The 57,671-nt window shown below is 35.3% G+C and carries 52 protein-coding genes and 1 pseudogene (2 of these 53 cut by a window edge); 33 read left to right on the top strand and 20 right to left on the bottom strand.

The genetic code is table 11. The features are described 5' to 3' along the window. The 4 genes from BLT04_RS10015 to BLT04_RS10000 all read left to right on the top strand — a co-directional run. Positions 1-196, top strand: the end of a protein-coding gene (locus BLT04_RS10015; RefSeq protein ID WP_089755672.1) for a PaaI family thioesterase. Its footprint begins 227 nt before the window's first position; only the last 196 of its 423 coding nucleotides appear in the window; the start codon falls outside the window, past its left edge; the stop codon is at positions 194-196. A 68-nt stretch (positions 197-264) separates the two neighbouring features. Then, positions 265-609 (top strand): phage holin family protein, encoded by a 345-nt coding sequence (locus BLT04_RS10010; RefSeq protein WP_089755671.1) that lies wholly within the window; start codon positions 265-267, stop codon positions 607-609. Positions 610-1,060: 451 nt separating this feature from the next. Continuing rightward, positions 1,061-3,055, top strand: a complete 1,995-nt coding sequence (locus tag BLT04_RS10005; RefSeq protein WP_089755670.1) for a S9 family peptidase — start codon at positions 1,061-1,063, stop codon at positions 3,053-3,055. Between the two features lie 109 nt (positions 3,056-3,164). Next, positions 3,165-3,662: a DNA-deoxyinosine glycosylase gene (locus BLT04_RS10000; RefSeq protein WP_089755669.1), complete on the top strand. Its 498-nt coding sequence runs from the start codon at positions 3,165-3,167 to the stop codon at positions 3,660-3,662. 3 nt (positions 3,663-3,665) lie between these two features. Here the strand turns inward: BLT04_RS10000 and BLT04_RS09995 are convergent, their stop codons facing one another. Continuing rightward, positions 3,666-4,739, bottom strand: a complete 1,074-nt coding sequence (locus BLT04_RS09995; RefSeq protein ID WP_228421936.1) for a serine hydrolase domain-containing protein — start codon at positions 4,737-4,739, stop codon at positions 3,666-3,668. Positions 4,740-5,039: 300 nt separating this feature from the next. Between BLT04_RS09995 and queA the strand changes: the two genes are divergently transcribed. The 5 genes from queA to BLT04_RS09970 all read left to right on the top strand — a co-directional run bounded on the left by queA (position 5,040) and on the right by BLT04_RS09970 (position 10,577). Next, the gene (gene queA / locus BLT04_RS09990) at positions 5,040-6,089 is read left to right on the top strand and encodes a tRNA preQ1(34) S-adenosylmethionine ribosyltransferase-isomerase QueA (protein ID WP_089755668.1); all 1,050 of its coding nucleotides are present in this window, start codon (positions 5,040-5,042) and stop codon (positions 6,087-6,089) included. A gap of 144 nt (positions 6,090-6,233) precedes the next feature. Beyond that, complete coding sequence (gene rlmN, locus BLT04_RS09985) at positions 6,234-7,268, top strand: dual-specificity RNA methyltransferase RlmN (RefSeq protein ID WP_089755667.1); 1,035 nt, start codon at positions 6,234-6,236, stop codon at positions 7,266-7,268. A gap of 74 nt (positions 7,269-7,342) precedes the next feature. Continuing rightward, positions 7,343-8,275, top strand: a complete 933-nt coding sequence (locus BLT04_RS09980) for a sterol desaturase family protein (RefSeq protein WP_089755666.1) — start codon at positions 7,343-7,345, stop codon at positions 8,273-8,275. A gap of 376 nt (positions 8,276-8,651) precedes the next feature. After that, positions 8,652-9,530, top strand: coding sequence for a hypothetical protein (locus BLT04_RS09975; RefSeq protein WP_089755665.1), 879 nt, complete (start codon positions 8,652-8,654; stop codon positions 9,528-9,530). A gap of 69 nt (positions 9,531-9,599) precedes the next feature. Beyond that, positions 9,600-10,577 (top strand): polyprenyl synthetase family protein, encoded by a 978-nt coding sequence (locus BLT04_RS09970; protein WP_089756407.1) that lies wholly within the window; start codon positions 9,600-9,602, stop codon positions 10,575-10,577. A 1-nt stretch (position 10,578) separates the two neighbouring features. Here BLT04_RS09970 and BLT04_RS09965 read toward each other — a convergent pair whose 3' ends face one another. Continuing rightward, on the bottom strand, positions 10,579-10,872 hold the full coding sequence (locus BLT04_RS09965; protein ID WP_089755664.1) for a hypothetical protein: 294 nt from the start codon (positions 10,870-10,872) through the stop codon (positions 10,579-10,581). 138 nt (positions 10,873-11,010) lie between these two features. Here BLT04_RS09965 and BLT04_RS09960 point away from each other — a divergent pair, with 138 nt between their 5' ends. Both BLT04_RS09960 and BLT04_RS09955 read left to right on the top strand, forming a co-directional pair. Beyond that, a complete protein-coding gene (locus tag BLT04_RS09960; protein ID WP_089755663.1) occupies positions 11,011-13,443 on the top strand; it encodes an alpha-ketoacid dehydrogenase subunit alpha/beta in 2,433 nt (810 codons plus the stop codon). Between the two features lie 5 nt (positions 13,444-13,448). After that, a complete protein-coding gene (locus BLT04_RS09955) occupies positions 13,449-14,378 on the top strand; it encodes a restriction endonuclease (protein ID WP_089755662.1) in 930 nt (309 codons plus the stop codon). 21 nt (positions 14,379-14,399) lie between these two features. Here BLT04_RS09955 and BLT04_RS09950 read toward each other — a convergent pair whose 3' ends face one another. Beyond that, positions 14,400-14,789: a winged helix-turn-helix transcriptional regulator gene (locus tag BLT04_RS09950; protein WP_089755661.1), complete on the bottom strand. Its 390-nt coding sequence runs from the start codon at positions 14,787-14,789 to the stop codon at positions 14,400-14,402. A 147-nt stretch (positions 14,790-14,936) separates the two neighbouring features. Here BLT04_RS09950 and BLT04_RS09945 point away from each other — a divergent pair, with 147 nt between their 5' ends. Further along, positions 14,937-15,998 (top strand): NADH:flavin oxidoreductase, encoded by a 1,062-nt coding sequence (locus BLT04_RS09945; protein ID WP_089755660.1) that lies wholly within the window; start codon positions 14,937-14,939, stop codon positions 15,996-15,998. A gap of 831 nt (positions 15,999-16,829) precedes the next feature. Here BLT04_RS09945 and BLT04_RS09940 read toward each other — a convergent pair. Further along, positions 16,830-18,032 (bottom strand): C1 family peptidase, encoded by a 1,203-nt coding sequence (locus BLT04_RS09940; protein ID WP_089755659.1) that lies wholly within the window; start codon positions 18,030-18,032, stop codon positions 16,830-16,832. A gap of 165 nt (positions 18,033-18,197) precedes the next feature. Between BLT04_RS09940 and BLT04_RS09935 the strand changes: the two genes are divergently transcribed. The 17 genes from BLT04_RS09935 to BLT04_RS09855 all read left to right on the top strand — a co-directional run bounded on the left by BLT04_RS09935 (position 18,198) and on the right by BLT04_RS09855 (position 37,132). Continuing rightward, positions 18,198-18,713, top strand: a complete 516-nt coding sequence (locus tag BLT04_RS09935) for an RNA polymerase sigma factor (protein WP_089755658.1) — start codon at positions 18,198-18,200, stop codon at positions 18,711-18,713. A 10-nt stretch (positions 18,714-18,723) separates the two neighbouring features. Continuing rightward, complete coding sequence (locus BLT04_RS09930; protein WP_089755657.1) at positions 18,724-19,818, top strand: TonB-dependent receptor plug domain-containing protein; 1,095 nt, start codon at positions 18,724-18,726, stop codon at positions 19,816-19,818. Positions 19,819-20,068: 250 nt separating this feature from the next. Further along, positions 20,069-22,042, top strand: a complete 1,974-nt coding sequence (locus BLT04_RS09925) for a vWA domain-containing protein (protein WP_089755656.1) — start codon at positions 20,069-20,071, stop codon at positions 22,040-22,042. A 118-nt stretch (positions 22,043-22,160) separates the two neighbouring features. Beyond that, a complete protein-coding gene (locus BLT04_RS09920) occupies positions 22,161-22,664 on the top strand; it encodes a GbsR/MarR family transcriptional regulator (protein WP_089755655.1) in 504 nt (167 codons plus the stop codon). A 70-nt stretch (positions 22,665-22,734) separates the two neighbouring features. Then, on the top strand, positions 22,735-23,079 hold the full coding sequence (locus tag BLT04_RS09915; RefSeq protein WP_089755654.1) for a hypothetical protein: 345 nt from the start codon (positions 22,735-22,737) through the stop codon (positions 23,077-23,079). 7 nt (positions 23,080-23,086) lie between these two features. Continuing rightward, positions 23,087-23,488 carry a hypothetical protein gene (locus tag BLT04_RS09910; RefSeq protein ID WP_089755653.1) on the top strand — a complete coding sequence of 134 codons (402 nt, stop codon included), beginning with the start codon at positions 23,087-23,089 and terminating at the stop codon, positions 23,486-23,488. A gap of 303 nt (positions 23,489-23,791) precedes the next feature. Beyond that, positions 23,792-23,959, top strand: a complete 168-nt coding sequence (locus tag BLT04_RS18910) for a hypothetical protein (protein ID WP_170828464.1) — start codon at positions 23,792-23,794, stop codon at positions 23,957-23,959. 144 nt (positions 23,960-24,103) lie between these two features. Then, positions 24,104-24,559 carry an SRPBCC family protein gene (locus BLT04_RS09900; protein ID WP_089755651.1) on the top strand — a complete coding sequence of 152 codons (456 nt, stop codon included), beginning with the start codon at positions 24,104-24,106 and terminating at the stop codon, positions 24,557-24,559. Between the two features lie 72 nt (positions 24,560-24,631). After that, positions 24,632-25,555 carry a TIGR01777 family oxidoreductase gene (locus tag BLT04_RS09895; RefSeq protein WP_228421935.1) on the top strand — a complete coding sequence of 308 codons (924 nt, stop codon included), beginning with the start codon at positions 24,632-24,634 and terminating at the stop codon, positions 25,553-25,555. A gap of 259 nt (positions 25,556-25,814) precedes the next feature. Next, positions 25,815-27,257, top strand: a complete 1,443-nt coding sequence (locus tag BLT04_RS09890) for an alpha-L-fucosidase (protein ID WP_089755650.1) — start codon at positions 25,815-25,817, stop codon at positions 27,255-27,257. Then, the gene (locus BLT04_RS09885; RefSeq protein ID WP_089755649.1) at positions 27,257-29,914 is read left to right on the top strand and encodes a beta-glucosidase; all 2,658 of its coding nucleotides are present in this window, start codon (positions 27,257-27,259) and stop codon (positions 29,912-29,914) included. The genes BLT04_RS09890 and BLT04_RS09885 overlap by 1 nt, the downstream gene beginning before the upstream one ends. Before the next feature lie 106 nt (positions 29,915-30,020). Continuing rightward, positions 30,021-30,284, top strand: a complete 264-nt coding sequence (locus tag BLT04_RS09880; protein WP_089755648.1) for a hypothetical protein — start codon at positions 30,021-30,023, stop codon at positions 30,282-30,284. A gap of 187 nt (positions 30,285-30,471) precedes the next feature. Then, on the top strand, positions 30,472-31,785 hold the full coding sequence (locus tag BLT04_RS09875) for a PQQ-dependent sugar dehydrogenase (protein WP_089755647.1): 1,314 nt from the start codon (positions 30,472-30,474) through the stop codon (positions 31,783-31,785). 87 nt (positions 31,786-31,872) lie between these two features. Next, positions 31,873-33,261, top strand: coding sequence for a dihydrolipoyl dehydrogenase (gene lpdA / locus BLT04_RS09870; protein ID WP_089755646.1), 1,389 nt, complete (start codon positions 31,873-31,875; stop codon positions 33,259-33,261). 72 nt (positions 33,262-33,333) lie between these two features. Beyond that, positions 33,334-33,933: a hypothetical protein gene (locus BLT04_RS09865; RefSeq protein ID WP_089755645.1), complete on the top strand. Its 600-nt coding sequence runs from the start codon at positions 33,334-33,336 to the stop codon at positions 33,931-33,933. 150 nt (positions 33,934-34,083) lie between these two features. Next, on the top strand, positions 34,084-34,887 hold the full coding sequence (locus tag BLT04_RS09860; RefSeq protein WP_089755644.1) for a patatin-like phospholipase family protein: 804 nt from the start codon (positions 34,084-34,086) through the stop codon (positions 34,885-34,887). A 301-nt stretch (positions 34,888-35,188) separates the two neighbouring features. Beyond that, positions 35,189-37,132 (top strand): SPFH domain-containing protein, encoded by a 1,944-nt coding sequence (locus tag BLT04_RS09855; protein ID WP_089755643.1) that lies wholly within the window; start codon positions 35,189-35,191, stop codon positions 37,130-37,132. Positions 37,133-37,187: 55 nt separating this feature from the next. Here the strand turns inward: BLT04_RS09855 and BLT04_RS09850 are convergent, their stop codons facing one another. The 4 genes from BLT04_RS09850 to BLT04_RS19115 form a co-directional block, all read right to left on the bottom strand. Next, on the bottom strand, positions 37,188-37,628 hold the full coding sequence (locus BLT04_RS09850) for a hypothetical protein (RefSeq protein ID WP_089755642.1): 441 nt from the start codon (positions 37,626-37,628) through the stop codon (positions 37,188-37,190). A 51-nt stretch (positions 37,629-37,679) separates the two neighbouring features. Next, positions 37,680-38,387, bottom strand: coding sequence for an ABC transporter ATP-binding protein (locus tag BLT04_RS09845; RefSeq protein WP_089755641.1), 708 nt, complete (start codon positions 38,385-38,387; stop codon positions 37,680-37,682). Between the two features lie 81 nt (positions 38,388-38,468). After that, a complete protein-coding gene (locus tag BLT04_RS09840) occupies positions 38,469-39,011 on the bottom strand; it encodes a hypothetical protein (RefSeq protein ID WP_089755640.1) in 543 nt (180 codons plus the stop codon). A 631-nt stretch (positions 39,012-39,642) separates the two neighbouring features. Continuing rightward, positions 39,643-42,633, bottom strand: a complete 2,991-nt coding sequence (locus BLT04_RS19115; RefSeq protein ID WP_089755639.1) for a S8 family serine peptidase — start codon at positions 42,631-42,633, stop codon at positions 39,643-39,645. Positions 42,634-43,041: 408 nt separating this feature from the next. On the opposite strand from BLT04_RS19115, the gene BLT04_RS09830 reads away from it, so the two are divergent. Next, entirely contained in the window at positions 43,042-45,195 is a 2,154-nt protein-coding gene (locus BLT04_RS09830) for a glycoside hydrolase family 97 protein (protein WP_089756405.1), read from the top strand. Between the two features lie 7 nt (positions 45,196-45,202). Here BLT04_RS09830 and BLT04_RS09825 read toward each other — a convergent pair whose 3' ends face one another. The 3 genes from BLT04_RS09825 to BLT04_RS09815 form a co-directional block, all read right to left on the bottom strand. Beyond that, positions 45,203-45,850, bottom strand: coding sequence for an HD domain-containing protein (locus BLT04_RS09825; protein ID WP_089755638.1), 648 nt, complete (start codon positions 45,848-45,850; stop codon positions 45,203-45,205). Between the two features lie 81 nt (positions 45,851-45,931). Beyond that, positions 45,932-46,270, bottom strand: coding sequence for a nuclear transport factor 2 family protein (locus BLT04_RS09820; protein WP_089755637.1), 339 nt, complete (start codon positions 46,268-46,270; stop codon positions 45,932-45,934). Positions 46,271-46,403: 133 nt separating this feature from the next. Continuing rightward, a complete protein-coding gene (locus BLT04_RS09815; protein WP_089755636.1) occupies positions 46,404-46,763 on the bottom strand; it encodes a prevent-host-death protein in 360 nt (119 codons plus the stop codon). 242 nt (positions 46,764-47,005) lie between these two features. Here BLT04_RS09815 and BLT04_RS09810 point away from each other — a divergent pair, with 242 nt between their 5' ends. The 3 genes from BLT04_RS09810 to BLT04_RS09800 all read left to right on the top strand — a co-directional run bounded on the left by BLT04_RS09810 (position 47,006) and on the right by BLT04_RS09800 (position 49,042). Then, the gene (locus BLT04_RS09810) at positions 47,006-47,611 is read left to right on the top strand and encodes a DUF4142 domain-containing protein (protein ID WP_089755635.1); all 606 of its coding nucleotides are present in this window, start codon (positions 47,006-47,008) and stop codon (positions 47,609-47,611) included. Positions 47,612-47,797: 186 nt separating this feature from the next. After that, positions 47,798-48,259, top strand: coding sequence for an SRPBCC family protein (locus BLT04_RS09805; protein ID WP_089755634.1), 462 nt, complete (start codon positions 47,798-47,800; stop codon positions 48,257-48,259). An 81-nt stretch (positions 48,260-48,340) separates the two neighbouring features. Then, positions 48,341-49,042: a DUF1826 domain-containing protein gene (locus BLT04_RS09800; protein WP_089755633.1), complete on the top strand. Its 702-nt coding sequence runs from the start codon at positions 48,341-48,343 to the stop codon at positions 49,040-49,042. Between the two features lie 37 nt (positions 49,043-49,079). Here the strand turns inward: BLT04_RS09800 and BLT04_RS09795 are convergent, their stop codons facing one another. From BLT04_RS09795 to BLT04_RS09750, 9 genes and pseudogenes are all read right to left on the bottom strand, one after another. Then, positions 49,080-49,784: a lycopene cyclase domain-containing protein gene (locus BLT04_RS09795; RefSeq protein WP_089755632.1), complete on the bottom strand. Its 705-nt coding sequence runs from the start codon at positions 49,782-49,784 to the stop codon at positions 49,080-49,082. After that, on the bottom strand, positions 49,785-50,243 hold the full coding sequence (locus BLT04_RS09790; protein WP_089755631.1) for a sterol desaturase family protein: 459 nt from the start codon (positions 50,241-50,243) through the stop codon (positions 49,785-49,787). A gap of 28 nt (positions 50,244-50,271) precedes the next feature. Continuing rightward, positions 50,272-51,108 carry a phytoene/squalene synthase family protein gene (locus BLT04_RS09785; protein WP_089755630.1) on the bottom strand — a complete coding sequence of 279 codons (837 nt, stop codon included), beginning with the start codon at positions 51,106-51,108 and terminating at the stop codon, positions 50,272-50,274. Positions 51,109-51,113: 5 nt separating this feature from the next. After that, positions 51,114-52,583, bottom strand: a complete 1,470-nt coding sequence (locus BLT04_RS09780) for a phytoene desaturase family protein (protein WP_089755629.1) — start codon at positions 52,581-52,583, stop codon at positions 51,114-51,116. A gap of 6 nt (positions 52,584-52,589) precedes the next feature. After that, entirely contained in the window at positions 52,590-53,261 is a 672-nt protein-coding gene (locus BLT04_RS09775; protein ID WP_089755628.1) for a MarR family winged helix-turn-helix transcriptional regulator, read from the bottom strand. A gap of 220 nt (positions 53,262-53,481) precedes the next feature. Beyond that, positions 53,482-54,597: pseudogene (locus tag BLT04_RS09770) on the bottom strand (cation:proton antiporter domain-containing protein). Positions 54,598-54,757: 160 nt separating this feature from the next. Next, positions 54,758-55,213 carry an Hsp20/alpha crystallin family protein gene (locus tag BLT04_RS09760; protein WP_089755625.1) on the bottom strand — a complete coding sequence of 152 codons (456 nt, stop codon included), beginning with the start codon at positions 55,211-55,213 and terminating at the stop codon, positions 54,758-54,760. 218 nt (positions 55,214-55,431) lie between these two features. Further along, the gene (locus BLT04_RS09755) at positions 55,432-56,409 is read right to left on the bottom strand and encodes an alpha/beta hydrolase (RefSeq protein ID WP_089755624.1); all 978 of its coding nucleotides are present in this window, start codon (positions 56,407-56,409) and stop codon (positions 55,432-55,434) included. A 279-nt stretch (positions 56,410-56,688) separates the two neighbouring features. Next, positions 56,689-57,671 carry the 3' portion of a hypothetical protein gene (locus BLT04_RS09750; RefSeq protein WP_089755623.1) on the bottom strand. The gene runs 454 nt beyond the window's last position, so the window shows 983 of its 1,437 coding nt (coding positions 455-1,437); its start codon lies beyond the right edge, outside the window; its stop codon occupies positions 56,689-56,691.

Raw genomic sequence — 57,671 nt, 5'->3', positions numbered from 1 at the left:
TTATGTCGTGACTGTTGAGTTAAAGGTGAATTATTTAAGACCTGCAATTGGTGAAGCTTTAATTTCAAAATCTTACGTAATAAAAGGAGGCGCAAAAATCAGCGTGATCAGAACTGAAATTTATACAGTCGATGAAAACGGAGAGTCAGAAAGTCATGTTGCGACTTCTTTGGTAACGATGATGAAAATAAAATAAACTTTAATCATATAAATGGAATAAGTTTTGTACATCAACACCTATAAACATTAAAAAAATCAATTACTATGAACTTAATTATCCGACTTTTTATTACTGCAATCGTCGCGTATCTTTTAACAAAAATTTTACCGGGAGTGCATTTTGAAGGATTTTCAACAGCAATTATATTTGCAATCGTTTTAGCTCTTTTAAACCTAATTGTAAAGCCTGTTCTCAGTATTTTAGGGCTTCCGCTTACGATTATTACATTGGGGCTTTTTGCTTTGGTAATCAATGCTTTAATTATGCTTATTGCTGATTATTTTATCGATAGCATGGTTATTGACGGCTTTTGGTGGGCACTTATTTTCAGTATTCTGCTTTCCATTATCACCTCTCTGGCCAACTCGATGTTCTCGGATAAAGAGTAAAATGTAAGAGTTAAATTCATATATGTATAAATTCGTCAGTCAGTTTTGATTGGCGAATTTTTTTTGATTAAATTTTTTATTTTACTTATATTTTTTTGGAAGCTTTCTGAATTCGTCGAATTGTTATTTTTATTTATTTTAATGAGCAATTTGATTACATCGAAAAGCTGTTTTATTTTTTATTTGAAGCTTTTTCCCGCTCTCCGCACTCGCTATTTTCGGGGGATTTCGGCGGCGGCAAAGCCGCCGCCGAAATCCCCCGAAAATGAGCTCAGACAAATGCTCCGATCGGGGCTAGGAGCTTGCGAGTGTAAATCTTATAGGTTTTCTAAAATCTATAAGGTTTTGTAGATACCAGCATACTGATAGGCTCTCTGAAAAACATTTATACAATTTCTGGTTAAAAAATAAAACTTAAATATTAACTTTGGCAATCTTTGAATTAAAACATATGAAACTTAAGTACAGTCTGCTGGCTTTGGCAGCTCCGCTTTTAATGAACGCACAACAAGTAATGACGCCTGAGATTCTTTGGACTTTGAAAAAAGTAGGAGTACAGGCAGTTTCACCGGATCAGTCTTCGATTATTTATAAAGTAGGACAGGTAGATCTGAAAACAGAAAAAACAAAAAGTGAGAACTATTTCCTAAACGTTCTTAATAATCAGTCCACAAAAATAGATTTCGGTAAAAAAGCCCTGATCCAATGGGATAAAAACGGAATTTACGCTCAGGAAGGAGATAAAATTTACCTTTCAAAAGACAGCGGAAAAACCTGGACAGAATTTTATACGATCGGGGAAGCAGACAATGTCGTAATTTCTCCGGACGGAAAAAAAATCGCCTTCAGCAAGCAGGTTTTAGTGGAAAAAGTAATGGGGAAAGATAAATATTCCGATACTCCGAAAACAACTGCACAAGTTTATACAGACCTTAATCACAGACATTGGGATTACTTTAATGAAGGAAAATACAACCATGTTTTTGTGGTAAATACTTCAGAAAAAGTAGATTCCGCCAAAGATTTATTGGAAGGAAAAATGTGGGATTCGCCTCAAAGACCTTTCGGTGGAGCAGAAGATTTCATCTGGAGCCCTGATTCTGCACAACTTTTATACGTTACAAAACCAAAAAGCGGTAAAGAATATGCTACAAGCACAAATACAGATATTTTTGCTTACGATTTAGCTTCCGGAACAACGAAAAACGTAACTGAAACAAACAAAGGATACGACGTAAACCCGAAATTCAGTCCGGACGGCAAGTCTCTAATCTGGCAAAGTATGGCTAGAGATGGCTATGAAGCTGATAAAAACGATATTAAAATCCTGGACTGGAAATCAGGAAAGATCTCGAACCTTACAAGCGGTTGGGACGAAAGCGTTTCCGGGGATGTTTTCTGGGGCGGCGATTCTAAAACAATTTACTTTACAGCAGCTTGTAAAGGAACAAAACAATTATTTTCTTTAGATCCTAAAAATGCTAAAGTTCAGCAGATTACAAGAGGTGATTTTGATGTAAATGAAATTTTTGCTGATCAGAAAAGTTCTCTTTTAGTTGGAAGAACAGACATCAATCATGCAACAGATATTTTCTCAGTAAACCTTAAAAACGGAGAAATGAAGCAGGTTACCGAAGCTAATAAAGACATATATTCTAAATTATCGCAAGGAAAATCTGAATTAAAAATGGTAAAAACTTCGGATGGGAAAGAAATGGGCGTATGGTTCCATTATCCGCCAAACTTTGACCCGAATAAAAAATATCCGACTTTGGTATATTGCCAGGGAGGTCCGCAATCTGCTTTAACACAATTCTTTAGCACAAGATGGAGTTTTGCTTTAATGGCAGCTAACGGATACATTGTTGTTGCTCCAAACCGTCGCGGAATGCCGGGTTGGGGAACAAAATGGAACGAAGAAATTTCTAAAGACTGGGGCGGGCAACCGATGAGAGATTATCTGGCGGCAACGGATTTTGCGAAAACTTTATCCTACGTTGACGGAGACAGAGTCGCGGCTGTAGGAGCAAGTTACGGAGGTTACAGCGTATATATGCTGGCTGGAATTCATGAAAACAGATTCAAAACTTTTATCGCTCACGATGGTTTATTTGACATGAAATCCTGGTATCTGACAACAGAAGAACTTTGGTTTGCGAATTGGGATCTTGGTTCTCCTTGGGAAAAGCCGCTTCCAAAAGCGTACACAGAATTTAACCCAAGTAATTTTGTCGATAAATGGAACAAGCCAATCATGATCGTTCAGGGCGGAATTGATTTCCGCGTGCCTTACGAACAGGGTCAGGAAGCATTTCAGGCTGCAAAACTGAGAGGTTTAAAGACAAAATTAGTCTATTTCCCTAACGAAAATCACTGGGTTCTTCATCCGCAAAACGGTCTGGTTTGGCAAAGAGAATTTTTTGATTGGTTGAAAGAAACTTTATAATTAAAGATTAAAAATAATTGATATTCATGAAATATCAGCAGGAGCGGGCTTTAGCCCGCTTTTTGTTTTAAAGAAGTGTGGCTTTAGCCAAAATTTATATATTTGAATCATGCAAAACAGAATTTCCTCATTTCCGCCAATTATTGATAATGATTCTGAAATTTTAATTTTAGGATCAATTCCGGGTGTAAAATCTTTAGAAAAACAACAATATTATGCCCATCCGCAAAACAAATTCTGGACAATTATTTTCGAATTGTTTCATGAAAAATTTACAGAAGATTATACAGAACGAATCAATATTGTAAAGAAAAATCATATCGCAATCTGGGATGTCATCGATTCCTGCGAAAGAAAAGGCAGTCTCGATTCTGAAATTAAAAATGAAGAAGCCAATCAGATTGAAGAATTATTAGAAATATATCCAAATATTAAAGCTATTTTCTGCAATGGCGGAAAATCGTATAAAAATCTGCAGAAAATTTTAGGAAAGAATTATAAAATTCCTGTGTTTCTGTTGCCTTCTACGAGTCCGCTTCACACAATTTCGTTTGAAAGAAAATTGCATGACTGGAGAAAAATTCTTGAATTTATTGATTTAGCTTAAAAATTATTGTCCATAATAAGCCGAAATCACCTTTTCCCGCATTTTATTAAGGTATTTAATATCTTTAGTATTGGATAAAATAATCAGAGAAACATTTTTATCGACCAAATGTACCCAATTGGCGCTGTGCCCATAGCCTTCGCCCTGACGCTCTGCAAACAAGGTATTTACAGAACCGAATTTTTTAGGATACACCCAAAAGCTGAACGCTGTGTCACCAAGTTCTTTATAAGGCGTAAGCATCGTGTCCAAAGTTGCTTTTTTAATTAAAGTATGATTAAATATTGCCTGGTCAAATGTCAAAAGATCTTTAGGCGTTGAATACATTGCTCCGGCGCAGTAAAGATTGTCGATATACGTATTGGTCGGCATATGAAGGTCGAAAGGATCAGATTCATCTGCGGTATAGCCTTCGTCGAGATTTTTAATAATATCGTTATGATGCAGAAATCCGGTGTCAGACATTTTTAAAGGAATTAAAATCTGGTCTTTTAAAACTTCTTCGAAAGATTTGTGGTAGATTTTTTCAATGATTTTTCCTAAAAGTATGTAATCACCGTTGTTGTACTCGAATTTTGTTCCTGGCTTGCTGACGAGCTTTTCAGATAAAAATGTTTTGATAAAATCATCCAGATTCCAAATGGTGTTGTCGTAGGCCTGATGAATAAGCTCCGGCGAGCTGATGTCTTTATTAAATCTTCCGCTGCTGTACGTAAGCAGGTTTCTTATGGTTGCTTTTTTGGCCGCTTCACCTTTATATTCAGGATAGTAAGTGGAAATTGTAGCATCTAAATTAATTTTTCCTTTTTCATACAGCTGCATGATAAGAACTGCCGTGAAAGTTTTTGTAAGAGAAAAAATATGAAATCTTGTTTCGTCTGAGAAATTAATATTATAATGTCTGTTAGATAAACCTTTGTAAGTAAGCAATTCAATATTGCCGTTTTTTGCTAATAATACAGAGCCATTGAAATTGTCTTTTTTTACACATGAATCAATCACTTTTTCGACTTTTTGCAGTTGTGAATATGCTGAATTAATGATGATTAATAAGAGCATTGTCAAGAAATTTTTCATGGATGTCTATTTTTAACAAATTGAATTGCTTTCATGGTAAAAATAATTAATTATTAATTCATTTGATTTAAATTAATTATAAATAATTACAAAAGTCTCAATTGAATGTTTGCTCGTGGTTATTTTTCTTCAATGTTTTCATTAATAAACTTTTTTTGCTTCGAAAATTACCCTGATAATACGGTTTTTCATGTCATTTGAAATTAATCCTTGACAAAGGGGTGTTGAATGTCGTATATTTGCACTCCGAAAATTACATCTCGTAATTTTTAATAAAATTTTTAAACCGTAATTTAAAAAATGAAAACATCCGATTTTAATTTTGATCTTCCTGCGGAATTATTGGCAGAACACCCATCAGAACACAGAGACGAAGCCAGATTAATGGTACTTGATAGAAAAACACAAACTATCGAGCACAAATTATTTAAAGACGTTGTTGATTATTTTGATGAGCACGATTTGTTTATTTTTAACAATACTAAAGTTTTCCCTGCACGTCTTTACGGAAATAAAGAAAAAACAGGCGCAAAAATTGAAGTTTTCCTTTTAAGAGAACTTGATAAGGAAACCCGTGTTTGGGACGTTTTGGTAGATCCTGCGAGAAAAATCAGAATTGGTAACAAATTATTCTTCACTGAGGACGAATCTTTAGTGGCTGAAGTTATCGACAACACAACTTCAAGAGGCAGAACGTTGAGATTCTTATTTGATGGTTCTTACGAAGAATTCAGATCTAAATTAAAGGAATTGGGAGAAACTCCGCTTCCGAAATATATCAAAAGAGAAGTTGAGCCTGAAGATGCTGAAAGATACCAGACCATTTACGCTAAAGTGGAAGGAGCTGTAGCAGCGCCCACTGCCGGTCTTCACTTTTCAAGACATTTGATGAAGAGATTGGAGATTAAAGGAATTGATTTTGCGGAAGTTACCCTTCACGTAGGATTAGGAACCTTCAACCCGATCGAAGTGGAAGATCTTTCTAAGCACAAAATGGAGTCTGAAGAGATCATCATCGATGAAAAAAATGCCGAAATCATCAATAAAGCTGTACAGGAAAACAGAAAAGTCTGTGCGGTAGGGACAACAACGATGAGAGCCATTGAAACATCTGTTTCTTCAAACAGAAAAATTTCTGCTTTTAACGGTTGGACGAATAAATTCATTTATCCCCCTCACGATTTTGGAGTTGCCAATACAATGATCACGAATTTCCACACGCCGAAATCTACATTATTAATGATGATTGCAGCGTTTGCAGGAAGAGAATTCGTAATGCACGCTTATGAGGAAGCCGTAAAAGAAAAATATAAATTCTACTCTTACGGAGATGCAATGTTAATTTTATAATTAAAATAAGTAAAAAGAGCCAAGTTAAAAGTAAAAAGTACAGGTTAAGATGAAACAAAATGATTTACTTACAAGAACTTTTGTTAATAATACCAAACTTTAAAAACTTTTTAATTTTTACTTTTAACTTGGCTCTTTAATATTATGAAAGATATCCGTACTTTATCACTGGACCAGCTTAAAGATTATTTTACGTCTTTGGGCGAAAAGCCGTTTCGTGCGAAGCAGGTCTATGATTGGTTGTGGAGTAAAAATCTCCACTCGATTGATGAAATGACGAATCTTTCAAAACAGCTTCGTGACAGAATTTCTGAAGAATATACGATCAATCCCGTTTCTGTTGATCTTCTTCAAAAAAGTACAGACGGAACGATCAAAAACGGAGTGAAGCTTCACGACGGTTTATTGGTAGAATCTGTATTAATTCCTACAGAAACAAGAACTACGGCTTGTGTTTCTTCACAGGTCGGATGCTCATTAAACTGCGAATTCTGCGCAACGGCAAGGCTGAAAAGAATGAGAAATCTTGAAGTTGCCGAGATCGTGGATCAGGTTGCCTTAATTGACAGCCAAAGCAAAATGTACTTCAACAGACCGCTTACCAACATCGTTTTTATGGGAATGGGAGAGCCGATGATGAATTACAAAAACGTAGTGGAAGCCATCCGAAAAATCACCCAGCCGGAAGGTTTGGGAATGTCTCCAAGAAGAATTACCGTTTCTACATCAGGAATTCCGAAGATGATTAAAATGTTGGCAGATGATGACCTGCGCGTGAAACTGGCACTGTCGCTTCACTCCGCAATTGAGTCAAAACGTAACGAGATTATGCCGTTTTCCGATAAATTTCCTTTGACAGATATTATGGAAGCGCTTCAGCATTGGTATAAAAAAACAGGATCAGTGATCACTTTTGAATACTGCGTCTGGAAAGGGATTAATGATGGAGATGAGGATATTAAGGCTTTGATTAAATACTGCAAGCAGGTTCCTTCTAAAGTTAATTTAATTCAATACAACCCGATCGGTGACGGAAAATATGATCAATGCAACAAACAGGCGGAAGAAAACTACGTTCGTCAGCTTGAAAATGCAGGAATTACCGTAATGATCCGTAAAAGCAGAGGTGGAGATATTGATGCGGCTTGCGGTCAGCTGGCCAATAAAAACGCAGATTAAATTTTCCTTAAAAAATTCAAAAATAATTCTTAAAGATTTCTTAAAATCCTAACTTTGTGTAAAACTAGTAAGCTATGATGGATTACTTTTTAAACGAAGACGGATTGGAGAGCGTCTATGCCTGGGCAATCCCTGTTCACGCTACGGTTATTTTAGCAGAAATGATTTACAGCCATGTTTCTGAGGATAAATTATACAATGGAAAAGATGTCGCAACAAGTATTTATTTAGCATTGATGAATTTCGGGCTTGATCTTCTTATGAAGGTTTTTGCAATGGGAGTCATGTTTTTCTTCTACAATCATTGCGTTTTTTCATGGGATTTCACGATTTGGTATTGGCTGATCTGTTTTGTGATTACAGATTTTGCGTATTACGTTCTGCATTATGTCGATCATCATTCCAGAGCGTTTTGGGCGGTGCATATTACACACCATAACTCGGAATATTTTAATTTGACAACAGGTTTCAGAAGCCCGGTTTTACAGCCGCTTTACAGATATTTGTATTTCTCGCCGTTGGCTTTTTTAGGCTTTAATCCCTGGCATATTATGGTCGTTTATGCAATTGGTCAAGTTTACGGAACCTGGGTTCATACACAGACCGTAAAAAGTATGGGAATTTTAGAATATATTTTGGTAACGCCTTCTCATCACCGTGTTCATCATGGTTGTAATATTAAATATCTCGACAGAAATATGGGAATGTGCCTTATTATTTGGGATAAAATTTTCGGAACTTTTGAAAAAGAAGATCCCAATGTTCCCGTAAAGTATGGAATTTACCCAAAAATGCCCGACAACAAACCTGATACAGTTCTTTTGTATGAATGGAGAAAAATATGGAAGGATATTAAACAACCCGATTTAAAATTTTCAGACAGAATCAATTACCTTTTTAATTCACCGGGTTGGCGTCATGACGGAAACGGAAAAACGGTGAGACAATATCAAAAAGAGCATTTGGAAAGACAGGCTAGAAAGCTGAAACAGAAAAAATCGGCTTGATTCTTAAACACAATCTCATAACGAATTGCTTTACCGTAAAGTTTGTCATTCTGACGAAGGAAGAATCTCTACAAAGCATTTTATGTTATAAGTTTAAGCACAAATTTTCACTTCAATAGCTTCATAAAATCAATATTAATATCAATAGGAGCGGGCTTTAGCCCGCTTTTTTAATGAATGTAGTAAGAGGCTTTAGCCAAAACTTAAAAATCAAAGAATTAAATGAAAATACTTGCTTTGTCATTGCTGAATTATTAAACTTTTATGATTGAGGTTGAGATTCTTCCTTCGTCAGAATGAAAAGCTAAACACATAAATTCGTGATTATCCGTGAAAATATTTGTGCAATTTGTATTTAAATAAATATTTTTACTCCATGAAAAAACTTTTCCTGATAATAACAACCATAATTTCCACATTCTCATTTTCTCAGCAAACAGCTTTTCTTAAGATCAAAAAATTTAGAATTGCTGATTTAAATGATAAGATTCAGGAAACTTCGGGCTTAAATATCTTAAATGGAAAATTATATACTTTCAACGACAGCGGAAATGCTCCCGAACTTTTTGAAATTGATAAAAAAACCGGACAAACTCTAAACACAATAAAAATCAATGCTAAAAATAAAGACTGGGAAGCCTTAACAAACGACGGAAACAATTTCTACATTGGAGATTTTGGAAATAACGGAGGAACCAGAAAAGATTTGGAAATCTATAAAATTGCCTTTGAAAATAATTCATTAAAAAACGATTCTGTTACATTAATTTCCTTTGAATATCCCGAACAACAGGAATTTGTTCCAAAAAATTTAGAAACGGATTTTGATGCTGAAGCGATGATTTATTTAAACGGAAAACTGCACATTTTCACCAAAGAATGGAGCGCGAAATCAACTTCTCATTACCTGATTGACCCAAAAATTTCACAAAAGCAGAAAGCCGAAAAACTGGAATCCTATAAAACGGGTTTTGTCGTGACGGATGCTGCTTATTTTGATAAAAAACTTTATTTAATTGGCTATACAAAGAAAACAGAAGTGTTTTTAGATATTTTTAATGAAACAGAAACAGGGGTGTTTTTTACAGAAAAACCTAAACATTATTATCTGGGAAGTGCTTTATCCATAGGGCAAATTGAGGGTATTGCCGTTGATGAAACAGGAATTTATATTTCCGGTGAAAAATTCCATTCTCCGTTGGGAACGACAAAGCCTGGACTTTATTTTATTGCAAAAGATAAACTCAAAGATTAATTTCTCTTAAAATTGACTGAAAAAAATTATCTTTGTGATAATTATAATTTTATCCATCATTCGAAGATTGTGGCGAACACTGTAGAAGAAATCAAGCGACCGATCAATGAAGAAATGAAACTTTTCGAGCAGAAGTTTTATGAATCAATGCAAAGTAAAGTACCTTTATTAGATAAAGTCACTCGTTTCATCGTTACCACCAAAGGCAAGCAGATGCGCCCGATGTTCGTCTTCCTTTGTGCCAAGCTGATCGGTGATGTTAATGAAAAAACTTATCGCGGGGCTTCCATGATAGAGCTGATTCATACGGCGACACTGGTGCATGATGATGTGGTGGATGAAAGTTTTAAACGACGAAATTTTTTCTCTATTAATGCTTTATGGAAGAATAAAATTGCGGTTTTGGTAGGAGATTATCTGTTGTCAAAATCAGTTTTACTGTCAACCGATCATAAGGATTACGATTTACTGGGTGTAATTTCAAGAACGATCCGTGAAATGTCTGAAGGTGAGCTTCTTCAACTGGAAAAAGCCAGAAAATTAGATATTACGGAAGATGTTTATTATGAAATTATCCGTCAGAAAACCGCTACCTTAATTGCTGCATGTTGTGAAATCGGGGTTTTATCAAATAATGCTGATGAAGAATTGGCGAAAAAAATGATGAATTTCGGGACATTTACAGGAATGGCTTTTCAGATTAAAGATGATTTATTTGATTATTTAAGCTCAAATGTGATCGGGAAACCTGTCGGAATTGATATTAAAGAGCAAAAAATGACGCTCCCTTTGATTCATACCTTGAAAATTGCCAGCGAAAAAGACAGAAAATATTATTTTAATACGATTAAGCGTTACAATAACGATCAAAAAAGAGTAAAAGAGTTAATAGCTTTCGTTAAAAGCTCGGGAGGACTTGATTATGCAATTAAGGTCATGAAAGATTTTCAGCAGAAAGCGAAAGATATTCTTGATGAATTTCCCGACTCCGAAGTGAAAAGATCTTTAAAAACTATGCTGGATTACGTAATTGAGCGAAAATTTTAAATTAAATAATCCTCACCGTTACAATAATAACAGCTAATACAATACAAAATAAGGCGATTAAAAATAAATAATCCGCAATAGTTTCAAATCTTGTTTCACGCTTTTCACTCTTCGATCTTATCGCTAAAAATGAAAAGAAACAGCTGCACGCAAAAAATATGCACGCTACTCCCGCAAACTCGTCTAAATGCGTATTGCCACTAATTTTTGTGATCTTTAAAGAGGTAATAATCAGCAATGAAAACCCTAAAAGATTACTGGATGCATTCAATATATGACCTGATTTTTTTTCCATAGCTTACAAATTTATTTAAAATAAATCACTATTTTCCTTATTATCAAATTTTTAAAAAAGATTAATAAAAATTAAAATTAATTTAAAAATTGTATATTAGCAAAATACTTGGAAAATTAAAAATTTTTATATTTGGCTATGCAAACAACCTATATTGAAACACAGCAAATTTCCTTTCAAGATTTTAAGAATCAGATACTTGAAGATTATAAGTTAGGCAGGATTTCTCGTGAAATGTCTTATCTGGGCAGAAGAGAAGTTCTTACGGGAAAAGCTAAGTTCGGGATTTTTGGGGATGGTAAAGAGCTTCCTCAGTTAGCAATGGCGAAAGTTTTCAAAAATGGAGACTTCCGTTCAGGATATTACAGGGATCAGACTTTTGCATTGGCCGTAAATGCTTTAACTGTTGAGAGCTTTTTTGCACAGCTTTACGCAGATACAAGTGTTGAAAGAGAGCCTGCATCAGCCGGAAGACAGATGAACGGGCACTTCGCTACAAGAAGCTTAAATGAAGACGGAAGCTGGAAAGATTTAACAGCTCAGAAAAATATTTCTTCTGATATTTCTCCTACAGCAGGACAAATGCCAAGATTATTGGGATTGGCTCAGGCTTCAAAAATATATAAATCAGTAAAATTTGACGGATCAGAGAAGTTCTCAAAAGAAGGTAACGAAATCGCTTTTGGGACGATCGGGGATGCTTCTACAGCAGAAGGCCATTTCTGGGAAACCTTGAACGCGGCTTGTGCGCTTCAGGTTCCGATGATTGTTTCGATCTGGGATGACGGGTACGGGATTTCTGTTCCTACGATGAAACAGAGAGCAAAAGCTGATATTGCTGAAATGTTAAGTGGTTTTCAAAGAAAAGAAGGTGAATTCCAGGGTTGTGAAATTATCCAGGTAAAAGCTTGGGATTATGCCTCATTATTAGATGCTTATGCCAGAGCAGAGCATTTTGCAAGAATGGAAAGTGTTCCTGTAGTGGTTCATGTAATTGAAGTGACACAGCCGCAAGGTCATTCAACTTCAGGATCGCACGAAAGATATAAAAATGAAGATCGTCTGGCTTGGGAAGCGCAGTTTGACGGATTGGTGAAATTCAGAGAATGGATTTTGAATTATTCAATCGAAATTGACGGTAAAGAACAGATCATTGCCGCAAATGAAGAATTAGACGCGATTGATGAAGAAGCAAAAAGAACTGTAAAGGCAGGACAAAAAACGGCCTGGGAAAATTATCAGAAAACGATTACGGATTTAATTCATTCAGTTTTACCTTTAGTTGAAAATCTGAAAGGACAAAATGCTGAAATTGAAAATTATATCAATCAATTCAATAAATTAGTTTCAAAAGCTAAGAAAGATGTTTTCCATTTGGTAAGAAAATCTTTATTAGCGACAAGAGGAACAAATTCTGCAGAAAGAAACCAGTTGATGCAGAAATACAACGAGATTTTTGAGGTAGAAAAAGACAATTATTCTTCTCATTTATATTCCCAGTCTCAGTGGAAAGCTGAGAATGTAAAAGAAGTAAAACCCATCTATTCCGACAGTTCCGAAGATGTGGACGGAAGAGTGGTGGTAAGAAATAATTTCGATAAAATATTCGAAAAATACCCTGAAACTTTGGTCTTTGGTGAAGATGCCGGAAATATCGGTGACGTAAACCAGGGATTGGAAGGAATGCAGGAAAAATACGGCGAAGTTCGTGTTGCTGATACTGGAATCCGTGAAGCTACAATTTTGGGTCAGGGTATCGGAATGGCGATGAGAGGTTTGAGACCGATCGCTGAAATCCAGTATTTAGACTATATTTTGTATTGTTTACAGGGAATGAGTGATGATTTGGCGACCGTTCAGTACAGAACAAAAGGTGGTCAGAAAGCGCCTGTAATCATCAGAACGAGAGGTCACAGATTGGAAGGAGTTTGGCATTCAGGTTCTCCGATGGCGGGAATTCTGAATCTTTCAAAAGGGATTTTGGTATTGGTACCGAGAAACTTAACGAAAGCTGCCGGATTCTACAACACCATGCTTCAAAGTGACGATCCAGCGGTAATTGTTGAATGTCTGAACGGATACAGATTAAAAGAAAAACAACCGGATAATTTGGGTGAATTCACTGTTCCTGTCGGAAAAATTGAAGTTACAAAAGAAGGTAAAGATGTTACGTTGGTAACGTATGGTTCGACTTGGAGAATTGTAATGGATGCAGCGGAAGAACTGGAAAAATTAGGGATTTCTGCGGAAGTAATTGATGTTCAGTCATTAATTCCTTTTGATTTAACAAACGAAATTGCTGATAGCGTGAAGAGAACCAACAGATTAGTTGTGATTGACGAAGATGTGGAAGGTGGAACTTCAGCGTTTATTTTGCAGCAGATTTTAGAGAAGCAAAAAGCATTCAGATATTTAGATTCTGATCCGTTGACGATCGCTGCGAATGATCACAGACCAGCGTATGCAAGTGATGGAGATTATTTTAGCAAGCCGTCTACAGATGATATGGTTGAAAGAATTTATGCTTTATTTAATGAAACAAACCCTATGAAATATCCAGCGATATTTTAATTGGAATGAATAAAGAATTAGACAAACTCGCTCCTTCTAAACAATCAGCGGCTAAAAATTTATTTACTGCTTTTGAGATTCTTAAACAAGAAGGAGGCCAGTTACTTGGAAAACAGGTAATTGATAAAATAAGAGAGAAGAATAATTTAACGAATTGGGAAAAGGAAGTCTATGAAAAAACAGGCTATGTTCGCTGGGAATCTATTTTACACTTTTATACTATAGATGCAATAAAAGCTGGATTTTTATTAAAAAATAAAGGAATTTGGTATCTTACAGAAGAAGGTGAAAAGGCTATAAATTTTGGACCTGCCAAAATGTTAGAAACAGCCTCTAAACTTTATAGGACTTGGGCTGCTGATAAAAAAGATAATAAAAGCTTAAAAAATAAAGAGGTTGAAGATGAACCTTTTGAACTTGAAGAAAATAAAACTCAAAGCCAAAAGGCAAATTTGGATTTGCTTGAAGAACAGGCTATTGCTGGTATAAAAGATTATATTAGGAGTAAAAATGCTTATGAATTTCAAGATATGGTTGCTGCCCTTTTAAGAGCAATGGGTTATCATACACCATTTATTTCACCAAAAGGAAAAGATGGAGGCTTAGATATTATTGCTTATAATGATCCACTCGGAGCTACTACGCCAAGATTGAAAGTCCAAGTTAAACATAGACCAGATTCTTCTGTTCCAGTTGATGATATTAGAAGTTTGACTGGATTGTTAAATAAAGATGGAGATATTGGTTTGTTTGTAACTTCGGGGGCATTTACTTCTGAATCTGAACGATCTGCCAGAGAGAGTCATAGACATATTAAGTTATTAGATATTAATAATTTTATTGAATTATGGCAAGAGTTTTATATTAAAATGGAAGATGAGGACAAAAATAGACTACCGTTACATCCAATTTATTTTCTAGGAAGTAATGAATAATATTTTAATAAGATAAGGCTGTTAAACAACAGCCTTTTTAACATTCTTTTGTTCTAAAAGAGTTTTACAATCCTTCTCTTTCTCAGGATCATAAACATGATATTTCGTTTCCCATTCTTCCAATTGATACAAAATAGGAAGCAGCGCCAATCCCTTTTCTGTCAATGAATATTCAACTCTTGGCGGGATTTCTTTAAACTCCTCTCTGATCACCAAACCATCGGCTTCCATTTCACGCAATTGATCGGTTAAAACTTTTCTTGAAATCACATGAATACGCACGGCAAGCTCTCCAAAACGTAGTTTTCGGTCTTTGATTACCAGTACAATGATTGGTTTCCATTTGCTTCCTAAGGCAGACATTGCCTTGCCTAAAGGACAGCTGTATTGCATTAACTCGTTCTTTTTCATGTGAATACGTTTATTGATGAAGAATTGTTACCTTTATGTTACTAATGTAAGTTACTGCAAAGTTACCACTTTTTTCTTTTAAAAGGTACAAATACGAACTATTATTAGTTACTTTGTGTAACAATTAAAAAAAATAGAAATTTAAAAATGAGTACAGAATCATTATTTAAACCGTTTCAATACAAAAATTTACAGCTTAAAAATAGAATCGTAATGGCTCCGATGACGAGAGCTCAGTCAGATAATGGTGTTCCGACACAGCAGATTGCAGATTATTATGCAAGAAGAGCCGCTTCAGAAGTCGGATTAATTCTTTCCGAAGGAACCGTAATCAACAGACCTGCATCAAAAAATATGCAGAATATTCCTGATTTTTACGGAACTGAAGCATTAAACGGATGGAAAAACGTAATCGATGCCGTTCATAAAAACGGAGGAAAAATGGGACCTCAAATCTGGCATGTTGGTGATACGAGAAACTCTCCGGATTATCCGTTGGTAGATATGGAAAAAGCTTCTACAATGACGTTGGAGGATATTCAGGATACGATCGCACAGTTTGCAGCTTCGGCAAAATCAGCAAAAGATCTTGGTTTCGATGTTTTGGAAATTCACGGTGCGCATGGTTATCTGATCGACCAGTTTTTCTGGGATGTAACTAACACAAGAACAGATGAATATGGCGGTAAAACGTTGAAAGAAAGAACTCGTTTTGCGGTTGATATCGTTAAAGCGATAAGAGCTGCGGTTGGAGAAGATTTTACGATTGTAATCCGTCTTTCTCAATGGAAACAGCAGGATTACTCTACAAAATTAGCGAATACTCCGGAAGAAATGGAAAATTGGTTATTGCCGTTAAAAGAAGCCGGAGTTGATATTTTCCATTGTTCGCAAAGACGTTTCTGGGAACCGGAATTTGAAGGTTCTGACTTAAATTTTGCAGGTTGGGCCAAAAAAATTACAGGTCAGCCGACAATTACGGTAGGTTCTGTAGGTCTTCAAGAAGACGTTATGGGTGCATTCGCAGGAAAAGGAACTGAAAAAGCAGATTTAACAGAATTAACAAGAAGACTGGAAAGAGGTGATTTCGACCTTGTAGCCGTAGGTCGCGCCATCTTACAAGACCCGGAATGGGTGAAAAAAGTTAAAGAAGGAAAAACCGAAGATCTCTTGGATTTTTCGGCAGAAAGTATGGCTATATTATATTAAAAAGTCAATTGTTAATGGTGAATTAACTTTGTCAATTTTTTATTGACAATTTACGATTCACTTACGAAGCAAAATTCACTTTTTGACTATTCACGCTGCATCATATTATATTAAAAAGTCAATTGTTAATGGTGAATTAGCTTTGCTGTCAATTTTTATTGACAATTTACGATTCACTTACGAAGCAAAATTCACTTTTGACTATTCACGCTGCATCATATTTATATTAAAAAGTCAATTGTTAATGGTGAATTAGCTTTGCTGTCAATTTTTATTGACAATTTACGATTCACTTGCGAAGCAAAATTCACTTTTTGACACTTCATATTTCAACATATCAAATACCTATTTATTTTTAAACAAAACCGCTTCAGGATCATGTCTTGAGGCGGTTTTATATTTTTAGTTTAAAATTATTAATTAGGATTTACACAAAGTTTGTCATCCTGGAAGGATCTAAGCGCGAATCTTTCCAAACTATTCTCTAATGCTATGTTTAGATCCTTCCAGGATGACAAACTTTGTATAGATTATCTTATAAAATTTAAAGATTATAAAAAATAATATGATTATCCGTAATTTGATATGATTGAAGAATCTCTGTGACCTTTGCTGAGTAGAACGCCTTTGCGAACCTTAAAAGCGGTTAGTAGTCAAAAAATCTTTGTGTGCTTTGCATTAAAAAATCTTTTACTAAAAGTAGCTATCAACTTAAAATCCTTAACTTCTTAATAAAAATCTCAATGGTTCAAAACAAAACCGCTCCCAAAATTGGAAACGGTTTTTAACAGATTTAAATATCTAAATGCTTTTAAAAGCAAAAAGTGATTCTTACAAACCAATATTTTCATTAGGCTTTAGCTGCTTCAGAATATTTTTCGGAATAGCATTTTTGTGCACCAAAATCGCCGTTGATTTATACTCAACATAAGGTCTTGTTACGTAAATATACCCTTCAAAATCATTCGTTACACCCCATGAATTTTTAACCATATAATATTCTTTCCCGGACTGGTCTTTTGCCAATCCTACGATGTGCATTCCGTGATCATCGGTTGTAGAAAGGCTGTTAAGCGCTTGCTGACGCATATCTTCTGTGATCGTTTTATCTTTTTTTGGCTCTGTAAAAAGAGTTCCTTTATTTTCGGGTGTAATTTGATCTAAATCTACGTCAGGAACATAAGCCACCCCATTTTTATATGAAAAATAAGGTTCAGAAACGTCTGTTGCCCAACCTACAGAATATCCTTTGTTTACAGCGTTATCGATGATTGCAGTCATTTCATTCATCGGAATATTCCAGTCAGAATCATGGCTCCAGTTATCAGGAATCGGAACAACAAATTTCTGATAATAAGGATAATCTTTATATGAAGACAATTCAACATAATCTTCCGGATTAATGCCTACCACTTCTTTTGCAAAGGTTTTAGGAGTGTAATTTTTTCCTGCATAAGTAAAGTTGGCAGGAACTTTTCCTAAATATTCATCTAGAATAGCATCTACAGAAGACATCCAGTTGTCGCTGAGTTTCCCTTTTGTAGCGGCCTGAACAAGGCTGTCTAAAACGGGCTTTATTTTTTCCTGCATTTCCTTGAAATTATTCAGTTTCTGCCCTTCTTTTAATCCTGTGTAAGCTTCCTGAGGAACTGCTCCGTACTTTTTGTACATATTCACAACATCGTGTAATTCACCACCATCACCCCAACTGATTGCTCCGTTATTTAAAACATATAATTTTGCTTTATCGTGATAAGAATTTCTTGCGGTAAAGATTTCTGCTAAATCAACGGGCTTTTTACCCATTCTCTGCATTTCAGATTCAAGGAAAGAGTTTCCTGAATAGCTCCAGCAAGTTCCTGATGAACCCTGATTTTTTACTGAAGTTGCCCCGACATCTTTTAATGTGGTAAACTTGAAATTAGCATTTTGAGATTGATTGTTTTTTAACTTGTTGATTAAGTCATCCTGAGCAAACACCATACTTCCTGCAGACAAAACAAAAAGTAATGAGGCAATTTTTCTGTTTTTCATTACTAAAAAAGATTATTTATATGAATAGTCGTTGCTATTAAAGATATGTTACAGCAAGAAAAGTTAAATTTAAAATGAAAGTATTTTCACTATTTTTAAAAAAAGTTTAGAATGTTTCCAACCTTTTATAAAATTCATGCATCTATATTAGTATAAAGCCTGATTATGGAAAGAGAGCTACTGTTAGAATGTCAACGGAACGACCGCAATGCACAACGGAAAGTTTACGAAAAAATGGCTGGTAAAATATATTCAGTCTGCAAACGCTATCTGAAAAATGACGAAGATATTGAAGAAGTTTTAGCGGATACTTTTTATAAAATATTCACGAAGATCAGTCAGCTGCAAAATCCCGATATTTTTGAAAATTGGGCCAAAAAGATCGCAGTAAACGAGTGCCTTCAAAAATTAAGAAGCCAGAAAATGCTGCATATTTCTCTGGAAGAAAATCATATGGTTTCTTCTGAAACGGTTGAAAATATTTCGTTTGAAAAAGATATTTTGGGATTGCTGAGATTCCTTCCCGAAGGCTGCCGGGCGATTTTTAATCTTTTTGCCATTGAAGGATATCCGCACAAAGAGATCGCTACGATGCTTTCTATAAGCGAAGGAACGTCGAAATCACAGCTCAATTTTGCCAGAAAAAAACTGCAGGAACTTCTGATCAGTCAACACATTTAAACTTACAGCAATGGAAAATAATCACGATATAGATAAACAATTTAACGAGGCATCTGCTAAGGCTTTGGATGAGCCTGAGACTTTTCCTTCTTTCGAAAAGGTCTGGGATAAAATCGAAGAAAAATTAGACAAGAAAGCTGCTAAAAAGCGAATCATTCCAATGTGGATTCCTTATGGCATTGCTGCGAGTTTAATTATCGGTTTTGGAGCTCTTTATTTTACGAAAGAAGAAAAAATTACCGCTTCGCAACAGACAAATGCTGTAATGACAAAGAATAGCGTCTCTTCTGAAATAACTCCGGTTTCTGTACCTGAAAATATCAAAAAAATTGATGAAAAGGTAAAGGAAAATATTCAGAAAGAAATTAAAGTTACGGCACCAAAAGTAATTGCTTTTAATGGTACTCCAGCAGCTATGCCTGTTCCTACAATTGCCGCAAGTCCCGTTTATGAAGCAAAAGCTGAAAAATATATGGAGCCGGTTATTGTAGAAAAGAAAGATTCTTTTAAAGAAAAAAATATTGAAGAAGTGATTGCGATGGGGATTAAAAGGGACAAAAATTCTGTTTTGAATTCCTCATATAGGGTTTCATCCAATGACGGATACCCGACAAATGTAAATTCTGTGGAAGATACCGCACAGTCAATTAGGCTTGACTCTTTTGACAAAAAAGATCCAATCGCAATTTTAGGATACAGCAAAACCCTTGTAAAAGCAAAAAGTTTTAAGGATAAAAACATTTTGGGTGAAAAAATTTCAAACAAATCTATGGCGAATTCTATTCAGGGTTCGGCGGCAGGTTTTTCAAATAATTATGTTTCCGGGAATCTGGGCTCTGGGAGTATTATGATCAGAGGGAACAGTTCTGTAAAGGATTCCGAAGCTTTGTATCTGATTAATGGAGCAATTAGCGATGCAAAAAGTTTTAAAAACTTAGATCCGAATAAAATTGTAGCCATTACCGTTTTAAAAGGCGCCAACATAATTGCAATTTATGGAAGTAAAGCTGCAAACGGTGTTATCGTCGTAGAAACCAAAGATATTTCGAAATCCGAAAAGAAAAAAATCGATGAACTCAAAAAAATAGGATCATCAGAAAAGTAATCTAAGTCATAGATTTTTATTGTAAAAATCAAGATTTATTTTTTTAATCTAATCATTTGAAGGAAATATTTTTTTCAGAAAAGAATCTTTTTTTCATTTTAAAAAAGATGTGATAAATTAAAATACTGGAAATAAATAAATTAAAGCTAAAATTGAAATTAATCACAAAATTATCAGACACCTTTTCATTTTTCTGCATCTATAATATAAGTGTAAGTATAAAGTAAAATTTAACAACGAAAAAATGATAATGAAAAAAATAGGTGTATCGATATTGGCTTTGACTTTATTGGCAGGCTGTAAGACTAAAAATGTTTCTGAATCTGTAAAAGGATCAAAACCTTTAAGTATTGAAAAAGACAAAGATCAGGATGGAATAAAAAACAGACGGGATAAATGTCCTGAGATTGCAGGACCGCTCGAAAATAAAGGCTGTCCATGGCCTGATATGGATAGCGACGGCATTCCTGACAAGGATGATTCCTGCAAAGATGTGACAGGACCAAAAGAAAATAATGGTTGCCCTTGGCCCGATGCCGATGGAGACGGAGTAATTGATAAAGACGACGCTTGCCAGACAGTTGCAGGACCCGCTGAAAACAACGGCTGCCCATGGCCCGAGACAGACGGAGACGGTATTTTAGATAAAGACGATGCGTGTCCTACAGTTCCGGGAATGCCTGATTATAACGGTTGTCCGAAACCGAAAACGGTGACGGCAATGGAAGTCGAAAGTTCCTATTCAGTTGGGAGAATTAATGATTATGTTATTAATGACACCAGTAAAAGCGTTTTAAAAAATGATGAAGATTACAACAATGAAGAATATAATTCTTTAGTTGAAAATCAGTTTGAGCTTACGAAAAGTCAGCCTTTATCTACTTTTTCTATTGATGTAGACAATGCTTCTTATTCTAATGTTCGAAGAATGATCAACTATGGAAGAGTTGATAAAAATGCTGTGAGAGTAGAAGAAATGATTAATTATTTTAGTTATAATTATCCTCAGCCGAAAGATAATAATCCGTTTTCTATCAATACGGAAATAAATTCTGCTCCATGGAATCCGGGGCACAAGCTCTTAAAGATAGGAATAAAAGGAAAAAATATTCCCATGAAAAATCTGCCGACATCCAATATTATATTTTTGATTGATGTTTCAGGTTCGATGGATAGAGAAAACAAGCTTCCTTTACTTATATCTTCTTTTAAGATTTTGTTAAATCAACTGAGACCGCAAGATAAAGTTGGAATTGTAGTGTATGCAGGAAGTGCAGGAATGGTTTTGGCGCCAACTTCAGCTAAAGAAAAACAAAAGATCATTAAAGCGTTGGATAATTTGCAGGCAGGCGGAAGTACAGCCGGAGGAGCGGGAATAGAATTGGCATATAAACTCGCACAAAAGAATTTTATAAAAGGAGGAAATAATCGTGTAGTTTTGGCTACAGATGGTGATTTTAATGTAGGAGATTCGTCAGAAGCAGACCTGGAAGCATTAATTGTAAATAAAAGAAAATCCGGCATTTTTCTTACCTGTCTGGGTTACGGAATGGGCAATTATAAAGATAATAAAATGGAGACTTTAGCAGATAAAGGAAACGGAAATTATGCTTATATCGACAATCTGCAGGAAGCCAATAAATTTCTTGGGAAAGAATTTGCAGGAAATATTTATACCATTGCTAAAGATGTAAAGATACAGATTGAGTTTAATCCTAAATATGTAAAATCGTACAGACTGATCGGTTACGAAAACAGGAAATTAAGAAATGAAGATTTTGTAAATGATAAAATCGATGCAGGAGAATTGGGAAGCGGTCACACAGTAACTGCTTTATATGAAATCATCCCGGCAAATGTAAACTCTGAATTTTTGCCCAAAAAAAGTAAGCTTAAATATACCTCGACCTCAAATTCTCATCAATATGGTGAAGAATTAGCAACAATTAAATTCAGATATAAAAAGCCTGCAGGAGATAAGAGTATTGAAATTAATAAAATTGTTAAGAATTCAAATGCTGCAACTGCCCAAACGAGTTCAGACTTTAAATTTGCCTCTTCTGTGGCCTGGTTTGGATTAGTTTTAAGGGATTCAAAGTTGATTAAAAAGAAAAGTCTTAATGAAATTCAAAATCTGGCGAAACAAAACAAAGGTAAAGATGAAAACGGTTATCGTGCAGAATTTGTTGATCTCATAGAAAAATATAAATCAATTAAAAAATAACTTAAAGACAGGCATTCAAAAGGATGTCTGTTTTTATTTTAAAATAAACTTTCAGAAATTATTGAAAGTTCAAAAATTATTATTACATTTGTATAAGAAATTAAAAAGTAAAACAAAAATGCAACTTTCAGAAGCTAAAGAAAAATACATTCAGACTTGGGGAACATTCGCTACCAATTGGGGAATCAACCGTACGATGGCGCAGGTTCACGCGTTGCTTTTGGCAAGCGGTAAAGCACTTTCTACCGACGAAGTAATGGAACAGCTTGAAATTTCAAGGGGAAATGCCAATATGAATCTTCGCGCTTTGATGGATTGGGGAATTGTGAAAAAAGAATTCGTAAAAGGGGAAAGGAAAGAATATTTTTCAGCTGAAAAAGATGTCTGGTATTTATTTAAACAGATTACAAAAGAACGCAGAAAAAGAGAGATCGAACCTGTAATTGCCTTTCTTGATGAGCTTAAAAATATTGAAGACAAAGATTCTGAAGGCGCAAAAGAATTTATTAAATTAATGGATGATTTCAGCTCCGTAACAGGAAAAATCAACAATATCATGGATCTTGCGATCAAAAGCGATGATCACTGGCTGGTGGGAAAAATCACCAACTTGTTGAAATAGAAAGGACTTCAAAATCCTTTTTTATTTCAAATGAAGTTTCAAAAATTATTGAAAGTATAATATATATAAAATGTTCAATATAATATCATACCTGCTTTTTCTTTCGATCAGTTCGTACATCACGATTGATGTAGGCAGAAGATGCTACAACGCCGGAAAGTTTTATCTGGAATATATTATTCATGATACAGACTTATGTTTGACGATTAACCGGATTCTTTTAGGATGTTATTATCTCTTAAATCTAGGTTATATCGCGATTAGTCTGACTTCCTGGGACAAAGTAAACAGTATGGAAGAACTATTAACCGTAACGGCTATCCGTGTCGGAAATATAGCGCTGATCCTTTGTGTATTACATTATATCAACATTTTCACGCTTTACTTTTTAAGAAAAAATTTAACTATAAAATAAAATTATCATGACTGCAACTATCCTTACCCAAACGTACAATTTTTCAGCGTATATGATCTATTTACCAATTGTAATCACGCTTACAGTTTTGGTTTCTCAATTTCTGTTCAAAAATTCAAAGACATTTATGATTGATATTTTTCATCAGAAACAAGACATTGCAATGGCTACAAATTCACTCTTTAAAATTGGTTTTTACCTTTTAAATATTGGTTTTGCCTTATGTATTATTGAATTTTTCCAGATCGAAACCGTAGAAAGATTGGTCGTCGCAGTAAGTAGAAAAATCGGAGGATTCTCTATCTATTTGGGAGTAATGATGCTTTTAAATCTGTTACTTTTCCTTAAAGGTCGTAAACACGCGATGAACAAAGACAAAAAAATAGAAAATGAAAACATTGATCTTTAAAATTTGGATGTATTTCACATTCAAAGTAAAGAATAAACGGACTCGAGGAGATTTTTTAAACCTTTAGAATTGATAATCATGGAAAAATTTATTAAAATAGATTGTAATATCCAATCTTTATTATTTGCTCTGTTTTTTATTTTTTTAATTCTTGATATCTTGGTTTTAAAATCTTGTATATCTGCTGTTTTCTATTTTTTAATTGCTTTAAATCATATTGTTAGCTCGAATAAAAGATTTTTTTCAAAGCAATATTCAAAAACTGTTTTGTTTAAGATCTATTATTTTATCAGTATGTTTTTTATGTTGAGTCTGCTATCGCTGGTTCTTCTTTCAGGATTACATATCAACAATGAGTATTATAAAAGTTTTGGATATGCTGTTTTATGTTTTGGATTATTGGGAACTCCAGTTCTTGCCATCACATACTCTGTAATCTGCCACATCGATTGTAAAAAATTAAATAAATAGCAATGAAAACTTTTAAGAATAACAGCTCTAGCAATAATTATTTGGTTAAATCAGTAAAAGAGATGCGAAAGAGTCCCAAAGGGACGATTTAATAAAGAATGGGATGCAATCCTATTAACTATCAACCATAAAAACAAATGAAAAATGTCAACAATTCATTTAACAACAATCATTAAAGCCGATATTCACAGTGTTTTCGATTTGGCAAGAGATATTGATTTACACCAAAAATCAACTGCCAAAACAAATGAAAAAGCAATTGCCGGAAGAATTTCAGGATTTATTGAAGAAGGCGAAACGGTTACCTGGAAAGCAAAGCATTTGGGAATCTATCAAACATTAACAACGAAAATTATCAGTATGAATAGACCTGGTCATTTCACAGATATTATGTTGGAAGGAACTTTCAAATCCTTAAAACATCAGCATATTTTTAAACAAAAAGGCAAAAACACAATAATGACCGATATTTTCGACTTTGAATCTCCTTTTGGAATCATCGGAAAATTTTTCAACTATTTTTTCCTTAAAAATTATCTTACTAATTTCTTATTAGAACGAAATAAATTAATCAAAACCGTAGCCGAAAATAATAAGTAGAAAATTAAAAAACAATTAGTATTCACGCTGTCATGCTGAGCCTATCGAAACATCTCAACAAAAAACTATAACATGCAACAGCCAACTATCAACCAAAACAAAATGAAAATAATTGTCGCCGCCGGAACCGGATTTCTGGGAAAAAATTTAGAAAAATATTTTACTGAAAAAGGAAATGAAGTTTATATTTTAACCCGAAATCCAAAACGTAAAAATGAAATTCATTGGGATGCAAAAAGCTTAGGCGAATGGCAAAATCAGCTTGAAAATTCTGATGTTCTCATCAATCTTACAGGAAAATCAGTCGATTGCAGATATACTGAAAAAAACAAACAGGAAATTTATTCTTCAAGAATTAACAGCACAAAAGTTCTTCAACAAGCAGTTGATCATTGCATCAATAAGCCTAAAATCTGGCTGAATGCAAGTTCTGCAACCATTTATATTCATTCAGAAAACCAATTAAACACAGAAGAAAACGGCATAATTGGCGATGATTTTTCAATGAATATCTGTAAAAGTTGGGAAAAAGAATTTTTTACTGTTAAAAATGAAAATATACGAAAAGTGGCTTTACGGACTTCAATTGTTTTAGGCAACAATGGAGGCGCATTTCCCAAATTAAAATTAATAACAAAACTAGGGTTGGGCGGAAAACAGGGAAGAGGAAATCAAAATGTAAGCTGGATTCATATTGATGATTTTTGCAAAGCAATCGAGCATATAATTGATCATGAAAATATGCGTGGAGTAATCAATATTACAGCGCCAAATCCTTTATCCAACAAAGAATTTATGATGAAATTAAGAAAAGAAATGAAAGTTCCGTTTGGTTTAAACGCGCCGGTTTGGCAGTTGGAAATCGCATCAATTTTCTTAAAAACCGAAACAGAATTACTATTAAAAAGCAGAAACGTTTATCCCGAAAGATTAGTCAACAACGGTTTTGAATTTTCTTATCCAACTATCGAATCTGCATTTAAAAATTTGATTTAACCACAGAAAGTACAAATGTTCTCACAAATAAACACAAATAAAAAATCAATAGGAACGGGCTTTAGCCCGTTTAAAAAAACAAAATACAATTTTGGCTTTAGCCAAAACTTAAACATGAATTATACAGCATTTTTATCAACAGAATTATATTAACTTAAAATAGCGTTAGTGTTTTAAAATTTTTCCGACTAAAATGCCATGAAATGAATGGTTTGCTAAATTATAAAATGATGATTAAATTAGCACAAAGTAAACTTCAATGTTCAACAAACCAAAAACGAAAACCTTATTTCTTTCATCATTTTTACTGTCGACTGTTTTTTTTTCACAGGCTCACAATGTTTCGGAAGGCTATCAAAAACCTACGGACTCGCTTGTTGTTGAAAATCTTGAAAACTGGCAGGATTTAAAATTCGGGCTTTTCATGCATTGGGGAACCTACAGCCAGTGGGGAATTGTTGAAAGCTGGAGCCTGTGTCCCGAAGATGAATCCTGGACGCAAAGAAAACCTGAGCACGGAAAATCTTACACTGAATATGTAGAAAATTATGAAAATCTTCAGACCACTTTCAATCCGACTTTATTTAATCCTCAAAAATGGGCAGATGCAGCAAAAAAGGCCGGAATGAAATATGTGGTTTTTACAACAAAGCATCACGACGGTTTTGCGATGTTCGATACCCAAGAGTCTGATTACAAAATCACATCTTCAAAAACTCCTTTTTACAAAAATCCGAAAGCGGATGTTACGAAGGAAATCTTTAATACATTCCGAAAAGAGGGCTTTAAAATCGGAGCATATTTTTCAAAACCGGATTGGCATTCAGACGATTACTGGTGGCCATACTTTCCTCCAAAAGATCGGAATGTAAATTATGATCCTAAAAAATATCCCCAGAGATGGGCAAATTTTAAAAACTTTACATTTAATCAGTTAAATGAAATTACTTCAAATTATGGTAAAATAGATATTCTTTGGCTTGATGGAGGCTGGGTTCGCCCGTTCAACACCATTGATCCAAAAGTAGAATGGCAAAGAACGATCAAGGTCGAGCAGGATATTGACATGGATAAAATCGGAACAATGGCTCGCAAAAACCAACCCGGAATTATCATTGTAGACCGCACCGTTCCCGGAAAATGGGAAAATTATGTGACGCCCGAGCAGGCCGTTCCGGATCATGTGCTTTCAACTCCCTGGGAAAGTTGCATGACCATGGGAGATTCTTTTTCGTACGTTCCGAATGACAATTATAAATCGTCCCAAAAAATTATCGAAACATTAGTTAAAATCATTTCCAGAGGCGGAAATTACCTGATGAATATTGCTCCCGGACCCAATGGAGACTACGATGCCGTCGTTTATGAAAGATTAAAAGAAATTTCTGGCTGGATGAATAAAAATCAATCTGCAGTTTTTGCAACAAGAGCTGTTTCGCCTTATCATGACGGGAATTTTTATTATACGCAAAGCAAAGACCGGAAAACTGTGAATATTTTTCACCTGGATGAAAAAACAGATTATCACTCACCTTCAACCTTAAATTTTACAATTCCGGAAAATTTTAAGCCAAAATCATTAAAAATTTTAGGGATTTCGGGCAAAATTCAATGGAAGAAAACTGGAAATTCAATTGAAATTAATTTACCTAAAGAAAAAAATCAGTTGAAATATTCAACAGTAATTCAAATAACAGAATAATGAATTTTAAATTACAAGTAATTGGAATTTCTTTATTGGGTTCTGTTCTTATTTCGGCTCAAAAACCTTTATATAAAGATCCGAAGCAGCCTGTAGAAGCCAGAATTCAGGATTTGCTGAGAAGAATGACTCCCGAAGAAAAATTCTGGCAGTGTTTTATGATTCCCGGAGATTTGGACAATGTTCCCAAAAATCAATACTCTCATGGGATTTTCGGGTTACAGGTAAGCGCGGGAAATCAGGGAAATGGCGCGGCAGGGCAATTATTGACTTATAATGCCAATGAAAATGCCGAAAAATTAGTAAGGAAAATTAATAAAATCCAAAAATATTTTGTTGAAGAATCAAGATTAGGTATTCCAATTATCCCTTTTGATGAAGCTTTACACGGATTAATGCGGGAAGGGGCGACCGCTTTTCCGCAGGCCATTGGTTTGTCGGCAACGTTTAACCCTGCATTAATGAAAGAAGTTTCGGTGGCAATTGCAAAAGAATCAAGATTGAGGGGAATTCGTCAGATTTTAACGCCGGTCGTGAATCTGGCGAGTGACGTGCGTTGGGGAAGGACAGAAGAAACATATGGCGAAGATCCGTTTTTGACTTCTGTGATGGGAATAAATTTTGTCAGTTCATTTGAAAATCAGGGAATTATTACCACTCCTAAACATTTTTTAGCGAATGTAGGAGAGGGTGGAAGAGACTCATACCCAATTCATTGGAGTAAAAGATATTTGGAGGAAACACATTTAATTCCTTTTCAAAAAGTATTCGCTGAAGGAAAAAGCCGATCCGTTATGACTTCATATAATTTGCTTGACGGAAGGCCTTCAACGGCAAATTATTGGTTATTAACCGAAAAATTAAAAAAAGACTGGGATTTTAAAGGTTTTGTCATCAGTGATGCAAGTGCGGTGGGTGGAGCAAATGTTCTTCATTTCACAGCAAAAGATTACGATGATGCTTCTGCACAGGCTATTAATGCAGGCCTTGATGTTATTTTTCAAACAGAATATCAACATTATAAATTGTTTATTCCCCCGTTTTTAGATGGAAGAATTTCTCAGGAAAGAATTGATGATGCCGTTTCCAGGGTTTTGAAAGCGAAATTTGAATTGGGTTTGTTTGAAAATCCTTATGTTTCTAATGCAGAAATTGAAGAATTAAAGAAAATTAATCATAAATCGTTGGCAGAAAAATCTGCTGTTGAATCTTTTGTTTTGCTTCAAAATAATAATCAAACGCTTCCGATTTCGGAAAATTATAAAAAGATTTTAATTGTTGGAACTGATGCTGTTGATGCAAGATTGGGCGGTTATTCAGGGCCTGGAAATCAGAAAATAAGTATTTTGGATGGAATTAAAAATTTCGTTAAAAACAAAAATATTGAAGTCAGTTATTCAAAAGGGATTGACTGGGATTTGAAAAGTTTCACAACTGTTCCGGCCGATTTTCTATTCTCAGAAAGTCAAAAAGGTTTAAAAGGCAATTATTTTTCCAATCCCGATTTAAAAGGAAATCCGGATTTTGAAAAGCAAGACGGACTATTAAATTTCAAATGGACCTTATATTCTCCAGATCCTGAAAAACTGCAGCTGGATAATTACAGCGTTCGCTGGACGGGAAAATTAGAAGCTCCAAATTCAGGAAAATATAAATTGGGGTTGCGTGGAAATGACGGTTTTAAGATGTATATTAATGGAAAATTAATGATCGACAATTGGGAAAAGTTGAGCTATTCTACTAAAACCGTTGATGTTGATTTTGTAAAAGGTCAAAAGTTTGATATTATCGTGGAATTCCATGAAAGCAGAGGCGAAGGAAACATCGAGCTGATTTGGAATTATGGTTTAAATAATGAGCAAAAAGATTTTTATGATGCTTTGAAATTAGCTCAAAATGCTGATTTTATATTGGTTACAGCCGGAATTCATGAAGGTGAATTTCAGGATCGGTCTTCCTTAAGCTTGCCCGGAAATCAGGAAAAGTTTATTAACGAAATTTCAAAATTAAATAAGCCGACCGCTGTTGTTCTGGTTGGTGGTTCTGCCATAAAAACCACGGACTGGAAAGATAAAGTCGGAGCAATTCTGGATGTTTGGTATCCTGGCGAAGAAGGTGGAAATGCGGTTGCAAAAGTGCTTTTCGGGGAAGAAAATCCATCAGGAAAATTGCCGGTCACATTTCCGGTTCAGGAAGGGCAATTGCCTTTAACGTACAATCATCATCCGACCGGCCGGGGAAATGATTATTATGATCTGAGCGGTGAGCCGCTATATCCGTTTGGTTTTGGATTGAGTTATACGACTTTTGAAATCTCTGATTTACAGTTAAATAAGCCGAAATTTACCAAAAATGAAACAATTATTGCTAAAGTTACAGTTAAAAATACAGGTTCAAAAACAGGAAGCGAAGTTGTTCAGTTGTATGTGAAAGATTTGTTGGCTTCAGTGTCGAGGCCGATTATTGAGTTGAAAGGCTTTCAGAAAGTAGAGTTAAAACCGGGAGAAAAAAAGCAGGTTGAAATTGAAATTCCGGTCCAGGATTTGAAATTTTTAGATGAAAAAATGAATTGGACCATAGAAAAAGGAACATACAGGATTATGGCCGGAAATTCCTCAAAAAACCTGCCTTTAAAACAGAATATTGAAGTTGAATAAATTTTGTTTATGGATATTGGTATGATATATGTAATATTTAAGCAAATAAGAATGGTTTTAATCTAAAATTATTAATTGATTAAATTCATTCAAAAAATTAAATGTTATGAAAAAGTTATTTATATCAACAGTAATACTAATAAGCTTATCAGTAAATGTAGCCGCACAAAGACGTCCGCCGGCACCACCTCATCCTTCAAAAAATGAACTGGTAAGCAGCAAATCGCGTGAGCTGGCTAAAAGATACAATGAAGAAAAGAGAATGATCCTGAATCATCCTCTTGCTACTAAAAAAATGAAAAGAGACCAGCTGAAGGCATTAAATGTAAGATATCAAAATGAAAAACGTCTTCTAAGAAGTGCAAAATAATAATCAATAAGATTATTGTAACGAATAAAATAAAGACTGCCAAAAGGCGGTCTTTTTTACTATCTGAATATTTCCATTATCATATTTCAAAATTAAACATTGATTTTAAGGAACGGTTTTTGTAAATAAATGATAAAAAATGAGTTAAATTTTTTCATTAAAAATCACCAAATAATTAAATAATTCTATGAAAAAATTAATTTTACCTTCTGTAATTGTGCTTTTAGCGAGTTGTAAAGAAAATAAAAGCAAAGATATCTCTCAAAAAGATGAGGTCGTAACTAAAACTGATACTGTAAAATTACCGGCTCCCGACGAAAAAAATTCTCATGTGAAATACAGCAATGTTATTGGCTGGCCTGCGGATAAAACGCCCGTTGCACCTGCGGGGTTTACCGTTACTCGTTTTGCTGATAACATAAAAAGCCCGCGAAATATGATTCAGGCACAAAATGGGGATATTTTTGTCGTTCTTTCAAACTCTGAACGTTCGGTAACGGAAGCTGCAAAAAATAAAATAACGGGAAAAAGCGAGTCCGAAGTTGGTGGTAAAGCAGCCAATAGAATTATGATTTACAGAGACGCCAATAAAGACGGAATTCCGGAATCTTCCGGTGTATTTCTTGAAAATTTAAATCAGCCTTACGGAATGTTAATTATTAAAGACAAATTTTATGTAGCCAATACAGACGGGCTTTGGGTGTATCCTTATAAAGAAGGAGAAATGAAAATCACACAGCCGGGCAAGAAAATTGTAAATCTTCCTGCGGGAGGCTATAATAATCACTGGACGAGAAATTTAACGACAAATAAAGACCAATCTAAAATATATATTTCCGTAGGTTCTGGAAGTAATGTTGGTGAAAACGGAATGGAAAATGAAGTGAGAAGAGCCAATATCCTGGAAGTAAATCCTGACGGAAGCGGAGAAAAAATATTTGCGGCAGGCCTTAGAAATCCTGTAGGAATGAGCTGGAATCCTGTAACAGGAGAATTATGGACCGTTGTAAACGAAAGAGATGAATTAGGAGATGAATTAGTTCCGGATTATCTTACCAGTGTAAAAAAAGAGGCATTTTACGGTTGGCCCTACGCCTATTTCGGAAAGCATGAAGACCCACGAAGAAAAGGCGAAAAGCCCGATTTGGTGGCTAAAACCATCGTTCCGGATGTTCCTTTGGGTTCGCACACGGCTTCTTTAGGCCTTACATTTTATACAGGAAAACGGTTTCCGGAAAAATACAAAAACGGTGCATTTATCGGGCAGCACGGCTCCTGGAACAGATCATCTTTAGTGGGCTATCAGGTTGCATTTGTACCTTTTGCAAATGGTAAAGCATCCGGGAATTATGAGCCGTTTTTAACAGGTTTTATTGCCAATAAGGAAAAAGGTGATGTTTACGGGCGCCCGGTTGGGGTTCTGCAGATCGCAGACGGATCAATACTCGTTGCGGATGATGTGAGCGGTGTTGTCTGGAGGGTTTCCTACGGTAAAAAATAATTTAAATAACAGAAGCAGCTTTCATAGTTGCTTTTTCGTTTCTCATCCAATATTTTTACGTAAATTCGCATAAAAATTTTTATACTAATGAACTACGATATTATTGTCATCGGAAGTGGTCCTGGTGGATATGTTACTGCAATCAGAGCGGCACAGTTGGGTTTCAAAACTGCAATTATCGAAAAAGAAAATTTAGGAGGAATTTGCCTTAACTGGGGTTGTATTCCGACTAAAGCTTTGTTGAAGTCGGCTCAGGTTTTTCATTATATCAATCACGCGGAAGATTATGGTTTGAATAAAGTGGAAGGAAGTTTTGAATTTCCAAATGTAATTCAGAGAAGCCGCGGCGTTGCCAACAAAATGAGCAAAGGGATTGAATTCTTAATGAAAAAGAACAAAATCGATGTCATTCTTGGGACTGCAAAAGTTCAGAAAGGTAAAAAGGTTTCTGTGACAGATAACGATGGCAAAGTAACTGAATATTCAGCTGATAACATCATTATTGCTACAGGAGCTCGTTCAAGAGAGTTGCCGAACCTGCCTCAGGACGGTAAAAAAGTAATCGGATACAGACAGGCATTGTCTCTTCCCGAGCAGCCAAAATCTATGATTGTTGTAGGTTCTGGAGCAATCGGGGTAGAATTTGCCGATTTCTATAACACAATGGGAACAAAAGTGACCGTTGTTGAATTTATGCCAAACATCGTTCCTGTAGAGGATGAAGAAATTTCTAAACACCTAGAAAAATCTTTGAAAAAAACAGGAATCGAGATCATGACAAATGCTTCTGTAGAAAGCGTTGACACAAGCGGGGAAGGTGTAAAAGCTACCGTAAAAACTGCAAAAGGAAATATCACTCTTGAAGCTGATATTTTATTATCTGCTGTTGGGATTGCTGCAAACATCGAGAACATTGGTCTTGAAGAAGTTGGAATTCAGACAGATAAAGGGAGAGTGCTGGTAAACGAATGGTACGAAACTTCAGCTCCCGGTTACTACGCGATCGGAGATATCATCCCGACTCAGGCTCTGGCACACGTTGCTTCTGCTGAAGGGATTACCTGTGTTGAAAAAATCAAGGGAATGCACGTTGAAAAAATCGACTATGGCAATATCCCTGGATGTACGTACTGTCACCCTGAAGTGGCTTCTGTCGGTCTTACTGAAAAGCAGGCTAAAGAGAAAGGCTATGAAATCAAAGTTGGTAAATTCCCTCTTTCTGCAAGCGGAAAAGCGACTGCCAACGGGAATACGGATGGTTTCATCAAAGTTATTTTCGATGCTAAATATGGCGAATGGTTAGGTTGCCACATGATCGGCGAAGGAGTTACGGACATGGTTGCTGAAGCTGTTGTTGCCAGAAAATTAGAAACGACAGGCCACGAAATTATCAAATCTATTCACCCGCATCCAACTGTTTCTGAAGCTATTATGGAAGCTGCTGCCGCTGCATATGGTGAGGTTATTCATATTTAATTTTGAAATAAATAGTACTAAATATTATATAAAGCTCAGATTTTTTTCTGGGCTTTTTTTATACATTACACTATGAAAAATACTTTTTTATTACTGGCAGTTATTTGTTTTAACCTTCTTTTTTCTCAGCAGGAAGATAAAAACCAGGAAATATATTTTCCTGTAAAATATGTATTGAAAAGTTCCAAAGACACCATAAAAACGAAAGTCCTGAATGTCGGGCTTTACAGAAACGAAGAGTTTTCCCCTGCAACTTATATCAGACAAATGACGGTTTTGGATCCTTCAGGAAAAAAAATCAAGGTTAAAGAAAATGATGTTAAGTATATGGAAATCATTGATCTTGAAAAGGTTAAAAGGAAGTTTCTGAATGATCCATCAATATTGTCTAAAGATGTGGGGCTGCTTGAGGTGATGTATAATGGCAAAAAAACCGCCTGGTACAGAAAAAGTGTTTATTCCGGACCTATTTATACGTATAAAACAGATAATACCGAATATCTATTTTTCCGTAAAGATAAAAGTATGATTGAGATGCACTTCAAAATACCGGGTTCTATATTAGAATTGAAAGAAAAGTTCAGAAGCTATCCCGATTTATCAGCATTAATAGATGAAGTGGTTGGAGACAGAGACATAATAAAAATCCTAAAGCTGTATGATCAAAAATAATGTAAAGAAACCAATTACCGCTTCTGTTTTTTTATGCATGAAATAGGTATAATTTTAACATAAAAGAAAGATTTATTAAAATAATTTTAAAATTGAGTTATTTTGAAAAATTAATCTCATTTTCTCACCGTGTTTTATTAATTTTATTCCATGAATTTTGAAAAAACAGGACTCGTTTTATCAGGAGGTGGTACCAAAGGTATTGCCCACGCAGGAGCCTTAAAATTCTTGAAAGAAAAAAATATCGATGTAGATATTTTATCCTGCTGCAGTGCAGGTTCTATTGTCGGAACTCTTCATGCCGTAGGAAAATCACCGGAAGAAATTTTAGACTTTTTCCAGTCGGTGTATTTTTTTAACTGGAAACATTTTACCTTTAATCAGCCCGGGCTGGTTTCTTCCGTCATTTTTAAAAATTATTTACAGCCTATTTTCCAGGATAAAAAACTTGGCGATTTAAATAAGGAAGTCAAAATTGTTGCCACAGAACTGGTATCCGGAACTCAGAAAATTTTTGATGAAAACTTTAAGGTCGTAGATGCAGTGATCGCCTCATGTTCTATACCGGGCGTTACGACACCTTATATTTTAGGTGATGAAATGTATTGCGACGGGGGAGTTTTAAACAACTTTCCGGCAGATATCATCAGAGATGAATGCGATAAGCTTATCGGGGTTTTCGTTTCTCCGCCCCATGAGATTAAAATGGATGATCTTAAAACTATAAAAGCCATTGTTTCACGTTCTTATGACTTACTTTCGTACAGAATTGAAAAAGTAAAGTTTGATTATTGTGACTGGTTTATTTCTTCGCAGGACCTGTCAAGCTACGGGACTTTTGAACGAAAAAAAGAACGTTTGGAAGAGATTTTTAATATAGGATATCATGCCGCAAAAGACAGTTTTGAGCATGTTCAGAACATTTTTGTAAAAAATAATGCTGATTGTCTGTAAATTACACTTTTCTCTAAAAAATACTTTGATTTTTTGCATTATTAATATTTTTTGTTGCGTACATTTGTATAGCAAAAAGGATCTTACTCCTTTACAAATCAAATGGAACTAACAAATTTTAAGTTTTTTCTTTTAAAAGTATCAGAAATCATTTTCACGATTTTTAATACTTCTCCTCCTGCACTTTCTTAATCTTTTCGAAAGAATTCAATCATATGATTCTATCCGTATTTTTTAATTATTAAAAAACACGGGTTATTCGTCATTCTTTTATTTAAACTAAATTTTAAACAAATAAATTATGGAACTATCGTTTCAGGGCTGGATGATTCCGGCTATTATCGTGCTTTTGTGTGTAATTTTTTACAAAATTATCTTAAGAGTTTTCTTCGGACTGGTTATCGTTCCCGAAGACAGAATTGGTTTGGTGACCAAAAAATTTGTGCTGGTAGGTAAACAGGAGCTTCCGGAAGGGAGAATCATTGCCATCAACGGAGAGGCTGGCTTTCAGGCTCAGACTTTAGCGCCTGGGATTTATTTCGGTAAATGGATCTGGCAATACACGATTCAATTTCAGCCGTTTACAGTAATTCCTACGGGAAAATTAGGATTAATTCTTGCTAAAGACGGAACAGAACTGGAAACCGGACGTATTCTGGCGAGAAAAGTAAACTGTGATTCTTTTCAGGATGCGGAAGCATTTCTTAAAAACGGAGGTAGAAAAGGGCGGCAGACTGCGATTATTGCGCCGGGTTCTTACAGAATCAATACTTTGCTGTTTGATATTGAGCTAACGGATATGACGCAAATTCCTGATAATGCAGTAGGAGTGATCACAACAATGGAAGGTAATCCTCTCGAAGAAGGACAGATCGCAGGTAAAATTGTCGAAGGTCACAACAAATTCCAGGACGTAGATACATTTTTAGGTAACGGAGGTTATAAAGGTCTTCAGGAACAGGTAATTTTGGCGGGTTCATACTTCTTAAATCCTTGGTTTACAAAAGTTGAAATGGTACATATGACGGAAATTCCGATCGGGCATGTCGGTGTGATTATCAGCTACGTAGGCGCAGAAGGCAAAGATTTAAGCGGAGTTGATTTTAAGCATGGAAATATTGTAGAAAAAGGGCATAAAGGAGTATGGTCAGAACCGATCGGTCCCGGAAAATACCCTATTAATCCTTATATTATGAAGGTTGAGCTTGTTCCTACCACCAATTTGGTTTTAAACTGGGCGTATGAAAGAAGTGAATCCCATCAGTTAGACAAAAACCTTTCAACGATTACCGTGAGAAGTAAGGATGGTTTCCCTTTTAATCTTGATGTTTCGCAAATCATTCATATTCCGACCTATGAAGCTCCAAAAGTGATTGCCCGTTTCGGAAATATGATCAATCTGGTGAGTCAGGTACTAGAGCCTACGATCGGAAATTATTTCAGAAACTCTGCGCAGGACAGTGATGTAATTGCGTTTTTAGGAACCCGTAAAGAAAGACAGCAGTCTGCGAAAGAACACATTAGCAGTGTTTTAGATCAGTACAATGTAAATGCAGTTGATACATTAATTGGTGCAATTGTTCCTCCTGAAAGCCTTATGAAAACATTGACGGACAGAAAGCTGGCGGAAGAACAGAAAATCACCTATGAAACAGAAATGTTAGCACAGGAAACCCGACAAAGTTTAGAAAAAGAAACTGCGGTTGCAGATATGCAGAAAGAAATTGTAAAAGCAGATCAGGGCGTTTGGATTGCAGAACGTGTTGCTGATGCTTCGGTGAAAAAAGCGACCGGTGATGCCAATTCTGTGCGTCTTCAGGCCAATGCAGAAGGAGACAGATTAAAATTACTCGCCACGGGTGAAGCCGAAAAAACAAGACTTTTAGCAAAAGCGGAATCCGAAAAAATAGAATTATTGGCGAAAGCCAATGCCGAGCAGATTTCTTTAACGGGTAATGCGGAAGCTGAGAAAATACTGGCAATCGGTAAATCTAATGCAGAATCTTATAAATTATCGGTGGAAGCAATGGGCGGAAACAATTTCACACAATTGAAGATCATGGAAAATATAGCTTCTCAAAAAGTGAAAATAATGCCGGATGTTCTTATCGGTGGCGGTGGAGATGCTGCCAATGGCGGTATCAGCGGATTATTGGGCTTACAGCTTCTTGACCAGCTTCAAAAGAAAAATGAAGACGGTTCAAAAATAATTTCAGTAAAATCTGATGAAACTCCTAAACAATAAAATTAATTTAAGATAAAAGAAAAACTCCCACTGTAAAAATGGGAGTTTTTTTATCTTAATTTTTTACTACTTGTCCGTCTTGATTAACGATCGTTTTACCTGTATTATCATCAACTTTTAGAGTATAAGGCGCCTTTTTAGCCGAATCGGTTAAATAATTTCTCCAAACTTGATAAGTGAAAGCATTATTTACAAATTCATAATAATAGTTACCGCCGGTCCCGTCAGGAATCAATTCTCCGTCCGGAATAATCATACTTGGTTTTGAAGTGATTTTTGCATTGGCTGCCCATGACTGATACAGATATTTTCCGTTGGGCTGCTTATCAATTCTTATTTTAAACTTTTTAGTCTTAATAATAACTGTTTTCGGCACTTTTTGAAAATATTCACTATTTCTTATATGAGAAACAGGATTTATATTTTTTAAGTCATTCGCTGAAACCAACGAAAATTGAGCAATACAAAATGCTCCCAATAGAATTTTTTTAATCATTTGAAAATGTATTTAACTGATTCTATTAGTTTTAATCAAATTTGAAGCCAATTAAATTGATTGAGCTTGAGTATAACTTGCAAAGGCTTCTTCCAGACTGCCGAATTTGCCTTTAAACTCATCAATCGGGCCGTCCTGAAGAATATTTCCTTTGTGGATGAGGATAACGCGTGTACACAGGGCTTCAACTTCCTGCATAATATGCGTGGAAAGCAAAACTGTTTTCTGTTGCCCGATTTCTTTGATAACATTTCTGATTTCGATAATCTGGTTGGGATCAAGGCCGTTTGTAGGCTCGTCAAGAATCAGTAAATCCGGTTGATGAATGATGGCCTGCGCAAGGCCTACTCTTTGTTTGTAGCCCTTTGAAAGTTGGCTGATTTTTTTTGATTTTTCGGGTGTAATTCCAACTAAATCAATGACTTCATTCACTCTGGAGGTCGGTATTTTATGAATGTTGGCCACAAATTCCAGATACTCTTTTACAAACATTTCCAGATAGAGCGGATTGTTTTCAGGAAGAAAACCGATCTTCTTTTTGCTCTCAATTTCGTGTTCGGTAATATTTTTACCATTAAAAATGATCTCACCTTCATCTATTTTCAAAGCACCTACAATTGATTTCATTAAAGTTGATTTTCCGGCTCCGTTGGGACCTAAAAGACCAATGATTTCATTTTTATCAATTGTGATATTAATATTGTTGAGTGCGGTTTGTTCACCAAATTTTTTGGTTAATTGAGTTATTTGAAGAGACATAATTTATACGATCTTTTTGCAAAAATAAAAATAAAAAAACTCATTCGAATGAATGAGTCAGGTTAATATTTTAAAATTTAATTATTTTCTTCCTTTTTTTGGGGTAGGGGTAGCAGTAGAAGCCTGATTTGTAGTTTTCGACGGATGATTTGTCGTAGCTGGTTTTTCATAAGAGGCTGATCTGCCGTTTGTTTTTCCAAAAATCTTGTCGACCTGTTTTCTGTTCAGAAACTGAGACTTTCCAACATATTTTTTGTTTTTATTGATATACTGGATAAACTGTACTGTCGGCTGGCCGTAATTTTTTTCGTAATGCAGTTCAACGATATCATTTGGCAGCTCAAGAACAATATTTTCGTTCGGAAGAACAGTAAAACCTTCTGTAATCATTTGGTACAGGCCTGCAACATCTCCGTCCAGATTCTGGAAAGAGAAAGATCTGATTGTATTAAGGTTAGCAGTATTAAGATCCTGATAATTGATAGTGAATTTATCGTCTTTTTTATATAAACCTACGGAATTATCTTTACCAACTTCCACCAAAGTTTCATTTTTCAGCACTTTTATCTGCGAGAAAACTGAAATACCGAACATACAAGTAAATAGTAGAATTATTTTTCTCATGTGATGACTTTTAATGTTTTATAATTTGGTATATCTAAATTACTAAAAAAATGTTAAAAAACAATTTTTATTCTTCGAGGGCAAAAGTAACAATTTTTTTTAATATCCATCATGATTTACATGAGGATCCTATGCATTTCATTGGAGTTTAAACAGTATCTTAACATCTTTATTTTGAGGGATTTGAGATGTTTTTAGATATGTATAATGCTAAAGTACAGGTTATTTAAAATTAATTGTGCCATCTTTCTAATTAATTAGAAGACAGCATATAACCCAATTTTTTATCCTCCGGTAAATGCCAATTTAAATAAATGTTAATTTTTCTATTCAAAGGTTAGTGATATACTTTGTATAAAAACCGGTTAATTAAACTATTTGAATTAAAGATTTCAGAATTAAAGATTTTTGTTTCGAGGGTCTTTGTAAGAAACATGCTAACGTTAAAATTAAATTATTTTTCATTGTGCTAAAAATTAAGATGCAAAGATACTCAAAATTATAAAAGATCAGTATGATAGATTTCAGGCTAAATATTGATGACAGCTTATTTGTATTTCCACTTTTGCTAAATAAAAAGCCGTTCCACAATGTGTGAAACGGCCATTTTTTATATGATTAATGAAATATTTTAATGTTTTACAATCAGATGTACTGATTTTTTCTCGTTATTCGCAATAATGCTTACAACATAAACTCCATTTGGAAGATCAGAAATTGAGAACGTTTTTTTACTGATTCCTTTTCTCAGATTTTCTGCATTAGAAATAGTTTTTAATGTTGTTCCGTTATATTCAGCTAAAATAATATTCACTTTTGCGTCTTGCATAAGATTAAATTCTAAAGTAGCATTGGATGAAGCCGGGTTTGGAGACAATTTTACGTCCTGTAAAACCATTGCCAGCATTTTGGCTTCACGGCATTTATCATCACAGAATGGATCGCCGTCATCAACATCCTTCTGATTCATGCTTACAAGGAAGTGGCAAACGCTTCCGTACAGCTCATCCGGATTATTCGTTACGCTCTGAGAAACTGCAAAATCATAGTTTTCAGGTGACGTAATGCTTGTATTTTCCTGCTGGAAGGTCAAAGCAATCGGGAAATATTCATTAACCTTTACATTTACATTTTTAATAGCGGCATTCAGAGGATCAATTACTATAAATTCATGCTCATTATAATTTAAAACCTGAAGACCTTCTAATTGTTTTCCTCCTTCTTCCCATCTTTGCCATGCTATATCATTAAGCTTAATAACAACGCGTCCAATATTTTTAAATGGCGTATTAGAGTCTTTTATTAAATTAAATCTAATATCAAAAGGATTGTCATGATCAAAATAGTTTCCAAAGAAGAAACCTGTTTGCTTAAGGAATGTTCCGCTTAAATTAACCAGTCTTGTATTTCTTGTGACAACGTTATTATTATTGGTTACATTAGGCTCTATCGGAGCTCCCGGACCAGGGTTTTCGTTGTACATCGGGTCGCCTGGCGTTACAATTCTTCCTAAGAAACAAACTACATTATCTGTAAGGCCACCGTAGATTACAGGGTTTACAGGATTCCATTTGGCATCAATAATATAAGTTTGCCCCGGAGCAAGAGCCGGAATTTTAAATCCTTGTCCTGTAGCATATGAATTGGAAGAGTTAAATCCTGTATAAGGCGTTGTAAGCTCTCCACCTGCAGAAAATCCGTTAATCAGCTGTATTCCGTTCCATGAATTTGGCCATGTTTCGCCTGTTGATCCCATCGTCCAGTATAATCTTGCAAAGCTTGGCGCAGAAGTGGTACATCCTATATTATGAACTCTGAACCTCATCACATTGCTTCCAAGACCTCCGTATCCCGGATCCTGATGGGTAAGATTTAATAAAGCGCTGTTGGTACGTCTGTTCCAGATATCAGGGCTTTGATAAATATTTGCCCATGTTGTTGCAGATGGGTTTGGCTCAATTCCTACATCTGCCGCGCTGTCGAATGCTGCAAGGCTGTACATGCTTTTAGCTTTTACCACAGCAGCATAAGCATTTACCAATCCGTAGCCCATCTGGTTATGCCATGTTCCGTTTGGTCTTCCCGAAGCAGATCCGTAAGCATAAAGATCAGTTCTTACTTTTTGAGCAGTCTGTTCTATAATATCTCTTACCTGCTGTGCTGTTAAGCATGGGTTTACTGATAAAATTAAAGCCGCAACTCCAGCTATTACAGGGCAAGCAGATGATGTTCCGTTAAAGTTTGGAATATAGTTTGAAGGATCGTATCCGTTGGCACCCTGTCTGTCTGAAGTCGGCATTTTTACTCCTGGAGCCATGATATCCAATTGACTTCCATAGCAACTTCCCCACCAATTTTCTCCGTCACAAGAACTCGGGCTTTTTCTCTCTCCGCAAGGGCTTAAAGCTCCAACAACCAATATCTTTGGATTCCAGCTTCCCGGATATCTTATGGCGGTATTATTTTCGTTTCCTGCAGCAAAAACGACTACCATACCTTTACCGCCTCTGCCATTCACAAGAGCGTTTGTAATTGCATTTTCAATAATAGGAGAAGGTGCATATCCTCCCCATGAATTGCTGATAACATCAACTCCGTTTGCAGTTGCCCAGTTGAATCCATTGGCAAGTTGTTGAGGAGTATTCGAAAATTCAAGACTAATACTTATGGAGATTAATTTTGTATTGGGAGCAACGCCGCTTCCTCCAAGATTATTGTTTTGTACGGCTCCTGTAATTCCTGCGCAAGGAGTTGCATGATCTCCTCTTACAATTGATGGGGCAGAATTTGTTTGAGCATCAAATCCGGTTCCGAATATGTTTGCGGCCAGATCAGGATGATTCATCTCGACACCTTGATCATAAATGGCTGTTTTTACATTGGCACCAGTGGAAAGTGTCCAGGCCTGCTCTGCCTTAATATCTATTCCTGTATATGCAGAACCATATTGACCGGTATTTTTTAGTGACCATTGGTTTGGAAATAAGGGGTCTGCTGTAGTCTGAAGATTATGATAAATAAATTCAGGTTCTGTGCTTTCAAAATGTCCTGATTCATAGAATAAATTAGCCATTTCTATTGCAGTCGGGAATGTAGAATTTTTGTTGCATGCTACAGTAAACCAAAGTGGCATGTATTCATTATATCCTAATACTTCAGCATTATTTTTAGCCGCTAATTCCTGTAATGCTTTAATGCCGTTTTTTGATTTCAGCTTCACATAAAAATTATTTGACATCCCCATTTTTTGTCCTTCAGAAGTTAAAAAACATGGAGAAGCCAGAATAACATCAGGATTAGCATTTTTTTCTTTAATATTTGAGATATATTGTTCGTCTGTAACTGTAGCGTCAGATTCTACTTCAACATAAAAAGTTTTCGTATTATCTGTAACCTTTTTGCCATCTGTAAAAAGTGAGTTTTTGGTATAACTTTCAACAATTGGAGTTTTTGGTTTTAGATTCTTCGCAAGTCGCGTTGTGCTTGACGATATTGCAATGGAAGATTTGTCTAATTGCAGAAAATATTTTTTTCCGTTATAATAATAAAAATATTTTGATTGTGCACTTATGCCCAGTATCATAAAGAGCGATAAGACGAGGGTAAGTATTTTGATTTTCATGATTATTTTTTGTTTGGTGGTTAATAATTTTTTTAAGATTTAAAATCTATCTACGGGGGTTTTAAAAGAATTCTAAGCATAATTCATGGTTAAAGGTTAATAAATAATTTGTTTAAATCATTTAAATTCAGTGGTTTAAATGGATTTATCTAAAGGTATAAGAAAATAAGGCTAAGTAGCCAGCATGAATGAGTAAGTGTGCTTACATTAAGGTTAAGTGTTGTAAATGTTGGGATAAGTGTAAGTTGAATAAATCACCTCGATGTGGGTTGAACATGAAAACTTGATTTTATTTAAAAAAAATTCATTAAAAATTATCAATATTATTCACTGTTTGAATCATTTTAAAGGAAAGGATTTTTCAATTTGGTAAAAACTTTGATGTTTTTAAATTACCAAATATCTGATATGAAAAAATTTACAGTTGAGACATTTTTATTTTTAATGATTGGTCTAAGTTTTCACGCACAATCTTTAAAATCCCCGGACGGAAAGTTTGAAATGGACTTTCAATTAAAACAGGGCGTACCTTATTACAACCTGAAATACAACGGCAAAACAGTTGTTGAAGATTCTAGATTAGGGCTGAGATTATTTAATGTTACAGGAACTATTCCGGATATAACAAAGCCTGAAAATGCAACATTTGATCTTAACAATGGTTTTACAAAAACAGACGAAAAACGTAATGCTAAAAACGAAACCTGGCAGCCCATTTTAGGTGAAAAGAAAAGTTATGTTAATCACTATAACGAATTGGCGGTTGCCCTGAATCAAACTGCGACAGACAGAAATATCATAGTTAAATTCAGATTGTTTAATGACGGACTGGGCTTCAGATATGAATTTCCGCAGCAGAAAAACCTCAATTATTTCACTATCCGTGAAGAAGATTCTGAATTTGATTTCCCGACAGACATGAAAACCTGGTGGATCGTTGGAGATTATGATTCACAGGAATATCCTTATCAGACCACGAAAATTTCTGAAATTCCTTCAAAATGGGAGCAGGCATTTGACAAACATTCTTCCCAGACATTGATTCAAAATGCAGTGCAATCTCCATTAATGCTAAAAAAAGAAGGAAAAGAGCCTTTATATATCAATGTTGCGGAAGCTGCCGTTTTAGATTATCCGGCTTCAAATCTGGAAGTTGATCCTCAGAATTTTAAGTTTAAAACTCATCTTACCCCAGACCGGCAAGGTGCAAAAGGATATATTCAAACTCCTTCTGCAACGCCATGGAGAACGATTATTGTTGCTCCGAAAGCTGAAACTGTTTTAGATTCCAAAATGTTGTTTAACCTTAATGAGCCGACAAAATATAAAGATACTTCTTACATTCATCCTACAAAATATATGGGCGTCTGGTGGGAAATGATTATCGGAAAATCGCAATGGGCTTATGGCGAGCCTAAAACGAATATCCACATTGGAAAAACAGATTATTCAACCATAAAACCCAACGGAAAACACGCTGCCAATAATACTAAAGTTAAAGAATATATCGATTTTGCAGCTGAAAACGGTTTTGACGGACTGTTAATTGAAGGCTGGAACATCGGCTGGGAAGACTGGATCAATCATTCAAAAGAATTTGTTTTCGACTTTATAACACCTTACCCGGATTTTGATATTAAAATGTTGAATGAATATGCTCATTCTAAGGGAATTAAGCTCATTATGCACCACGAAACTTCGGGTTCAGCAACAAATTATGAAAGATGGGCCGATAAAGCTTTCCAGTTGATGAACAAATATGGCTATGATGCCGTGAAAACCGGTTATGTCGGCGATATTATTCCAAGAGGGGAGCATCATTATTCTCAATGGATGATCAATCATTATTATAGAATTGCTGAAAAGGCAAATGAGTATAAAATCATGATTAATTCTCACGAATCGGTGCGTCCCGGCGGTGAAAGCCGCACGTATCCGAATTGGGTTTCCGCAGAAGCCGCACGCGGAACAGAGCATGAAGCTTTTTTAGGTAATAATCCTGATCATCAGACGATTTTGCCTTTTACAAGATGGATAGGCGGTTCTATGGACTACACGCCGGGAATTTTCCAGACCAAATTAGATTATTATTTCCCTGGAGATAAGCGTTTTGTGAAAACTACCTTGGCAAAACAGCTGGCTTTGTATGTAGTAATGTATATGCCGGTGCAAATGGCCGCAGATTTACCCGAAAACTACAAAAAGCACATGGATGCTTTCCAGTTTATTAAGGATGTAGCAGCAGATTGGGATGATACGAAAATTTTATCGGCAGAACCCGGAGATTACATAATTACGGCCAGAAAAGCAAAAGGAACAGAAAATTGGTTCGTTGGCGGGATTACAGATGAAAACAAACGCGATTATACCGTAGATTTTTCATTTTTAAATAAAGGCAAAAAATACGAAGCAACGATCTATGAAGATGGAAAAGACGCCGATTACATTAACAATCCTCAGAGTTATAATATTTACAAAAAAGAGATTACAAGCAAATCAAAGATTAATTTTAAAATGGCAAGAAGTGGTGGTTTTGCAGTCACAATTAAGCCTTTAGATTAAATGTAAATTACTCCGGCCAGGGTGAATGCAGGATCAGATCACAATAATCCGGTTTTTGATATCCTGGAATCATGCAGGCACAGATATCGGAATTAATGCTGCCATAAGTTGTGTGTGGTTTGTGTTTAAAACCTTCAAAAAAAGTGTTGATCATATTTTTCTTCAGTCCATTTCGGGGAAATTGCCTCACGATTTCCTCACGGATGCTGTCTGATAGCTGATCATATCCTTTTCCGATGACATCCAAAGCTGCTCCATAGTTGAGTAAAGCAACTTCCGGCTCTTTGTATTCGGCAATACCGGGAGAAGTATGCAGCGCAACTGTATCCCAAACCAGCTGTAACGATTGTGGAGAAACGTCGTAGCCACGCAGGAAATCACGAGCTGCATTGGCCCCGTCAACCTCGAATCTTTTATCATCGCTACGGTAATGAGGCGTCAAACCAAGATCATGAAACATGGTGCTGACATATAAAAGCTCGGCGTTATAGGTGAGATTGTTTTGTTGACCGTTTAAAGCTGCAAAAAGAAAAACGCGCAACGTGTGATTATATAAAAGTTCGCTGCCATGTTCTCGCAACAATTCCGTTGATTGGGTTGCCATTGCGCTGTCGGGAATTTTTATTCCGGCTATAATTTTACCTGTAACTTTCATCGTATAAATTGTTTACGATGACAAAGTTGGGAAATAAAAACTCATTTTTTCTTAAACAGGTTTAAGAAATGAAATTATTCATTATTTCTTTACCACAAAAGCTCTTAATTCTGCCATTTTACCATCTTCAAATCTCCAGAAATCACAATAATCATATGTAACCCAAATGTCATTTTCATATAAGCTTATGGTACCGACTGCCGTCACAAAATTTCCTTCACCAATCATGTATTCCACATCAAATTTTGGTGGTTTTTTGTAAGCTTCGGCCATATATTGACGGATTTCCTCTTTTCCTGAAAGTATCCGGTCTCCTACGAATGTCCATTTCGTGTTTTCCGTGCAATACGTTAGAAAGGTTTCGTGATCGCCTGCTGAAATCGCTGCATTTGCTTTTTCCAAAACTGTTTTATTATCCATAAGCGTAAATTTATCAAGAATTAATTTTTGATTTAATTATTCAAAGGATATGCCGTCAATTAATTAGTAGAATTTTAAAAATTAATTTATAAAGAAGACAGAATATGGTTTTTAAAGCTATAAAAAAGCTGAATTAATTAAGTTCATAATTAAAAATAACCAGGCTCAGGATAAAATGTACATAATCCTGTTCTGCGTCTTTTCTGTTGATCAGCCTGTTTTTATAATCGTAGGAATTCAGTATTCTTGATAATTTATAGTATTCTTCAAATTTATCACCTTTAATTTTACTCCTCGCATTCCCGTCCCTGGTTTTAATGATTTCATTATCTAAAGTCCTGACTTTAAATAAAACATGACACAGTTTCGGGCTGTAATTCATCCGCCCAATATATCTTTCAACTATATTAACCTTGAATGAATCAAATACGATTGTATTAAAAACAATATTAGAGTCCGGCTCCTGCGTATTGAGCTCAAGCGTATAGTTCATGAATTTAAATTTTTACAAATTTACTCAGAAGTTGAAATACTTCAAAGTAAAACTCCTTGTTTATATTATTTAAAAATAATAAATTGAAAAAACGGGGATTATTCGGTAATTTTTTCAGTTAATTTTTGGCAAGTATAAATAAAATTAAATTCAATTCATAAAATTTTGGCAAATAAATTGTTGTGTAGAACATAAGATGATGATTGAGTTCAACATATATACAACCATTTTAAATTATTATTATGAAAAAATCGATTTTAACATTTCTGGCCTTCACTGCAATGGTGGCTTGCAAGAAAAATGAAACTACAGCGGTAAATAACGCTACAGACAGCCCTGCAGTAGCGGCTCCCGCAGATTCCGGGGTTATTGCGAGTGATACGGCTAAAACGGCTGACAGCATGAAAACCGCTCTCAGCGACCAGGACAAAAAATTCGCTGACGCCGCAGCCAAAGGAGGAATGATGGAAGTCATGATGGGACAGCTTGCAGCTACAAACGCATCCAGCCAGACGGTAAAAACATTGGGTGAAATGATGGTGAAAGACCACAGCAAAGCCAATGATGAGCTTAAAAAATGGGCATCAACGGCAGGGTATACGTTGCCAACAAGCTTAGATGCCGATCAGCAGAAAAAATATGATGATCTGAAAGCAAAAAAAGCGGCAGAATTTGACCGCTCTTACACAGATCTGATGGTTACTGACCATAAAAAAGATATCGAAGAGTTTAAAAAAGAGGCTACAAATGGTTCGGAAGCTTCTTTAAAATCTTTCGCAAGTACAACTTTGCCAACTTTAGAACATCATCTGATGGAATCTGAAAAAGCAAAAAGTGCTGTAAAATAAATAGGTGCTTATCTTGCATTACCGCTTAGCTTCTCTTTTTCGAGAAGCTTTTTTTACGTTTTTATCTTCAGAAAATTAAAGATGATTTCTTCAATATGAGTGTACATATAACACGGTAAAAAATTATCTTTGATGACCGGAAATTATTGATAATATAAAGCCTTTTAAAGGATTAAATTTAATGAAATGATACACAGACTTTATAGGGAACAACAGCTTAACTGTGATATAAAAACAGCCTGGAATTTTTTTTCTTCCGCGAATAATCTTTCTAAAATCACCCCAAAAGATATGAATTTTACGGTGCTTACCAAGATGGATGACGACGGGATTTTTGAAGGAATGATCATTGATTATCATGTTTCACCCCTTTTAGGAATAAAAATGAAATGGAAAACGGAAATTACACAGGTTGATTTCCAAAAAAGCTTTACAGATTTTCAAAAGAAAGGACCTTACAAGCTCTGGAACCATCATCACGAATTTATAATCAACGAAAATGGAGTTTTTATGAAAGATTCGGTGGATTATGAGCTTCCTTTAGGTTTTTTGGGTGAAATTGCACATGCTCTATTTGTCAGAAAAAAGCTGAAGCATGTTTTTGATTACCGATATGAAGTTTTAGAAAAAATGTTTAACGGAAAATAAATTCACGATTTATCCATTTTTCTGTATAGCGTAGATTTTTAACCTATTTCCGTAATTTTTAAAAAAATATTTAAAATAAACATGGGCGATACATTTTCATTTTCTGATAACAGCCAGATTGAAGTGGTTTCTACCTTTTCAGGGCTTGTAAATACTAATTTCCAAGGAAGTACGAATGCACTTTGCTGGGCCAGGAATTTGGACGGAGATTTTAAAGAAATTGTGTCTAAGCTTCAGGTAAAAGAAAATGTTACTGAAGTTTCCACTGAAGATCTTTTAGCCTTACAACTATCAGAAAAAGGGAGTCTCGCAAGGGAAATTATTTTACGTGATATACAATTACTGGCGGATTTCGGAGCTTTGCCTTCTCTTAATCTGATTGCTTATTATAACCGGGATCAGGACCTGGATTTCTTCTCAACAGATGTTTATTCGTATCATGTCGACCGTTCACCCATTGGAACGGATACTTTTTTATGTACATATTATGGCATAGCAAGTGATATTTTACCCAACGATCAAGCCCAGCAAAAAATTTTAATCCCTGAAATCAGGGAAAAGCTTAAAAAATTACACAACGGTCCGGAAGAAGATTTTGAAGCCTTTCTAACAGAATGTTTCTTTGATCTTCATTATCAGCCTGATCCAGGTGCAGAACCTGTTAATTTAGGAACAGGGCATCTTTGGCGTCTGGCAGTAGATCATCCTTTACAACAGGTTTTACCATGCATTCACAGGGCTCCTGCTGAAAATGATGAATTCCGGCTGCTTTTGATTTGTTAATTAATATTTAACTAAAAAAAGGAATTTATACTTGAATTTAATCATATGAAGTTGTTATCTCTTTGATTTTAAACTTCTGAAATAGATAAATATTCCATAAGATCAATTCGTAGCCGTAAGCGGTGTCTTCAATGGGAATCGTCAGTATTCTTATTCCCAGAAATTCGGCTGGATTATAATTAACAATAGGTGAGGGCAGTCCGGTGCCTGTTAAAATGCCATTTACCAATAAGAATCCGGGCATCAGCAGTAAATAAATGAAAGAAGCTTTACCGATCCATCTTGATTTTAAAACAAAATACAGGATGAAAAGACTGAGTGAAGTCGTTATAAAGGTAAATGAAGTATAGACTTTTTCATGATAATAAATTCCGATGATTAATGAAATAATGCTGCTGACGATGACAAAAATCTTTTCCGGCAGTGGTTTCCAGTTGAGCTTAAAAAATTTATCAAGGCAATAATATGTAAAAATACAAGCAAACGGAATGCATATAAAAAACAATATTTCTTCAATCGGAAGTTTTAAAATCCTGATTCCCAAAATGTATTGGTCATTAAACCACCAGACTCCGATTTTTGTAAACCAGGCATCCCAGACAATAAATACAAGGCCAACAATGCATGAAGCCTTAAAAAATGCTCCGAAATGACGGTTAAATTTTATTTTATGATGGAATGAAAAAATAAAACAAATAATAACGGTAAAAAGGTCGATGAGAAGATAGGTACAGGAAAGCATTTATTTATTTATTTTATTAAAAAACAGCTTAAAATATTTTACCGGAACCCACAGAAAACCGAAACATTCCCCTTTTTCTTTCCCTGTATGTTTATGATGCTGCTTATGAGCACGTCTGATTGCCAAAAGGTAAGGATTTTGAGTATTCCGTAATAATTTGATTCTTTGATGAATAAAAATATCATGCACAAAAAAATAGGCCATACCGTAAAGTGCAATCCCGATGGCTATATAAAACCAATGATTAAAATTTTGAATCGTACCATAATACATCAAAATAATCGTCGGCACCGCAAAAATGACAAAAAAATAATCATTCTTTTCCATATGACCTTCATGGCTGTGATCATGGTGATCTTTATGTAACGACCAGAGGAAACCGTGCATGACATATTTATGGATAAGCCACGTCATTGCTTCCATGATAAAAAAAGTAGTAATTACAATAAGAAAATTCATATTAATATTGTTAAAAGGTAAAAATTTACTATAAAAGAGAAGTTTTATATTGCAGATAGCTGCTCATCATCAGTGAAATTTTGGCCCCGCCTGATATTCTGATTCTCTCATTCATAATGGTTTTGGCAGATTTTCTTTTGATTTTTCTGAATAAAGAAATGTAATAGCGGTACGCAAGATAAACACCAAAACGCGAAGAGGCAGGCAATTTTTTTATGCCCTCAAGGGCTTCTTTGAATTCCTGATCGATATCTTTTTCAATGGAGAGCTTAACGGTATTGTCAAATGAGGAAATGTCAAGATCCGGAAAATAGCATCTCCCCAGAATATCAAAATCATCTTTCATATCACGCAGGAAATTGACTTTCTGGAAAGCCGAGCCCAGCTTCATGGCAAACGGTTTTAATTTTTCAAATTGTTCCGTATTTCCTTCAACAAAGATTTGCAGGCACATCAGCCCGACCACTTCAGCAGATCCCAGAATATACTCTTTATACAGGTCTGAATTATAATCGATTTTTTTAAGATCCATTTCCATGCTTTTCAAAAACTGATCGATTAAAGTGAGATCAATTTTATATAAATGAACCGTTTCCTGAAAAGACTGGAGAATCGGATTAAGGGAAATCTTCTCATCCAGTGCCTGCCAGGTTTCATTTCTGAATCGCTGGAGCAGCTTGCCTTTGTCATACTCATGAAAGCTGTCAACAATTTCGTCTGCCAAACGGACATAGCCGTAAATAGCGTAGATAGGATTTCTGATCCCGTGCTCCAATGCAAGAATTCCCAGTGAAAAGCTTGTACTGTATTGTTTTGTCGTCTCTTTGCTGATTTTATAAGAGAGTTCATCAAATAATTTTTTCATATTAATCAATTTTTGGTGGCTTCATGGGCAGCTATTTTTCCGGAAATAATAGAAGGTGGAACTCCCGGTCCCGGTACGGTAAGCTGGCCGGTATAAAAGAGATTTTTTAATTTTTTGTTTCTAAGTGATGGTTTGAGAACTGCCGTTTGTGACAAGGTATTGGCAAGGCCGTATGCATTTCCCTGGTATGCATTGTAATCTTCTTTAAAATCTTTAATGCAATAGCTTTTTTTATATTCTATTTTTGAAATAAGATCAGAAGTTCCTGTATGTTTTTCTAATCTTGAAATCATTTGGTTAAAATATATTTCCCTGATTTCTTCATTATCTTCTATTCCGGTTGCAACGGGCATCAGCAAAAAAAGGTTTTCACTATTTTCGGGCGCTACCGAAGGATCGGTTTTTGAAGGACAACAGGCATAAAACAACGGTTTTGTAGGCCATTTTTTATCAGTATAGATTTCTTCCGTATGAAGGTCGAGGTCATTTTCAAAAAATAAAGTATGATGCTTGAGATTAGGGATTTTTTCTTTGCATCCGATATAATAAATAAGGCATGAAGGCGCAAAAGTCCGTTTTTCCCAATACTTTTCATTATAATTCCGGAATTCTTCAGGAAGTAATTTCGTTTCGGTATGATGATAATCCGAAGAGGCAATAATGGTATCAAAATTAATTTCTTTTTGATTAACGATCAAGCCGGAAACTTTGTTATTTTTAACAATAATTTTTTCTACGTTGGAATTACAGTTAATGATAGTGCCTTGTTCTACAGCGATTTCTTTCATAGCATCTATGATTTTTGAAAAACCGCCCATCGGATACCATGTTCCCAGTTTATAGCCGCCATAATTCATCAGGCTGTAGAGCGCCGGGATATCTTTTGGCGCGGCACCCAGAAATATCACTGGAAATTCCATTAAGACAATCAGTTTCGGATGAGTGAAATATTTTCTTACAAAACTTTGAAAATTCGTTAATAAATCAAGCTTTAAGGCACTTTTTGCTATTTTAGGTGAAACAAATTCCCACCATGAATGGCAAGGTTTATTGACAAAATCTTTCATGCCCGTTTCATATTTATATTGAGCATCTTCCATAAATCTGTCAAGCATTTTTCCTGCGCCGGGCTCGGTTTTTTCAAAAAGATCCTTCATTTCTCCGTAATGATGCGGAATTTGCATAACTCCATCAGAAAAAACCATCTCAAACTGCGGATCTAAAGGGACAAGGGTATAAAAGTCTGATGCTTTTCTGTTAAATTCTTCAAAAAAAGACTCAATAATATCGGGCATCCAATACCAGCTCGGTCCCATATCGAAAATATATCCGTTATCGGTTTTAAAATTTCTGGCTCTTCCTCCAATATCGTTGTTTTTTTCAAATAAATGTACTTCATGGCCTTCTTTTGAAGCATAAGCCGCCGCTGATAACCCTGAAAAACCCGAACCTATGACCGCAATTTTCTTTTTCATCTTCTTTTAGTTTTTGAATTGATATTCTTCGTAAACGGTTCTGATGAGGTCTTTGCTGTTGATATTGCGGGAAAATATCGGATAATGAAAACGGTCAAGCTTATTGAGGAGACGGATGAGCTCCATTTTTTCATTATAAGTAAGGTTTCCGGTCACGATCTCTGTTGCGCTCCTGATTTTTTTCATCTGTTTTTCCAACGTTTCAAGGCCTTTTTCTGTGATGTTGATGACTTTATTTCTTCTGTCAGTTTCACATTCTGCCTGCTCGATCCATCCATGATTTAAAAGCCTGGCTATGATCAGCATTCCCGAAGGCTTATCCTGTATATTTTTTTTGATAAGCTCCATTTTTGTCATTTTTCCTAAAGCTTTTAAGTTGATGAGATAGATAAAATCTTCCTGTGTTGAAAAATCGGATTCGGCAATGGCTGATTTGGAGTAGGTTTTCGCATACCTGTTAAGATGTACAAGAAGCGTACTGATGGCGCTTTCCGGGGTTCTGCCGTTTTCCTTGCCTTCCCAATAAGGCTCTTCGGCTTTTTTTTGGTTATCAGAATATTCTTTATCACTTATCCATTTCTTAAAACCCTGTAAATCCTGAGAATAAGAATGGTGTATATTTTCGGTTTCAAACTCTTCCAGTAGCCCGATAACTTCTTTTGTGATTTTATAATTCATGATAATTTATTGTATATAAATATACTTATATTTTTAATAATAGTTTATAAATAAACTTATATCATTTTTCATGCCAAAAAACAGTATCAATAACGAAAAAAGAGTATTGATACTATAATTAACAATAAATGAGGGAATTAAAGTAAATAAAAGGATTTATGGTACTGAAACTGAAGAGAATTATATGTATCAGTAATAAAAATGGAAAGCGCAATTGTTATTAATTATCATTAAATAATGATCTTTTTACTACTAATCTTTTAAGTATCGCAATCCATATTGTAGAAAGTAAAAGGGTTAAGCAAGTGATTCCAAGTCCTGCTTTATACAGGCTGTATTCAATAATTCCGGATTTATAGGCAATAGATAATGCCAGAATACCGAATTCTCCTGTCTGTGATAAGAGTGCTCCTCCGTACCAGCTGTTTTTCCAGTTAAATCTCAATAGGCGAAAAATAACAGCAGACATCAGGCTGTTGCTTATCAGGACAAAAAAAGTTCCGAGAAAAATGATTTTGAAGTTTAAATAAACATAAGAAATATCCAGACGGAGCCCTATAGATACAAAAAACAGCGTGACAAAGAAAACCTTAAATGGTATTAATGAATGCTCAAGCCAATGAAATATTTTTACCCTTCCTACAATAACACCAGCAATGAAGCTTCCAAGCGCGCTGCTTAATCCGGTTGCTTCGGCAAGCAATCCAAAACCAAGACAGATAAACAGGCCCGAAAAAACCTGCAGGTCATGATCATTTTCTATGGTATGGAAAAACCGTGGAAACTTGATTTCCTGTACGGTTCTTATGCGTTTAAGGATAAAGAAAATAGAAATACACAATAAAACAGGAAGTATAATATTTAAAAAGCTAAGATCTTCTTTATTCCAGGCCTTAAGGATGGTCAGAACAGGCGCTAAAAGCAGATCCTGGAAGATGAGCAAATTAAGGATCATTATTCCGAAGGTTGTTTTTAAGGTATTGTCTTTCTTCAGAAATTCACTCACCACAGCGGTACTGTTGAATATAAAAAGGATAGCGATCAGCATAATGCTGTTAAAGGACAATCCTGCAAAATGGCCAACTAAGAAGGCACAGATGATGCTCAGAATTATTTTTATGCTTTGTGCGATAATGGGCTTTATGAGTAAGCTTCGTTTATCCGGGACATTGATTTACATTCCTAGAAAAAACATCAGAAGGAGGATTCCGATCTCGCCGACTACTTCTATTTCATCCGGTTTGGTAAAAATTTCCAAAACGGAAGGCCCGAGTATGATGCCCGCAACGATATAGGCAATAAGATAAGGCTGGTTGAATTTTTTCAGCACAGACATTATTCCCAATGTAGTAAGACACAATATACAAATTGACCAAAGTAATCCGTTCATACATTTATACTCCGTAAAAATTAATAATAAATTGTTTCTTTCCAGATAAGATAGAAAAATTGGTTTTCCTGTGAGGAAAACCAATATATAGAAAAAGAATTGGTAATTATTGGATCTCGATCATACGCGGAGACTGCTTTTTGGCGTCTTCCGATTTCGGGATCATCAGCTTTAAAACACCGTTTTCGTATTTCGCTTCAATATGTTCTTCGTCGACCACATTTTTGGCGAGCTCAAAACTTCGTTTAAAAGACTGATAGCTAAATTCTCTACGGGTGTAATTGTCCTCTTTTTCTTCAGCCTGATTTTTTTTAGATGAAGAAATGGTAAGGATATTGCCTTCCAGCGTAATCTGGAAATCTTGTTTTTCCATACCCGGTACGGCTACTTCCACTTCAAAATTATCCGGATTCTCCTTAATATTTACCGATGGGAGAGTGGTAAGAGTGGAAGAATAATTATTATTGCCCCAGTTAAAAAGTTCGCGGCTAAAAAAGTCATCGAACAGTGTACGTGGATTTGCAGGGAGCAAACTGCCATTGTTTCTTTTTACGATTGACATAACAAACGAGTTTTTTAAAGGTTAAACAATAAATTTAATGATCACGGTAAAAAATTTACAAACAATATACCAAAGCCTACATTGGAAAAAATGTCAGAAATCCAGTGAAAAAATGTCAGAAATAAAGACAGTTTGCGAAGAAAAATCAATCATCCATTTAAGTAAGCTTTAATTTTGCTCCGCTTTTTTTGCAGAACTATTTTGGGTTGATATTTTATTCACCATCTCATTGATCGTATTTTCAATAACTTTTGGCTGGTCCTGATTGATATAATGGCTGCTGTTTGGCCTAATATTTGCTTGCTGTCTGTTGAAAGAAGTAAAAAATCTTTTTGCATATTACTCCATGCATTGAGCATTTCGGCTTTTAATTTTTCATCTTTAATAAAAGAATCATAGCGGTTTTTATCCGTAACAGTCAATACCAAAAGAGGGATATTGCCAAAAGATTTTATTTTTGATGCTTCTTTTTTTATAGAATTCATTTTATCCTGCTCCTCCAACACGACATCTGCGCTTTTGTAAAGTAAAGCGGGCATTATAGAGTTTTGATATTCATATTCTTTACTGTTGGGAAACATGCCTTTAAACATCAATCTGGCCAAGCCGAAATTGTTGGCAAATTTTAAAAACCCACTTGGAAGTCCCTGATTTACCATTTTATAGAGTTCCGGCGATAGATATCTCTTATCATCCGGGCATTGGCTGTCCGTAAGTATTACGCCTCCAACATCTTTAGGATATTTATTGATAAAAAACCGGACCAATGTTCCTCCAAATGAATGACCAACAAGAATATAGGGTTTGGGAAGATTAGCTTTTTCAAGCAATAAATGTAATTCTTTGGCCATTTGCTCGCCTGATTTTGGATTTTGGCCTCTTTCACTCCATAAAATTCCTGCTCTGTCATATGAAATGCTTGTAAAAGAAGTCGGTAATTTTTGCTGAATGTTATACCATTGTAAATGCCCAGCCGGATCAAATGCAGTCTCAAATACAACAGTTGGCCCTCCATTTCCTGTTTTATAATAATGAAGGCGATGGTTTTCAATTTTTACAAAATTACCGTCAGGGGCGATTTTTTCAGCATCATTACGGGATATTTTTTCAAAAATAAATCCTATTACGAGTAAAAATATTACCAATGCAATTAATCCTAATCCTATTCTTTTTGTCCATTTGAGAAATCTTGTCATAGCTTTTTTAAATAAAACATTTCTGCTGCCGGTTTTATTACATGGCTTTTTTATTATTTTTTATAAATATCACAATCTTTTGAAATCATTAAGAAAATTTAAAGATTTACAAATCAATTGTTTATTAAATAAATATTAATTGACTTTTATCTTTGTTCTAAATGCTTTATAAATAAAAAGCCGTTCCAGTGAACGGCTTTACAAAAGTGTTTTTAGAATCCATAGTGCAACAGCATTTTTAGCAACTTTGCGTTTTTATATGAGGGATTAAAATAAGAATTAACGTTGCCCGACATCCGGGACCCAGGTTATTTCACCGGATGGAAGCAGCTTTAAAAGCCAGTAATCGGCAGTGCCGGGTGCGTGGTTTACATCCGTTACATCGCCATTACTGGATGATCCGGAATCACTCAATAAAAGGTAGCTGCTTTCATTGGTTAATGGTAAAAGATAAGCACCTGTAGAGCCTTCATTACCATTACCTCCGTATAATTTTTGTTGAGTTACATTTAATGAGGCATCTAATTTAAAAACCCAGCTGTCATTACCGCCGTGGGAAACAATTCCTGTTAAAGTACCGGTGTTTGAAGAGGCAGACCCACCTGAAACCATGTATCCGCCATCGTGAGTTTCATTAATCGAGGTCGGTATATCAGAGCCTGTTCCGCCAAATAATTTCTGAGTAACTAAATTTCCCGCAGCATCAAGTTTCATAATCCAGATATCATTCCCTCCAAATCCGACGATTCCTGAGAGAGATCCTGTATTTGAATCACCGGTCCTGATAGCGAAAATATATCCTCCGCCAGTAATTTGGCGCACATCATATGTAAATGGATTAGCTGCTGCAGAAACTCCAAAACGTTTGATCCAGGTTCTGTTTCCCAAAGCATCTGTTTTCATTACAAATGGGTTTGGTCCTGCAAAGACCGGTAATCCGGTAAAATCACCTACCGCTCCTGAGCTGGTAGTACCGGTTAATAAATACCCGCCGTCATTGGTAGCGATAACATTCCCAAAAGAATCTTCATCTGTACCACCATATCTTTTTTGCCAGTTTATAGTGCCGTCTGCATTAAGTTTCACAAGCCAGGCATCAGTTCCGAATGTCCCGCCGGTATATTTTGGGATTCCCGTAAGATCTCCATCAACTGAATAAGATACTCCGGCAATTATATAGCCTCCGTCTGTACCGATTGCCACTTTACTAGGCTCATCATTTCCTGATCCCCCGACAAGCCTTTGCCATTGGATGTTCCCTG

This window comes from Chryseobacterium soldanellicola, from assembly GCF_900100115.1.
GTDB classification, from domain to species: Bacteria; Bacteroidota; Bacteroidia; order Flavobacteriales; family Weeksellaceae; genus Chryseobacterium; species Chryseobacterium soldanellicola.
Note: the sequence above shows the minus strand (reverse complement) of the source record. Positions and strands in the feature narration are given on the sequence as shown.

Bases quoted from the DNA above. Each gene is read 5' to 3' on its own strand.
- BLT04_RS10010 (WP_089755671.1), top strand. From the start codon at position 265: ATGAACTTAATTATCCGACTTTTTATTACTGCAATCGTCGCGTATCTT.
- BLT04_RS10005 (WP_089755670.1), top strand. From the start codon at position 1,061: ATGAAACTTAAGTACAGTCTGCTGGCTTTGGCAGCTCCGCTTTTAATG.
- BLT04_RS10000 (WP_089755669.1), top strand. From the start codon at position 3,165: ATGCAAAACAGAATTTCCTCATTTCCGCCAATTATTGATAATGATTCT.
- BLT04_RS09995 (WP_228421936.1), bottom strand. From the start codon at position 4,739: ATGAAAAATTTCTTGACAATGCTCTTATTAATCATCATTAATTCAGCA.
- queA (WP_089755668.1), top strand. From the start codon at position 5,040: ATGAAAACATCCGATTTTAATTTTGATCTTCCTGCGGAATTATTGGCA.
- rlmN (WP_089755667.1), top strand. From the start codon at position 6,234: ATGAAAGATATCCGTACTTTATCACTGGACCAGCTTAAAGATTATTTT.
- BLT04_RS09980 (WP_089755666.1), top strand. From the start codon at position 7,343: ATGATGGATTACTTTTTAAACGAAGACGGATTGGAGAGCGTCTATGCC.
- BLT04_RS09975 (WP_089755665.1), top strand. From the start codon at position 8,652: ATGAAAAAACTTTTCCTGATAATAACAACCATAATTTCCACATTCTCA.
- BLT04_RS09965 (WP_089755664.1), bottom strand. From the start codon at position 10,872: ATGGAAAAAAAATCAGGTCATATATTGAATGCATCCAGTAATCTTTTA.
- BLT04_RS09960 (WP_089755663.1), top strand. From the start codon at position 11,011: ATGCAAACAACCTATATTGAAACACAGCAAATTTCCTTTCAAGATTTT.
- BLT04_RS09955 (WP_089755662.1), top strand. From the start codon at position 13,449: ATGAATAAAGAATTAGACAAACTCGCTCCTTCTAAACAATCAGCGGCT.
- BLT04_RS09950 (WP_089755661.1), bottom strand. From the start codon at position 14,789: ATGAAAAAGAACGAGTTAATGCAATACAGCTGTCCTTTAGGCAAGGCA.
- BLT04_RS09945 (WP_089755660.1), top strand. From the start codon at position 14,937: ATGAGTACAGAATCATTATTTAAACCGTTTCAATACAAAAATTTACAG.
- BLT04_RS09940 (WP_089755659.1), bottom strand. From the start codon at position 18,032: ATGAAAAACAGAAAAATTGCCTCATTACTTTTTGTTTTGTCTGCAGGA.
- BLT04_RS09935 (WP_089755658.1), top strand. From the start codon at position 18,198: ATGGAAAGAGAGCTACTGTTAGAATGTCAACGGAACGACCGCAATGCA.
- BLT04_RS09930 (WP_089755657.1), top strand. From the start codon at position 18,724: ATGGAAAATAATCACGATATAGATAAACAATTTAACGAGGCATCTGCT.
- BLT04_RS09925 (WP_089755656.1), top strand. From the start codon at position 20,069: ATGAAAAAAATAGGTGTATCGATATTGGCTTTGACTTTATTGGCAGGC.
- BLT04_RS09920 (WP_089755655.1), top strand. From the start codon at position 22,161: ATGCAACTTTCAGAAGCTAAAGAAAAATACATTCAGACTTGGGGAACA.
- BLT04_RS09915 (WP_089755654.1), top strand. From the start codon at position 22,735: ATGTTCAATATAATATCATACCTGCTTTTTCTTTCGATCAGTTCGTAC.
- BLT04_RS09910 (WP_089755653.1), top strand. From the start codon at position 23,087: ATGACTGCAACTATCCTTACCCAAACGTACAATTTTTCAGCGTATATG.
- BLT04_RS18910 (WP_170828464.1), top strand. From the start codon at position 23,792: ATGTTGAGTCTGCTATCGCTGGTTCTTCTTTCAGGATTACATATCAAC.
- BLT04_RS09900 (WP_089755651.1), top strand. From the start codon at position 24,104: ATGTCAACAATTCATTTAACAACAATCATTAAAGCCGATATTCACAGT.
- BLT04_RS09895 (WP_228421935.1), top strand. From the start codon at position 24,632: ATGCAACAGCCAACTATCAACCAAAACAAAATGAAAATAATTGTCGCC.
- BLT04_RS09890 (WP_089755650.1), top strand. From the start codon at position 25,815: ATGTTCAACAAACCAAAAACGAAAACCTTATTTCTTTCATCATTTTTA.
- BLT04_RS09885 (WP_089755649.1), top strand. From the start codon at position 27,257: ATGAATTTTAAATTACAAGTAATTGGAATTTCTTTATTGGGTTCTGTT.
- BLT04_RS09880 (WP_089755648.1), top strand. From the start codon at position 30,021: ATGAAAAAGTTATTTATATCAACAGTAATACTAATAAGCTTATCAGTA.
- BLT04_RS09875 (WP_089755647.1), top strand. From the start codon at position 30,472: ATGAAAAAATTAATTTTACCTTCTGTAATTGTGCTTTTAGCGAGTTGT.
- lpdA (WP_089755646.1), top strand. From the start codon at position 31,873: ATGAACTACGATATTATTGTCATCGGAAGTGGTCCTGGTGGATATGTT.
- BLT04_RS09865 (WP_089755645.1), top strand. From the start codon at position 33,334: ATGAAAAATACTTTTTTATTACTGGCAGTTATTTGTTTTAACCTTCTT.
- BLT04_RS09860 (WP_089755644.1), top strand. From the start codon at position 34,084: ATGAATTTTGAAAAAACAGGACTCGTTTTATCAGGAGGTGGTACCAAA.
- BLT04_RS09855 (WP_089755643.1), top strand. From the start codon at position 35,189: ATGGAACTATCGTTTCAGGGCTGGATGATTCCGGCTATTATCGTGCTT.
- BLT04_RS09850 (WP_089755642.1), bottom strand. From the start codon at position 37,628: ATGATTAAAAAAATTCTATTGGGAGCATTTTGTATTGCTCAATTTTCG.
- BLT04_RS09845 (WP_089755641.1), bottom strand. From the start codon at position 38,387: ATGTCTCTTCAAATAACTCAATTAACCAAAAAATTTGGTGAACAAACC.
- BLT04_RS09840 (WP_089755640.1), bottom strand. From the start codon at position 39,011: ATGAGAAAAATAATTCTACTATTTACTTGTATGTTCGGTATTTCAGTT.
- BLT04_RS19115 (WP_089755639.1), bottom strand. From the start codon at position 42,633: ATGAAAATCAAAATACTTACCCTCGTCTTATCGCTCTTTATGATACTG.
- BLT04_RS09830 (WP_089756405.1), top strand. From the start codon at position 43,042: ATGAAAAAATTTACAGTTGAGACATTTTTATTTTTAATGATTGGTCTA.
- BLT04_RS09825 (WP_089755638.1), bottom strand. From the start codon at position 45,850: ATGAAAGTTACAGGTAAAATTATAGCCGGAATAAAAATTCCCGACAGC.
- BLT04_RS09820 (WP_089755637.1), bottom strand. From the start codon at position 46,270: ATGGATAATAAAACAGTTTTGGAAAAAGCAAATGCAGCGATTTCAGCA.
- BLT04_RS09815 (WP_089755636.1), bottom strand. From the start codon at position 46,763: ATGAACTATACGCTTGAGCTCAATACGCAGGAGCCGGACTCTAATATT.
- BLT04_RS09810 (WP_089755635.1), top strand. From the start codon at position 47,006: ATGAAAAAATCGATTTTAACATTTCTGGCCTTCACTGCAATGGTGGCT.
- BLT04_RS09805 (WP_089755634.1), top strand. From the start codon at position 47,798: ATGATACACAGACTTTATAGGGAACAACAGCTTAACTGTGATATAAAA.
- BLT04_RS09800 (WP_089755633.1), top strand. From the start codon at position 48,341: ATGGGCGATACATTTTCATTTTCTGATAACAGCCAGATTGAAGTGGTT.
- BLT04_RS09795 (WP_089755632.1), bottom strand. From the start codon at position 49,784: ATGCTTTCCTGTACCTATCTTCTCATCGACCTTTTTACCGTTATTATT.
- BLT04_RS09790 (WP_089755631.1), bottom strand. From the start codon at position 50,243: ATGAATTTTCTTATTGTAATTACTACTTTTTTTATCATGGAAGCAATG.
- BLT04_RS09785 (WP_089755630.1), bottom strand. From the start codon at position 51,108: ATGAAAAAATTATTTGATGAACTCTCTTATAAAATCAGCAAAGAGACG.
- BLT04_RS09780 (WP_089755629.1), bottom strand. From the start codon at position 52,583: ATGAAAAAGAAAATTGCGGTCATAGGTTCGGGTTTTTCAGGGTTATCA.
- BLT04_RS09775 (WP_089755628.1), bottom strand. From the start codon at position 53,261: ATGAATTATAAAATCACAAAAGAAGTTATCGGGCTACTGGAAGAGTTT.
- BLT04_RS09760 (WP_089755625.1), bottom strand. From the start codon at position 55,213: ATGTCAATCGTAAAAAGAAACAATGGCAGTTTGCTCCCTGCAAATCCA.
- BLT04_RS09755 (WP_089755624.1), bottom strand. From the start codon at position 56,409: ATGACAAGATTTCTCAAATGGACAAAAAGAATAGGATTAGGATTAATT.